A 57,671-nucleotide genomic window follows, 5' to 3' on the forward strand; every position below is an offset into this window, starting at 1 on the left:
TGCCGGGGCGGTTGGTCAACGTCGTAATCCGCTGAATCTCCCTCTGGATCGTAGTTGACATAATATATCTTCTACGACAAAAATTGGCTGCAAGCCAGCCTGCCTAGACCGGCCCCTTCCAGCGGCCGACATCCTCCGGCTCTCGATCCGCCCCTCCCGGCTCCCGCATCCGATCCCGGATTTGCTGTGTCAGGGTTGTGAGCTTCTCCAGCACGTAGGTTGACTGCTTCGTGTTCTCCTCGACCGCCAGGATGACCTGAATCCATTGGGCCGTGTAGAGCAGGTAGATGAAGATGAAAGCGCCGGAGGCTCCGTAGGTCAGCGTCTGGAGAAGGTCCTCCAGCGACCTCGCCACGATCGACCGGGCCAAACCCACCGGCACCACCAGCGCGACGATCACCAACACGATCCACGCCAGGACGCTCATCACCTTCGAGAGTCGCCGCAGCAGCCAAAAACGCTTTTCGGAAACGAACGCCATCAGAACGGAACCCGCTCTACCTGGTCACCCAGGTAGGGTATCCGCGCGACCTCGCCGTTCGCCGCCTTGGCCACGCCGAACGCTGTCAGGAGCAGCACGGCCGTCCAGGCGGCGAACTTGACCAGATAGCCCACTAGCGGACCGAGGTAAGGAATCCGGCCCAGGGTCCCGTCGTAGATCCAGAAGAAAACCGTGAGCAGGATTTCCAGCAGGAAGAGCAGAAACCCCTGGCGGGCGTGAAACCCGATGAACGCGTTTTCGGGGGCGCCGAGGAGTCCCAGAAAGCAGAGTCCTGGCAAATACGCGACCGCGGCGAGGAGCCGTCCGCGTTTTACGTCGTCAGGGCTGATGGAATCGTATGGCGACGCGACCGGCACGAGCCAGGAATAGCACGCTCCTCGGGACGCGTCAAGGACGCCGCCGCTACCCGTGCCCCGGCGCTTAGGTCGCCGACCAGTTCCGGACGTGGAAGCTGGGATCGAGCGTGGGCGTGGCGAACTCTCCGAGCCGTGGAATCACCTCCATGGTCTGGCCCGATTGCTCGAGTGCGACGCGCCAGTGGACCGCGGTTCCGGCGGGAGCCTCGAGCCTCCTGAACGGCACCCGGATTTCGATGACCTCTCCGATCGCGTACTCCCCCGGGTCTTCCCCATCGGGCGTCCGATCCGCGCCGGCGGGGATCCACTGGAGCGCTCCGCGGGAATCCCCGTCGAGCGGCACCCGCCCCTCCGCGGTGCGTGGAAGCGTGAAGCGAAGGAGGATCGCGCTTTTCGCCCGGCTCTCCCCCAACACCCCGTCCACTCGCACAAAGAGATCCTTTTCGCTCAACCCGAACAGCACCCGCCGCATGATCGAACGGGATCGATGATCCGCGCCCTGGTCCGATGCCGCGTCGAAAAGCTCCGCGTTCCTCCATTCGTAGAAGTGGGTATCGCGCCCGTCCAGGGTCGGCGCGATGTAGGGAACGTGCTCGCCTTCCACGCCCTCCGCCGGCGCGTCGCGAAGGCTTCGCCGTGTGGCCGCCGGGGCGGGAAGGCCGAGGAGGTTGTACGCCCGGATCAGGTGGGATCGGAACAGAGCGTCGAACTCGTCCTTGTGTGCGCTTTGATGGTCGTCGCCGTACCACCAGAGCCAATCGCTTGCCTCCGCCACCAGGATTTCTTCGTAGGCTTCCCCGACCCGCGCCTCGGGCGACCCGGCGGCTGTTTGGAAACGCTCGCGAAGCCGGCGAAGAGCCGCCCACGCTCGATTCTTCTCGGGGTGGCCGATCCACACGGAGAGGTCGGCGGCGATCCAGGAGCCGACCGGCACGTGAGGCAGCGACTCCCCCGGCGGCACGCGGGCCAGGGCCTCCCCGACCGTGACCGCCTCGATCCCCCGCTCCGACGAAAGCCGGCCGTAGAGCGCGTCCAGGAAAGGCTTCCCGTCGTCCGCATACGATTCCCAGCAGTTTTCACCGTCCAGGATCACCGTCACGAGCGGGTCGGAGGCTCCCTGCTCCCGCGCCCTCGAACCGGCCTCTCGCACGCGGGTGACGAAATCCTCCGCCGCCCGGTCGGGCTGCCAAGCCATGTAGGTGAATCCGATCCGATCGGACAGCGCCCGGTCGCGGAACACCATCGTGATCGCTCCCCTCTCGGTGTCAATCCGGTAGGGCCGGTAGAGAGCCGCCGCCCAGCGCTCGCCGCCCGGCTCGGCGCGGCCGAGCGCACGGGCGAGAACGGCCTCATCAGAGGCGCACCACGCAAAACCGGCCTCCCGCACCAGCTCGAGCGCAGCTTGGCTGACCGCCCCCTCCGGCGGCCAGGTTCCGCGCGGAGGCGCGCCGAAGCGCCGCGTGTGGCTCTCCCTCGCGCGGCGCAAGTGATCCGCCGCGTCCTCCGGGGCACGAAAGGCTGGGACCGGAAGCAGAATCGACTGGGAGACCTCACGGGGCGAGTCGGTGCTTAGGAGCAGGGGAAGGATTGGATGGTGGTACGCCGATGTCGCGATCTCGATCTGGCCGGAGCGCGCGGCGTCGCGATAGGTTTCGATCACCCGAGCCGCGCACCCGACACCCCAATCGAGGAGCGATTGCTTCTCCGCCTCGGTGAATCCCCTCCCCTTCCGGAAGAGCGACCGGATCGGCTCTTCCTCGCGGTATACCGGATCCACCCACGCCAGGTGAAACCACGTCTGAAGATCGCGGATCTCATCCGCGGCGAGCGGACGTTCGCGGGGCGCGCGGGCTCCCCCCTGCGTCGCGGCGGCGCGTGCCCTGAGCTCGCGGTAGCGCGCGTGGGGCTCGAGCATCCGCTCCGGGTTGACGCTGAAGAAATCCCGCGTCAGGAAACGCTGCTCTTCCGGAGTCAACGACTCCGCGGGCTTTCGGGCGAGATCGAGAAAATCGTCCGACACCCCCGCCGCGATCGCCTCGAGCTGGTCCAACAGCACGGGCGTCAGATTGAACGTGGCATGGACCCTGGGATAGCCGCGCAGGTTCGATACCATGTCGCGGTAGTCCTTCGTGGCGTGGAGCCGCGTCCAGGGCAGAAGAACTCGTCCGGTGAGGGCGTCGCGGTAGGACGGCTGGTGCATGTGCCACACCAGCGCGAGGAGGGTCGACTCCGCCATGACGGCGGTGCGGCTATCGGATCGGGGCCGAAGCGGAGAGCTCGCCCATGCCGACACCCGCCGCTCTCAGCATGTCCTGATCGACGACGGGCAGCCGCTGGATTTCCTTGTAGACCTCGATGGCTTTCTGCGTCTGGCCCGCCTTGCCCAAAGAGCGCGCCTCCGCAAGCATGGCCCGTCCGCGCTCGTTGTCGTTCACGCCGAGCTTCGCCGCCTCGGCGTACGTGGCGGCGGCCTGAACGAAGTCGCCCCGATCTTCCAGCGCCGCGGCCAGGCCCTGGAGCCCGGCGACCTTCGCGTCGCGGTCGCGTCCGGCTTTGGCGAGGTACCGGCGGAACCACGTGACCGCCTCGGCCGGCTTGCCCTGCCCCGCGTAGGCATCGCCCAAGAGCATCATGGCGTCCCTGGCCGCCCGTGTTCCCGGAGCCGAGTCCACGATCTCCCGCAGCATCTGCACCGCCGTCGGGAAGTCCTGCTGCGCCAGCGACATTTCCGCGCGGAAGATATCACTGGACGCGCGGCTCTCCGATTGGGCGCGGGTGCGGGAGACGAAGAAGACGAGCAGGATCGCGAGCACGATCGCTCCCAAGCCAAGGAGGATCCGGGTCCCGTGCTGCTCCCAGACCTGGGTGCCCAGGAACGCGGCGGTGACGAGAGGATCTTCCTTGATTTGCCGTTTCGTCAGCTTCTGGTGCTTAACCAGACGAGTCGTCATGAGTTTCTCCGTTGGGCTTGAGCCCACCAGTCTACCCCGCGGGTCGAAGGCTGTCAAACCTCCCCGCTCTGGAGTGGCCCACTACCCGCTCTGGCGGTCCGGGACGGCGACCAGAAGCGCCGCGGCCACGAGCGTCGCCTCGGCATCGAATGCCCGCTGCCGGATCACCGCCACGAGCTTTCGCTCCCAATCCTCCTTGAGCTGGAGCATGCGTCCCGCCTCCCGGTCCTCGGGGCGGCGGGCGCGCCCGGCCCGCTCCTCCGCGATGAGGGAGCGATAGTGGCTGCTCAGGGTCCGCATCTCGCGGTGAAGCTCCCGCCGGGCGCGGTCCTCGTGCGGCCGCAGCTTGCGGCGGGTCCGACCCTCCAGGAGCCGAATGGCCCGGGTCCATGTCGCCGCGAGAGCCTGCAGATCCGGCTTCGGAATCGACCCGAGCTCCGCGGCCGTGGGCGGCCGCAGGAGCGACTCGCGCGGCGCGCGCATTCCCCCGGTGCTCCCGAGCGGCAGCTCCTGGACGAGAAGCTCCTCGGGAATCTCATCGCTCCCGTAGCGAATCCTCCAATGGAGCCTCGTCCAGATCCTGGGGGCGGGCGTCGCTCCCTTGGGCCACGGCGTCGGGGCGACCCAACAGGTCACCTGGCCGTGAGACCGTCCGAGAAGGAGGATCCGCTCGGTCATCGCGGAGTCCATCTCCGCGCCGCGGGCCGCGCGGCCCGCGGGGGACGCGACCAGGCGCACGCGGTCCACGCCCAGCGAGGATTCGAGGTCGGGGGTGAGCGCAGCCTCCCAGATCATCCCGTTTCGGGACACCGCGGCCCCGCGCGCTTCCAGGATCGAGGCGAGGATCTCCGGAAGCTCCACGCGCCGCCGGTCGGGGCTACGAGGGCCCATTCTGGTCCACCTCGTCGAGGAGCTTGCGATCCAGCTCCTCCACCGCTTCGTAGCGTTTCCTTCCGACCAGGAGCGCCGTCCCGAGCTTACCGAACTCCCGCTCGAGATCGCGCTCTCCCTTGGCCGCCGCCCAGATCCGGAACACCTCGTCCTCGAAGGAGCCCGCCTCCGCGTAGGGCCCGAGCACCATGTCCAGATCGCCGATGACCGTGCGGAAGAGATTGATCTTCTCGTGCACGATCTGAATCACATAGGCCTCCACGGTGTTCCTCGCGGTGAAGTTGAACACCTGCACATCCTGGGTCTGCCCCAGCCGATGGAGGCGGCCGATTCGCTGCTCGATCCGCATGGGGTTCCAGGGAAGGTCGTAGTTCACCAGATAGTGGCAGAATTGGAGATTCCGTCCTTCCCCTCCCGCCTCGGTGCTCACCAGGACCCGCGCCCGTTCCCGGAACTGCTCGACGGCCGCTTCCTTCTCCCGCAGAGAGAGAGCGCCGTGGAAAACGGCCACCTTGATGCCGAGCTGGCGCAGCGAGCGCGCCAGGAATTCCAGGGTCGCGCGGAACTGCGTGAAGATGACGAACTTCTCGCGCGATCCGCCGAGCAGCTTGGCGATCCCGTCGAACTTGGCGTTCCTCTCGATCGAGCGCGCGTGGCGCAGGAGATCTTCCATCTCCGCGCGCTCGAGGCCCGGCCCCTCCCGCGCCAAGAGCTTGCTCAGCGTGGGAATCGCGGCGAAGGTGCTCGAGCCCATCTCCTTCTGAAGCGTGAGCAGGGTGAGCTTGATCGCGCCGCGGCGCGGCTCCCGATGGGCGTGGAGGACGCGGCGCACGAACCGCGTCACGTTGTCGTACAGATCCCGCTCGGGGGACGAAAGGTCGAACAGGATGTTCGAGACCTCGCGGCGCGGGAACCGGATGGAGGTGCTCGCGCGGGTCGTCCGGATCATCGTTTCCGAAAGGAGCGCCGCGAGCCTTCCCGTGTTCTGGGGCATGCGCTTGTCCCCCCGGCGCATGAACTCCCGTCCGAACGTGCGGTAGGTTCCGAGGAGCCCGGGTCTCAACAGCTGGATCAGGTTGTAGAGCTCGTGGAGGTCGTTCTGCACGGGAGTCGCGGTCAGGAGCAGGAGGTAGCGCGGCGCGAGACGGTCCAGGAATTTCCACGCGAGCGTTTTCTGATTCTTGAGCCGATGAGCTTCGTCGACGACCACAAGATCGAACGAGGCGGCCGCGACCTTGTCCCGGTGACGGAGAAGCTTCGCCGTGTCCATCGAGGCGAGCAGGAGCGGCTCCTCCCACCAGGCGGTCCCGTGCTTCAAGACCGCGAACTCGAGATCGAACTTGCGGCGAAGCTCCTGGTCCCACTGCTCCACAAGCGATGCCGGGACCAGGATGAGCGCGCGCTGGACGAGCCCGCGGAGGAGATATTCCTTGAGAATGATCCCCGCCTCGATCGTCTTCCCCAGACCGACTTCGTCCGCGAGGAGCGCGCGTCCGCGCATCCGGCGCAGCACGGTCATGCAGGCCTGGCTTTGATGCTCGTATTTCTGGACGTCGTGAAGGAGGTCGAGCGAGAGGAGCCGGTCGAATCCGCGGTGCAGGCTGAACCGCTCGATCCTGAGCCTCAGGTCGAAGTCTCGAGGCTCATCGTAGGGTCCGGCCGCGAGGCGGCGATACAGCTCCTCCGATCCCCCGGCGACGCGGAAGCGGGTGCGCGCGGGCACCGCGAGCCCCCCCGCCAAAGGCGCCGGCGCCGGCGCCGCCGAGAGCACCGACGGGGCCCGGGGGCGACCGGCGCCTCGCGCGGTCTCGAGCGGGTAGAGCGAGGTGAGCCTTCGGATACCGTCCGGAAACGCGATCTCGAGCACCTCGAACCCGTCCCGCTCGCGGACCTCGACGATGAGCCCCTCGCCGAACTCGCGGTGATGGACGCGGTCTCCGACCCGGAAGCCCACGCGGGGCCCGCGGCTCTTCTCGCGAATCATCGGAGCTCCCACACGTCCCCTTCGGACGGAATGTGGGGGTTCATGGCGGCGATTCCGTCGCGGAGCGCCTCGGCGCGTTCGAGGTCGGCGTGGACGATGGCGCAACCCTTGGGGGCGACGCACGACCTCGCCTGGGACACGAGCGCGTCGTGATCGGCGTGCGCGCTGAAGCCGTTCAAGACCTCGACCCCCGCCCGAAGGGTGTAGGGTTCGCCGAAGATGCGAATCTCCTCCCTTCGCTCCACGAGACGCCGCCCGAGCGTGCCTTCCGCCTGATAGCCGACGATCACGATCATGTTCTTGGGATCCTCGGCCGAGTGCTTCAGGTGATGCAGCACCCGCCCCCCTTCGCACATGCCCGAGGCCGCGATGGTGATGAAGGTTCCGGGCTTGTCGTTGAGCTTCATCGAATCCTCGGCTTCCCGCACGAGCGTGATCCGCCGAAGCCCGAGCGGGTCCTCGCCGCGCCCGATCCCCGCCACCGTCTCGTCGTCATAGACCTCCGGATGACGCTGCACGACTTCCTGAATGTCCGTCGCCAGAGGGCTATCCACATAGATCGGGACCTCGGGGGCACGGCCCGCGAGGAAGAGCTTGTCCAGCGCGTAGACGACCTCCTGCGTGCGTCCCACCGCGAATGCGGGGATGATGATTCTGCCCTTCCGGTCGAGGGCCTGCAGGAGGACCCGGCCGAGCGCGTCCCGGAGCGATGCCTCCTCGGGGTGGCGCTTGCCCCCGTAGGTCCCTTCGATCAGCAAGTAGTCGGCCCGCGGCAGGCGCGCCGGGTCGCGAAGGATCGGCCGATTCGGGCGCCCCAGATCGCCGGAGAAGACGAGCGATCCGGCCCGGCCGTTCTCCTTCCAGCGGATCTCCGCCGACGCGGCACCCGGTATGTGCCCCGCCTCGTGAAATACGGCCTGAATTCCCTCGAGCGGCTCGAACGGCTCCTCGTAGCCGTGGGGCGCGAATTGCGCGAGCGCGCGCTCGACGTCGCCCGGCGTATAGAGCGGCTCGATCCGGGCCTTCGAACGGCCGTGGGGGTGGCGGTTCAGGAATTCGGCGTCCTTGAGCTGGATGTGCGCCGCGTCCAGGAGCATGGCCCGGCACAGGTCTGCCGTGACTTCCGTCGCGTGGATCGGTCCGTCGAATCCCTGCTTGCAGAGGAACGGAATCGCTCCGGAATGGTCGATATGGGCGTGCGAGAGGATCATGCTGTCCACCGAGGCCGCGGCGAACGGCAGCGCGCGATTCCGCGCTTCCGCTTCGGCACGCCTGCCCTGGAAGAGGCCGCAATCGAGAAGCAGTGCCCCCGATCGGCCGGTGAGAAGATGTTTGGATCCGGTGACCGTTCGCGCGGCGCCCCAAAAGGTCACCCTCACGCGTTCAGTCTCCCGGGTACAAGTGGATTCCCGCACTGATCTGGGAAAACATCGACAGCTCCGAGTTCCCCACCTCCCCATAGCCGCGAAGCGAGAAATCGAGGGAGAACCGCGGGCGCACGAACTTCTCCACGCCCGCTCCGGCCACGAGAAAAGGGCCCTCGTTCACCCGCCTGGATTCCTTTCGGTCGTACCTCACGTTGGGGCTCGCGAACCCGATCCCGCCCAGGAGATACGGGGTCCACTCCCGCTCGCGGTGGAAAAAGACGACCGCCTCGCTCGCCACCGTGGTCACGACGAGCTGGCTATCCGTGGCGAACGGGGTCGGGCTGACCGGCAGCCCGTCGCGTCTGTTGTAGCGCTGGTTCTCAAAGGAAAACCCGAGCGCCGCCCGCGAGCTGAGCATGTAGCGAAACCGGAACGCGTATCCGAGGCCGGTGTCGAAATGATCGTTCAGCTCCGACGAGCCGCGCACGAAGCCGTAAGAAATCTGCGCTCCGAGGCTGATCGTGCCCTTGCGGAGCCTCCGCAACAGGGGCGTCGTGCGAGGGGACACGGGCGCGGGCTGCCGCCTCAACATCGTCGCAACGGCCCCGGCGCCCTCGAACCCGGCGAAGCCCGCCTGCGCGCCGGGCCGCGACAGGAGCCCTGCCGCACCCGGAACGGGAGCGGCGGGCGATGCGCCCGACGGCGAGCCGAGCCCCACGATCGCCGCGCACCCAGCCACGATTCCCACCAGCCGTACGTTCATCCAATCCTCCTGGTGTCGGCCTACGCCTCAGGCGCGCGGATGGAAATGCGAGTATTCCGAGCGCAGATAACTGCGATCCAGATGCGTGTAGATGCGGGTCGTCTCGATGGAGCGGTGACCCAGGACTTCCTGAACCACCCGCAGATCGCATCCTCCCTCCAGAAGGTGCGTGGCGCACGAATGACGCAGCGTATGGGGAGACACCGGCTGATCGATCCCGGCGGCCCGGCGATATCCGTCGAGCAGCTTCCAGTAGCCCATGCGCGAGAACCGCCGGCCGAGGCGCGTCAGAAAGATCGCGCGCTCGCTTCGGTCCTTGAGGAAATGCGCGCGCGCCGCTTCGAGATACCGAAGCAGAGCCTCCTTGGCTTTCGTGCCGAACGGAACGATCCGCTCCCGCGACCGTTTTCCCACGCACCGGACCAGGTCCTCCGTCAGGTCCACCTCCTCCAGCGTGAGCCGGACGAGCTCGCTCACGCGCAGGCCTGTGGCGTAGGCGACCTCGAGGAGGGCGCGATCCCGCACCGAAGCCGGGTCCTCCCCGCGGGGGGCCCCGAGAAGCGCCTCCACCTGCTCCACGCTCAGCACGTCCGGGAGCGGACGAGCCTTGCGAGGAGGCCGGACTTGAAGCGCGGGATTTTCCTCCGCGAAGCCACGCCGGCGCAAGAACTCATGAAAGGCGCGAAGCGACGCGATCTTGCGCGCGACCGTCGATGCGGCCCACCCGCGGCCGTGGACATGCGCCTCCACGTCCTCGACCTTGACCGCGGCGGCGCTCCGTTTCCCCCGCGCGACCAGGAACGCGTCGTACTGCTCCAGGTCCTGGACGTAGGCGCGGACCGTGTTGTCGCCGAACCGGCGCTCCAGGCTCAAGTGCTCCCGGAACTGCCTCAACCGCTCTCCTAGCACGCTCCGTGCCCCACGCTTGTCCGAAGGCGGCGCGGCCGGGGTCCGCTTCATGCGGTTCGGCTTCCCCTCTCCCTTCCCCCTTCCCACCCGAGCTCGAGCTGCCCCCGTTCCAGCTCGAGCAGAAACCGCTTCCACCGAAGTCCGCTCGAAAAGCCGCCGATCGACCAATCGCCATGGATGACGCGGTGACACGGGACCACGATCGGAACCGGATTCTTGCCGAGCGCGTTGCCCACCGCGCGCGCCGCTCCCGGAACACCGATCCGGACGGCCAGCGTTCCATAGGATATGACGGTGCCGTATTTCACCCGCCGCGTGATTTCCCACACCCGCCGCTCGAATGGAGACCCCTCGGCCAAATCGAGCCGCAGATCGAGCGCCGGCTCGTGCCCCGCGAAGTAGTCCTCGAGCGCCCGACGCGTCGGATCGGTCCAGCGCGGCCGCTTCACGTAGCGGATGCCGAGCGCGCGCGCTTCGCGCGCGGAGGGAGCCTCCCGTTCGCCCAGCCCGAGCCCGCGGAGCCCCGCCGAGGTCGCGAGGATCCACACCGGCCCCTGCTCGGTCGCCACACTCGCCGCCGCAACCTCGAGAATGTCCCTCACGCGGTCGCCCCGTCCGCGGGACCCACTTCCCTCAAGATTCTCTCCGCCATGCGCGGGCCGATTCCGGGCACCGCGGCAATCGCGTCGACCGGTTGCCGACGGATCCGGTCCAGCGATCCGAACTTCCGGAGCAGGAGCGCGCGGCGCTTGGGGCCGAGGCCGGGAATCTGGTCGAGCGCGGAAGCGCGGGCCGCCTTGGCGCGAAGCGCGCGGTGGTAGCCGATCGCAAACCGGTGCGCTTCGTCGCGGATCCGCATCAGGAGCTTCACCGCGGGCGAGCGTCGCGGCAGAAGCAGAGAGTCGCGCCGGCCGGGAATCATGATCTCCTCGAGACGCTTGGCAAGCCCGACAAAAGGAACGCGCTCGAGCGGGCTCCCCGCGGCCGCCCGGCGCGCGGCCTCGAGCTGGCCCGCGCCTCCGTCGATCACGATCAGGTCCGCCGGCTCGATTTCCCCGGCCTCCACCCGCGCGGCGTGGCGCCCCACCGCGTCCGACATCGACGCGAAGTCGTCCTGTCCCGGCACCGACTCGATCCGGAACCTCCGGTATTCGCTCTTGAACGGCGACCCGTCGCGGAAGGTGACCATCGAGGCGACCGTGTGCCGGCCTTGGATCGTGGAAACGTCGAAGCACCGGATCCGCCGCGGCAGGTGCGGGAGCGCGAGCTCGCGTTGAAGCTCGAGCGCCTCGTCGAACTCGTTCGGCTGGAGCGGGCGATCCCCCTCCCCTTCGGATTCCCGCCCGAGGAGGAGCGAGGCGTTCCGGCGCGCCGTCCGCACGAGGGCCCGCTCCGAGGCGCCGCGCGCGATCCGCACGCGCACCGGCGCTGGCGAGATGGTCGAGAGCACTTCCTCGAGGAGCCGGAGCTCGCGCGGCTCGACCTCGAGGAGCACGCAGCCGGGAATCTGCTCCGCCCGGGTGTAGTACAGCGTGAGGAACGATCGGAGGATTTCCGCCTCGTCGGCGGCCCCCGCCCCCTGAAGCCACCGGACGTCGCGCGACAGGACCCGGCGCTCGCGCACCTTGAGGATCACGGCGCACGCGGCCTCTCCCTCGCGCGCGACCCCCACGACGTCCGCCTCCGGGCCGCCCAAGTCGACCATGCGCTGGCGCGCCAGGATCGACTCGATGCCCCGGGTTTGATCGCGGATCCGCGCGGCTCGCTCGTACTCGCGGCGCGCCACCGCCTCCCCCTGCATCTCCTGGAGCCTCCGGACGACGTCCTCACGTTTCCCCGCGAGGAAGTCGCAGAACTGGTCGACCATCGCGCGATAGTCCGCCTGCGACTGCTTCGCGATGCAGGGGCCCGTGCAGCGGCCGATGTGGAAGTCGAGGCATTCGCGGCGAGCCGCGATGTGCGCGTCGATGTCCTGACACGACCGCATCGGGAAGATGGTCTGCGTCATGCGGAGCAGCTCTCGCAGCGCCTTGACTTCGGTATAGGGGCCGAAGTACCGCCCCCCGTCGCGTTCGATCCGGCGCACGAGCGACATGCGCGGGTAGGGTTCCTGCCAGGAAACGCGGATGTAGGGATACCGTTTGTCGTCCTTGAGCCGGATGTTGTAGGGGGGCTGATGCTCGCGGACGAGGGTGGCCTCGAGCAGGAGGGCGTCCCCTTCCGACTCGACCGCGATGAAATCGAGATCGTAGACCTTGCGGACCAGCGCGGCCTGCTTCGGACCAATGAGGTCGGGGCTCTGGAAATGGGATCGGACACGCTGATCCAGCCTTTTCGCCTTCCCGACATAGAGGACGTCGCTCCCCTTCCCCTTGAAGAGGTACACGCCCGGGAGGGTTGGCAACGAGCCTATTTTCCGCTGCAGCTCCTCCGGGTTCGGGTCGGAACGGGGCGAGGCGCGCGAAAGGATGGGTCGTTTTCCGAGACGCGGGGGCATCCGAAGAATGATACCACGCTTCCGGCCCGGGTCTCGGATCTTGACAGCTCTCTGATCCTCAGATACGGTAACCGCTTACACTTAGCGGAGACCCAACCAGGAGGAGCGAATGCCCCGCCACAAATCGGCCGAGAAGAGAATCCACACGAACCTGCGCGACCAGAAGCGAAACTTGAACGTGAAATCCGAGCTCAAGACGCTCCTCAAGAAAGCGCGGCAAGAACCTGGAAATACACCTCTTATGCGATCCATTGTGGCCAAGCTGGACCGCGCCGTGCGGAAGGGTGTCCTCCACAAGGCGGTCGCCAACCGCCGCAAGTCGAGGCTGGCTCGGATGGTCAACCGGACGGCGCGAGCTTCCTGAGCTCTTCGGCGACCCTGTTCCGGCATTCGGCCGCGGCTTCTCCTACCGGAACCCGGTCGATCCGACCCGTTCGCCGGTCCCGAAGCTCCACGACCCCGTCCTTCAGCCCCTTCTCCCCGATCGTGACCCGGAGCGGTATCCCGATGAGATCGGCGTCCTTGAACTTCGCTCCGGGGCGCTCGTCGCGGTCGTCGAGCATCGACTCGATCCCCCACTCCGTAAGGCGCGCGTAGATCGCTTCCGCCGCCTCGCGCGACGGATCGTGACGGATGTTCACCGGCACCAGGTGGACGTGGTACGGCGCGACGGAATACGGCCAAACGATCCCGTTTGCGTCGTGAAGCTGCTCGATCACCGCCGCGACCGTCCGCGTGATCCCGATGCCATAGGTCCCCATCACGATCGTGCGCTCGTTCCCCTCCGAATCGAGATAACGTGCTCCCATCGCCTGTGAGTACTTGAGCCCCAGCTTGAAGATGTGCCCCACCTCGATCCCGCGCCCCACCCTCATCGGATCGCCGCAGCGCGGGCAGCGGTCCCCCTCGCGCGCCGTCGCCAGGTCCGCCCGCTCGATCGCCTGAACGTCACGTCCCACGCGCACGTTGACCCAATGGACGTCTCGCTTGTTCGCTCCGGTCACGTAGTTCCGGCCCTCCTGCACCGAGAGGTCCAGGATCGTACGGAGCGTTCCGGCGAGGCCGACGGGCCCGGTGAACCCGAGCGGGCCCCCGGTCAGTCGCTCGATCTCCTCCGCCGTCGCGAGCCGCGGCGCGGGATGGCCCAGCACCCGCGCGAGCTTCGCCTCGTTGAGCTCGCGGTCCCCCGGGATCACGGCAAGGACGGGCTCTTCCCCCGCGAGGAAGACGAGCGATTTCAGGAGTCGCGACGGCTCGACCGAGAGAAACGAGGCCACCTCTTCGACGGTCTTCCGGCTCGGCGTCTCGCGCGAATCCAGCGCTTCCTCCGGCTCGGCCGGCAGGGGATCGATTTTGAATTTCGCGCGTTCCACGGAGGCCGCGTAGCCACACGGGGAGGAGAAGATCAGAGATTCGCCCGATTCCGCGGTCACCATGAACTCATGGTTGACGTCGCCGCCGATCGCGCCCGAATCCGCCTCCACGATCACGAACTCGAGCCCGCAGCGGCGGAAGACCGCGGCGTAGGCCTCGCGCATGCGATCGTACGTCGCCGCGAGCTGCGCCTCGTCGGTGTGGAAGCTGTATCCGTCCTTCATCAGGAATTCGCGCGCGCGCATGACCCCGAACCGCGGGCGGATCTCATCGCGGAACTTGGTCTGGATCTGGTAGAGGTGGAGCGGCAGATCGCGGTAGGAGCGGATGTGGTTCCGCACGAGATCCGTGATCGCCTCCTCGTGCGTGGGTCCGAGGACGTAGTCGCGCTCGTGACGGTCCTTCTGACGGAAAAGCTCCTTCCCGTATTGCTCCCACCGGCCGGTCTCCTTCCACAGCTCGGCGGGCATGAGGATCGGGAGGAGAAGCTCCTGGCCTCCTGCCTTGTCCATCTCCTCCCGGACGATCTGCGCCACTTTTCGCGTCACCCTCCACCCGAGCGGCAGGAGGGTATAAACGCCGGCGGCGAGCTTGCGCAACATTCCCGCGCGGACCATCAGCTTGTGGCTGATCAGCTCAGCGTCGGAGGGATCCTCCTTCAGCGTGGGGATGAAGGCACGCGATAGGCGCATGGGCGTTTCTCGAGCTCCTCGTCAGGGACCGGCGAGCGTCTGCTCGAGGGTGTAGAGCCCGGGCGGCTTGCCGCGCAGAAAGCACGCGGCGCGGAGCGCCCCCCGCGCGAACACAGCGCGGTCGGAGACCGTGTGAACGATTTCCAGAGTTTCCCCCGCGCCCGCGAAGATCATTCGGTGGGTGCCGGCGGCCGTGCCCGAGCGGATCGAATGGATGCGGACTTCTCCCGGCCTCAGGAGAGCCGCCCAGGCGAGGGCGGTCCCGCTCGGAGCGTCGCGTTTCGCGCTGTGGTGATGCTCGACCAAGTCGACCTCCAAGAGGGTTCGCGCCGCGGCAGGGACCGAACGCAGCATCCCCTCGGCGACCGAGTTCCCCACGCTCAAGTTGCGCGCGCGGAGGACCGGTGCCCGGGCGCCGAGCGCCTCCACACGCGCCTCGTCCGCTTGGCCGAGGCCGGTGGTCGCGCTCAGGAAGGCGCGCGGCGAGCGCTCGAGCCAATCGAGGAGCCGGGCGGTTCCGGCGGCGAGGCTCACGTCGATCACGACGGAATCCACCGGGAGCTCACCCCGCCCCGCAAACAGGTCCTCGGGGGTCATCCACGAGCATCCCTTGGGACAGCCGAGATCATCCGGGGATCGAGCGACGCAGCCGATCAGCCTGGCCTCGGGAAACTCGGGCAGGCACGCGCGCACGGCCCGCCCCATGCGACCCGTGGCGCCGAAGAGAAGGATCGCGGTTTGAGCCACGCGGCGGGGTCAGCCGCCCGATCGCACGGGCGTCGCGACGCCGATCCGCTCCAGCGTCTGTTCGATGACGGCGGCGGTCTCGGGCTTGACAGAGACGAGCGGCAGGCGCAGCTCTCCGGTCATCAACCCCAGGCGCATGAGCGCGTGTTTCACCGGCGCCGGGTTGGTCTCGAGGAAGAGCGCGCGGAAGAGAGGCGTGAGCTTTCGATGGATCGCCTCCGCCTCGGCGAAGCGGCCCGCGACCGCGTGCGCGTGGATCGCGCTCATCTCCCTCGGAACGAGATGCCCCGCCACCGAGACGACCCCGCGCGCGCCGACCGCGAGCAGCGGCAGATACAGCGAGTCGTCTCCGGCCAGGATCGCGATCCCGGAGCGCGCGCGTATCGCGCTCGCCTGGTCCAGCGATCCGCTGGCCTCTTTGATCGCGGCGATGCGGGGGTGCTCGGCCAGCCTCGCGATCGTCTCGGGGGCCAGCGTGACCCCCGTCCGGGACGGGACGTTGTAGAGAACCACCGGACGGTCGACCCGGTCCGCGACCGCGCGGTAGTGGGCGAGGAGCCCCTCCTGCGTCGGCTTGCAGGAGTAGGGTGTGATGACCATGACGCCGTCCGCGCCAAAGCGGATCGCGTCCTGGGACAGCTCGATCGTTTCCGAAGTCACGGCGGTTCCGGTTCCCGCGATCACGGATGCGCGACCGCGCGCCGCGTCGACCACCGTGCGAATGACCTGCTCTCGCTCCCCGCGGGTGAGCGAGGTCGCCTCTCCGGTGCAGCCGCAAGGATACAGCGCGCGCGCCCCGGCCTCGACGAGGCGACCGGCGATCCGCGCGAGCGCTTCCCGATCCACCGAGCCGTTCCGATAGGGCGTAACCAGCGCGACGGCCAAGCCGTCGAACATTGTCTGGAGATCGGCCATGGTTACTCCTCGGGCTCCGGTGGCGGCTCCTTCACGGACGGGGCGGGCTTCACGACCCGCTCGAGTCGGAAGTCGATGTGCTCATATTGCTCCTCGGGGAGCGCCTCCAGGAACCCTTCGCGGCGCGCTTCCGTCGGCTCGCCGGCGCGGCCGGGCAAGCGGAGCGCGCGCAGCCGGTATCGCCCGGGCGGCACGCGCAGGATGTAGTCCCCCGGGCCCGTTCGCTCGACGGTACGGATGAAGGTCGTGTCCGAATCGGAGCGGGCCTCGACCCTGAACCGGGCCGTCGAGTCGGGAGAGCTGATCTTCCCCGTCAGGGTCGCCGGCGCGCGCGGATCGACCGCAACCAGATTGATACTATCGGCGACCGGCCGCTCCAGTGTCAACCGGATCGCGGACGGATAGCTCGCGGCAATGTCGGTCAGCGAGTCGAACGAGCCGTTTCGGTTGAGATCGAACACGGCGTGGATCGTGAACCCCTGGCCGAGCGGGAGCCCGGACAAGGCGTACGCGGCCGCGGTGTCGGTCTCGGTCGCGTAGGACGGCTGGACATTCGCGAAATCCGGGATTCTCCCGAGCGAATCGGGATACGCCCAGATCGGAACACCCTTGGTCGGAAGGGTCCTCGCGCGTAGGACCCCCGTGATCCGTCCGGGGGCCAGGGAGTCACCCGTCGAGAATCGGATCGTGACCGGCGAGCCGAGCGGCACGCCGTGCGTATCTTTCACTCCGGCGCTGAGAAAGGCCAAATAGGTCGTGGTCGGCCGCAACGGCGCCTCCCAGGAAACGCGGAGCTGGCGGCCGCTCCAGTGATAGGAGGGCGCGCCGGGGGGTGGGTAGATCTTGAATCCGTCCCGCACGCTCACGCGGTCCATGGGCTCGGAGAACAGGAGCTGGATCTCCACCTGGGGAGGGACACGCGTCGTGCTGTCCGCCGGAGTCGTGAGCAACACCCGTGGGGGAACGGTGTCGATCGGACCGCCGGGCGGGAAGTCCGGCTTCGCGCATCCGCCAAGAAGCGCGGCCCCGGCGAGCGCCCCGGCGAACGCCGCGCGTCGCGTCACCGCCCGCGCCGGCTCCGAGCGGGCCGGCGTCCCGAGGCGCCCGCGCGCCCCCGAGCCTTCGTCCGCGTGCCCGGCCGGGCGGACGGACGCTTCGGCTTCGCTCCGGCCCCGCGCCCCGACGGGTCCTTCCCGACGAGGAGATCGTAGAGAATCGCCTTCTGCAGATGCATCCGATTCTCGGCCTGGGGAAAGATGATCGACTGGGGCCCCTCCATCACGTCTTCGGTGATCTCCTCTCCGCGATGCGCCGGGAGGCAGTGCATCACGAAAGCCGCGGGCTTGGCCATACGGAGGATCGACGGGTTGATCTGATACGAGCGAAAGATCGGGAGTCGCTTCTCGCGTTCCGCCTCCTGCCCCATGCTCGCCCACACATCCGTATAGAGCACGTCGGCTCCCTGGGCCGCCTCCGCGGCCGATCGCAGGACGCGCGCGCGTCCAGGTCCGGACTTCGCCGTCTGGGAGATCAGCTTGGGGTCGGGCTCGTAGCCCTCCGGGCAGGCGATTCGAACCTCGAGTCCGAAGAGCCTCGTGGCTTCGACCCACGAGTTAGCGACGTTGTTCCCGTCCCCGATATACGCTACGACCGCGCGGTCCAGATCGACGGCGTGCTCCTTCAGCGTGAAAAGGTCCGCGAGGATCTGACAGGGATGGAGCCAATCGGTGAGCCCGTTGATCACGGGAACGCTCGCGTGACGGGCGAGATCGTTCGCCAGGTCGTGGTCGAAGGTGCGGACCATGATGCCGTCCACGTATCCCGAAAGGACGCGCGCCACGTCGGAGACCGGCTCCCGCGACCCCATCCCGATTTCGCGCTCCGTGATGAAGATCGAGGACCCGCCGAGCTGCGTCATGGCTACTTCGAAGGAGAGCCTCGTCCTCAGGCTCGGCTTGTGGAAGATCAGGGCGAGCGTGCGTTGATCCAGCTCACGATGCCGCCGCCCCGCGCGAAGATCCGCCTTGAGCCGTGTCGCCGTCGCGAACAGCCGGTCCACGTCGGGGCGCGTGAGATCCGCAAAAGAGACAAGGTCGCGCTTCATCTCAGGAAGGCTCCTCGGTGGGGCTCGCGGGAGAGGGTCCTGCTCACGCCCGTGGGTGCGCCCGGGCGTAGGCCGCTTTGAGGCGGCGCCGGGTCACATGGGTGTAGATTTGGGTGGTCCCCAGATTCTGGTGCCCCAGAAGCTCCTGGACCGCGCGCAGGTTGGCTCCCCGGTCGAGGAGATGGGTCGCGAAGCTGTGGCGCAACGCATGCGGATGGGTCGCGGTGTTGGGGCCGAGCGCGCCCAGAAAGGCGCGGATGTCCCGCTCGAGCGTGCGGGGCGAGATCGCGCCGCCGCGGCGCCCTGGAATCAGATGCCGGGTGGGCGCGGGCGTGGCGCCCATCGCGACCCAGTATCGCGCGAGCGTATCCGCGGCCCTGGCCCCCACCGGAACCACCCTCTCCCTGCCTCCTTTCCCGAGCACCCGCGCGAGGCGCCTGCGGGCATCGAACCGGCTCCACGTGAGCCCGGTCAACTCGCTCAAGCGAAGGCCGGAGCCGTAGAGCCACTCGGCCGCGACCAGCGCCCGGAGCGCCCGCGTGTCGCGGTCTGAGACCGAAGCCGCCGCGCGGTCCATGAGCTCGTTCAAGGGAACCTCCGAAATCGCCGCCGGCAGGGGCTGGGGGGTGCTCACCCGCGGGAGCGCCCCGCGAAGGGCCGCGGTCGTCCTGCCGCGGCGCTCCAGGTAACGGAGGAAGGAGCGAAGCGCGGCCAGCGCGCGGCCGAGCGTGCGCGCCGATACGGGGCGGTTCTTGCGGCGGGCCTTCTCGAGCGAGCGCGCCGCGGCGAAGGCCGCGAGGAGCTCCGGAGTCAGATCCTCGGGGACCCTCGCGTCGCGCTTGAGTCGCGACCGCCCGAACGCGGCGAATCGGGTCAAGTCGTCGCGGTACGCGCGGAGCGTCCCCGCCGAGACCCTCCGCTGCTCCCGCAGATACTCGAGGAACTCAGCGATCCAGCGTTCCACTCACGGCCTCGGAAGCTTCGGCGTCGACGCGCGTCTTGCACTTCGGGCACTGGAGGTAGTCGCCTTTCGTCTTGGTGCGTTTCTGGACGAGGATCGGATAGCCGCACGAAGGACACGCCTGCTGGACGGGCCGATCCCAGATGCCGAACGTGCAGGTCGGGTACCGGCTGCAGCCGAAGAACGCCTTTCCCCTCCGTGTCCGGCGCTCGACCAGCTCGCCGGCACCGCACTCGGGACAAGGAACGCCGAGCCCGAGGGGACGCGTCCCCTTGCAGTCGGGGTAGCGCGAGCACGCGAGGAATTTGCCGAACCTCCCGGACCGGATTCGCATCGGGCTTTGGCACACGGGGCACGGCTGGGTCGGGGCCTCCGCTCCCTCCGACTCCTCCTCGACCGGCATGGTGGTCTTGCATTCGGGATAGCGCGGGCAGGCGAGGAAGGGACCGTTCCTTCCGTAACGCTTCACCATCTTGGATCCGCATTTCGGACACTCCCGGTCGGACTCCTCCGCGAGCGAGGCTTTGAGGCTCTCGCGCTGCGACTCGGCGACGGTGAGGTCCTTTCGGAACGGCGCGTAGAAATCGGCGACCACATGATCCCAGGCGTCCTTTCCCGTCTCCACCCGATCCAGCTCCTGCTCCATTCGCGCCGTGAATTCCACTTCGAACACGTCGCCGAACATCCGGTCCAGGAGCTTCCACACCGTCATGCCCAACTCGGTGGGGGTCAGTTTCCCTCGGTCGCGGAGCACGTAATCGCGCGTCAGGATGGTCCCCACGATCGTGGCGTAGGTGCTCGGCCGGCCGATTCCCTTCTCCTCGAGGGTCTTCACGAGGCTCGCCTCGGTGTAGCGCGGCGGCGGTTCGGTGAAGTGCTGTTCCGGATGGATCCCCAGCTGCTTCAAAACATCCCCTTCCTGCAATGAAGGAAGCTTGGCGGCCTCGGGTCCGGTCCCCTCGATCAAGGTGGCGTGATACGCGCGCGCAAAGCCGTCGAACTTGACGCGGCTCCCCGATGCGCGCAACAGATACTCCCCCGCCTTGATGTCGACCGTGGTAGTCAGCACGAGCGCCGGGTTCATCTGCGAGGCGACGAAGCGCTGCCAGATCAGCTCGTAAAGCCGATACTGGTCGGGCTCGAGGTGGCGTTTCATGGATGCTGGGGTTCTGGCGACGGAAGTCGGACGGATCGCCTCGTGCGCGTCCTGAGAGGTCTCGCGCGACCGGAAATGCCTCGCCTCGGCCGGCAGGTAGCTCGGGCCGAAGGTGGTCTGGATGAAATCGCGGACGTCGGCCAGCGCGTCGGGCGCCGTCCGCGTCGAGTCGGTCCGCATGTAGGTGATCAGACCCGTGGGCCCCTCCGTTCCGGCGTCGATACCCTCGTAGAGCTGCTGCGCGATCACCATCGTCTTCTGGGCGCTGAAGCGGAGCCTCTGGAAGGATTCCTGCTGCATCGTGCTCGTGATGAAGGGCGGAAGGGGATTTCGCCTCTTCTCCTGCGTGCGAACGCCCGTGACGCGGAACGACTCCTTCTCGAGCTCCGCGGCGGCGGCCTTGGCCTGAGCCTCGTTCTCGAGCGAGATTTTCTCGCCCGATTTTTTCTGCACCCGCGCGCGGAAGCGTTCGTCCTTCGCGGTGGCGAGATCCGCATCGAGGGTCCAGTACTCCCGGGGCACGAACGCGCGGACCTCCTCTTCCCGTTCGCAGATCAGCCTCAGAGCCACCGACTGGACCCGGCCGGCGGAGAGCCCGTAGCGGATGGTCTTCCAGAGGAACGGGCTTACCTGATATCCGACCAGGCGGTCGAGGACGCGCCGGGCCTGCTGCGCGTGCACCTTGTTCATATCGATCGAGCGGGGCGTCTCCAGCGCCTCCATGATCCCGCGCTTCGTGATCTCGTAAAACGCGAGCCTGCGAATCCTCTTGTCCGATCCGTTTCCGAGGGTCTCGGCCAGATGCCAGGCGATCGCCTCCCCCTCCCGGTCGGGGTCGGGCGCGAGGTAGATCGTGGCCGCCTGTCGGGCGCTCTGCTTCAGGTCTTTGAGTATTTTCGCTTTTCCCTTGATGAGAATGTAGGAAGGCTGAAAGCCGTTCTCGATATCCACGCCGAGCTTGCTCTTGGGGAGGTCTCGCACGTGCCCGTTCGAGGCGCGCACCTCGAACCCGGGCCCGAGATACTTCCCGATCGTCCTCGCCTTGGCGGGCGACTCGACGATCACGAGGCTCTTGCCGCGCGGTCCCTTGCCCCCGGGGGTCTCGCCCTTCGCGGCCGCGGCGGGGGCCGGCCCCGGGCGCGCGGAGCGGGCCGGCACCTTCGCGGACGCGGCGGCTGCCTTCGCCGCCGCGTCTCGCTTCTCGGGCTTCGCCCTGGATTTTGGCTTTGTCTTCCGCGTCGTCACGCTAGTGGGCCGTCGGGGGGAAGCCTGGATCCGACAGGAAGCCGTGCTCTTCGTCGAACCAGTGGATCAGCACCTCGGTCGCCAGCTCCTCCGCTTTGGCTTCGCTGTCGAGCGCGGGGCCCTCGTCTCGCGCCCGGGCCATGATCTCTTCGAACTGCTCGGGCGTCACACGCCCCGACTCGCTCAGCCGGAAGAAGTAGGTATAGGCGGGCGAGGAAAGCAGCGCCCGCTCGGGCCCGGTCGGCACGCGCACGTGCTTGCGCGGCACCTTCGCTTGGCCCGGGTAGTCCTCCCGCGAGTAGGGTTCCAACGCGCGGAAGATCATCTCGAACGCCAGGTTCACAACGTCGGCGTCATGGTGCCCCGAATCCAGGACCTGCGTGAGCTCGAGGAGGGCGTCCTCGTTCCCGTCCACGTAGGCCTTCAGCTGCTCCACGATGAGGACCATCATTTCCCGAACGTTGTCATCCATGGGCTCCCTCCTGGTCTATGCTCCGTGGCACTTCTTGTATTTCTTCCCGCTGCCGCACGGACAGGGATCGTTTCTTCCAACCTTGGGTTCCTGCGTCACCACCGGCGTCCGTCGGGGCGCACCCACGGACGCATCGGGCGCGGCCGCGCCTTTCGCGGGGGTGCCGAACGCGGAGACCGCGACGTGCGACTCGGATTGAGGCGTCGCGCGCACGCGGGGAAGCGACCGCGCCGACGCGGGGAGCGGGGCGCGATCGGTGCCACGCCCGGCTCCCCCGGCCGGAGCCCCGGGGGGAGCGGGCTCGCTCACGAGGCTCACGCGGAACAGCGTCCGCACCGCCTCCTCCCGAATCGAGCGCGTCAGCTCCTCGAACATCGAGAACGCCTCACGCTTGTACTCCACGAGCGGATCCCGCTGGCCGTACGCGCGCAGCCCGATCCCCTCGCGAAGATGATCCATCTCGCGAAGATGGTCCATCCAATGCTCGTCGATGACGTTCAGGAACACCTGCCGCTCCAGCTCGCGCATGATCGGCGGAGAGATCTCCTGCTCCTTCTCTTCATACGCGTCGCGGGCGGTTTGCCGCAGCGACTCTTCGACCTCCTCGGCGGAGGGATGTCCGTCGCCCGCGTCGGGCAGCTGGACCGTTCGAAGCACCAGCTGGCTCACCTCGTTCAGGAGTCGCTTCAGATCCTCCTCGTCCCACCGCTCGTTGGTCGGGAGATAGGACGCCACGCGCTCCGAGACGGTCTCCTCCATCATTTCGAGAATCGACTCCTTGAGATCGTTCTCTTCCAGCGCTCGGAGCCGTTGCGAATAGATCACGGTGCGCTGCTGGTTCATCACGTCGTCGTACTCGAGGAGGTGTTTCCGGATGTCGAAGTTGTGAGCCTCCACCCGCTTCTGCGCCCGGCCGATCGCGCGCGTCACGAGGCCGTGCTCGATCACCTCCCCTTCCTGAACCCCAAGCCGCTCCATGATGCCCGCGATGCGCTCCGATCCGAAGAGGCGCATCAGGTCGTCCTCGAGGGAGAGATAGAAACGGGAGGAACCCGGATCCCCCTGCCGCCCGGCGCGGCCGCGGAGCTGACGGTCGATGCGCCGGCTCTCGTGCCGCTCGGTTCCCAGAATGTGGAGCCCACACGGCAACGCTTCCTTGCAGTACGCGACGCTCCTCCAGACCCCGTGCATGAGCCGGCTGGTCGACCCCGCGAAGCAGGCCCGATCGCAGCGGATCACGCCCGGCTCGAGCTTGATGTCGGTCCCGCGGCCGGCCATGTTGGTCGCGATCGTGACGGCGCCCTTTCGTCCCGCCTGGGCGATGATCTCCGCTTCCTGCTGGTGGTACTTCGCGTTCAGGACGTGGTGCGGAATGCCCCGCCGCTTCAAGAGACGGCTCAACGTCTCGGACGCTTCCACGCTGATCGTGCCCACGAGGACCGGTACCTTGTTCGTGTGAAGATCGGCGATCTCCTCGACCAAGGCGTTGTACTTTTCTCGCCGGGTCTTGAAGATGACGTCGTCGGCGTCGACCCGGCGCACCGGCTGGTTCGTGGGAACCACCACGACATCCCGCTTGTACGTGTGCCAGAACTCCTGGGCCTCCGTTTCGGCCGTGCCGGTCATGCCGGCCAGCTTTTCGTAGAGCCGGAAATAGTTCTGGATCGTGATCGTCGCGAGCGTCTGGGTCTCCCCCTCCACGCGAACGCCTTCCTTGGCTTCGATCGCCTGGTGGAGCCCGTCGGAGTACCGGCGCCCCGGCATGAGCCGCCCGGTGAACTCGTCCACGATCAGGATCTTCCCCTCTTGAATGACGTATTCCACGTCCTTCTCGTACAGGGAGTACGCCCGCAGCAGCTGCAGGATGTTGTGGACGCGCTCGCTCCGCTCCCCGTGGACGCGCTCCAGATCGCGTTTCCTCGCGACCTTGTCCGCCGGGGCCAGGCTCTCGTCTTCATCGATGGCGCTGAGCTCGGTCGCGAGATCGGGGAGCAAGAAGAGGTTCCGATCGCGCTGCGAGAGAAGCTCCCTCCCCTTTTCCGAGAGATCGATCGAGTGGTTCTTCTCGTCGATCGAATAGAAAAGCTCCTCGTCCGCCTCCTGCATCCGCTTGTCGCGGATGAGCTCGAGCTCGACGCGCTGGATGAGGCGCTTCAACCCGGGCTCGTCGGAGACCAGCTTCGCGAAACGCTTGTTCTTCGGCGCGCCGCGCTTCACTTGCAGGAGCTTGAAACCAGCCTCCCACTCCTTCTCGGGGTCCTGCCGGATCGCCTCGGCGTCGGCCAGGATCCGATTCACGAGCTGCCCCTGCGTGCGGACGAGCCGCTCCACGTCGGGCTTCATCTCGTCGTACTTTTGGACACTGTGCTCCACCGGTCCCGAAATGATGAGCGGCGTGCGCGCCTCGTCGATGAGGACCGAGTCGACTTCGTCGATGATGGCGTAGTGGTGGCCCCGCTGGACGCGGTGGTCGCGATGGCGGGCCATGTTATCGCGCAGGTAGTCGAAGCCGAATTCGTTGTTCGTGCCGTAGGTGATGTCGCAGGCGTAGGCGGCCCGGCGCTCTGCGAAATCCATTCCGTTCTGGATGCACCCGACCGTCAGGCCCAGAGACTCGTAGATTTTTCCCATCCATTCGCTGTCGCGTCGGGCCAGGTAGTCGTTCACCGTGACGAGGTGGACCCCCTTCCCGCCGAGCGCATTCAAGTAGATGGGCATCGTCGCGACGAGCGTCTTGCCTTCGCCCGTCGCCATTTCGGCGATCTTTCCCTCGTGGAGCACGATGGCTCCGAGGAGCTGCACGTCGAAGGGCACCATGTCCCAGGTGATCGGGATACCGCAGACATCCCAGGTCTGCCCCACCAGACGGCGGCAGGTCTCCTTCACGACCGCGAACGCTTCCGGGAGGACCTCGTCCTCGGTCTCGCCGGCCTCGAGGCGGGCCCGGAAGTCCGCCGTCTTCGAGCGGAGCGCTTCATCCGGCAGGTCGCGCAGGCGCCCGAAGTGGTCGTTGATCTCCTCCACAAGCGGCCACATGCGCTTGACGTCGCGCTCGTGCTTGGTCCCGAAGACACGTGTAATCAGATTGAGAACCATTGGCTCCTTGTAGACGGCCGTACCCGGCCCGGTTCCCCGCCCCGGCCGGCGGGCTCCATGTGCGCCCCGCCAAGCCGAACAAACCCTCTCCCAACCGGATAGAGCGAAACCCCAGGAGCGCGAAGCTGCCGGGGTTTTAGGGACCTCTCGAATCTCGTAAGCTAGTGGTAAGACTGGACTAAGGCTCCCCCCGGGGCCACCCGTTTACACCTCTACCCGCGAACGCAGTCTATGAATCCGATGCCGGGCGTGTCAAGGCAGATTCGACCTGCTTACATGTAGAAGGGTCCGGGCCCACCCCGGGCGCTCAGCGAAGCAGAAGCTCCATGGCAAAGCCGGCCGAGAGGGGGATGCGGAAATTGTCGTCGAGCGGGATCGGGAGCAGCTCGAAAATGGTCGCGGTCAGCGCTCCGACCAGCCCGACATAGAACGGGATGCCGGGCATGAGGAGCGTCAAGCCATAGCAGACGGCGAAGCAGGAGAAGCTCCCTTCGAGGGTCTTGCCCCCCAGGAGGCTCGTCTTGCCGATCGACTTCCCGACGATGGCCGCCACCGTATCGCCCAGGATGAGGAATGCGAGGGCGAGCACCGCGACCGGCTTGTCGAAGAGATGAATCGTGAGGAGCACCGCGATCAGGAGGTACGTGGACCCCAGCAGCGAGGCCTCCTCGTGATTCCTGAGAAGCTCACCGAAGAAATGCCGAAAGACGATCCGGATTCTCGGGTTGTGGAGTCGAAACACCTCGATCGCGAGCGAGACGATCACCGAGGCCAGAAGCGCCCGCTCCCAGGTCCTCCCCCAGGACGCGGGGCTCACGTAATAGGCGATCGGAATGGAGAGCGAGGCGAGATGGATAGCTTTGCGCTTGAGCTCCGACGCTAGGAGCACGCCCGCTCCTCAGCGCGACGGCGCCGCTTCATAGACCGCCTCATAGCGCCGCATCGCGGCGTAGGTTTGCTTCACGTACTCCCGGGTCTCCCGGTAGGGAATCAGCTCCACCCACAGGTCGTCGATCCGCGGGCGCGCCGCGAGCCAGCGCCGCACCGCCTCTTCCCCTCCGTTGTACGCCGCAGACACGGGGCGAAGGTCGCCGAATTCGCGTGTAAGCTGGCGAAGATACATCGCGCCGAGCCGCACGTTCAGCCCGGGGTCGAGCAGCGAGTCCTCCGAGATCGCGCGCCCGGCGAGGCGGGACGCCGTCGGGACGATGAGCTGAAGCAATCCCAGCGCTCCCGCGCGCGAGCGGGCCGCGGGATTGTACCCGCTCTCCTGCCGCATGATGGTCCAGAGAAACGCCACGCTCAGGCTTTCCTCCTCGGCCGCCCCAAACACCGCCCCCGCGAACGCGGGCGGGAAGCGGAGCCTGAGATCGCGATCGATGTCCGCCTGCCCGACGCGATAAATGCCCTTCGCCTCCAGCGCGTCCACGCAGCCGTTCGCCCGAGCCTCGCTTTCCCCCATCGCGCAGGAGCGGAGCAGCTCGAGCGAGGGGTCGCGGAATCCGACGAGATCCAGAACCCGGGCGGACGGAGGCGGAGGGAGGACCGGTCGCGCGGCGTGCTTGGCGCGCGCATCGGGAACTCCTTGCGTCGGGTCCACCGGTAGCCCGGAGAGCTCGCGCGCGCGAACGCCTTCATAGGACCAGGGGTCCAGCTCCCACGCGCGCCGGAACGCGTCGGCGGCGCGGCTGGAATCCCCCGCCGCCGAGGCGACCCATCCGCGCCAGAACAGAACCCGCGCGTCCTCGGCGCCGGGCCCCGCGAGCGCGGAATCGGCCGCCGCGAGCGATTCCGCGCGGAGCCAGGCGATCGCTTCGTGCACCCGCACGGCCGCGGCGAGCGCCTGGGTGCGGGTCCGCGCCCGCGCCCAGCGGAGGATCAACGCCGCCTCGCGCGGCGTCTTCTGGTCCTCCCACTCGCGGGCGCGCTCCCAGGCCGCGGTCTCCCCGGTCGTGCCCGCGCTGTCCCAGGTCGCGGCGAGCACGAACGCGTTGTCGGCGGCGCGAAAGTCGTGGAGCGCACGGACCGAGCGGGCCAGGCCGAGCGCCAAATCCGCGCGCCCGCTCGACGGGGCGCCCCGGCGCGAGAGGAGCTCGCGGTACGCCGCGGCGGCCGCCTCGTACCGGCGCGCGCGATAGAGCAGAAACGCGCGGGCGGTCTCCCGCTCGGACGCGGCGGCGGCATCCGGGGGGGGCGCGCGGCGTCCTTCCATCACACGGAGCCCGAGCGGGGCTTCGCCCACGTCGGCGAGCGCCCGCACGAAGCTCATCCACTCGCGCTCGCCCAGCGCATCGAGAACCGCGCCTTGGGCCCATCCCGCCGCGCGCTTCGCCGCGGCGTAGCGGTCGGCGGTCGCGAGCTCTCCGCGCGTGGCGGCCGCGATGAGAGACCGTGCCGCGGTCGCCGTATCCCCGGTCGCCGCCGTGATCTCCGCGAGAAGGAGCGTCTCCTGATTCGTCCGCGACGGCTCCTTGGAGAGAATCGCTTTCGCGAGGAGCGACTCCCCCCCTCCCAGGAGGGCTCGCGCGAGGGTGTACCGTGCCCAAGCCCGCGCGCTGGCCGGACGCCCTTCCTTGAGCAGACGCCAACGGGCGGCCCGCGCTGCGCGCCGGGATCCGGCCGAGTCGGAGAGAGTGGCCGCGACGTAGAGCGCGGCCTCGTCCCCCGTGGAGGAGGGCTCCGAAAACGAGCCGCCGCGCGCATCGGGCGGCCAACCGAGCGATCGGAGCCCGGCCGCGGGGGATTCGAGCCTCCCCTTCGCGAGCCCGCGGAGGGATGCCAGGGATCGCTCTTCGGCGAGGGCCCCGCTCAGGAGACCGAGGGTTCGGGGCCATTCCCCGGCCTCGGCCAGATCCATCGCGACGGCGATCCATGCCTCCCTCTGGTTTCGCGGGACGTGGGCCGGCAAGGGGGTCGAGCGGAGGATGGAACGATAGCGTTCGGTCGCCAGGTCCCAGCGTCCCTGCGCATCGCGGAGCGCGGAAAGAGTTCCGCTCCAGCGCGCCCTCATCCACTCCGAACGGGCCGTCTCACGCGCGGCGCGGGCCGCGAGGATCTCGTGGGAGGACGCCGCGGATCGCGCCGGCCGCTTGGGTTGAGCGACCGCGGGAGGCAGGAACGCGAGCGGGGCGTGCAGGAGCACGGCAATCGCCGCACCCACCCACATCCCCCGCCCGACGTTCAAGCGCCGCTACCGGAGCAGCACGACGCGGAAGCTTTGGGTCTGGCCGAGCACGTCGACTTTGGCGAAGTAGATCCCCGACGACGCTAGCTCCCCTTGGTCGGTGCGCGCGTTCCACGTCGCCCGGAACTCGCCGGGGACGAGACCGTCGGGTGCCGAATCCAGCGTTCGGACGAGCCTTCCTGAGAGATCAAACACTTTGATTTGCGGAGTCAGCCCCGGATGCGGCAGCCCATCGGGCGCGCTGAATCGGAAGCTGATCGCCGATGTGAAGCCGTGGCTCGCGCGGAAGGGATTCGGGCCGCCCCGGAGCGAGAGGACGCTGCGTGCGGGCCCCCCGTCGACCCGCGGCCCCACGGAGACGTCGTCCACGTACCAACCTTCGTAGTAGCGCGCGAGCGCGCCCGTGCTGAACAGGAACGGCTGGTTCTGCTCGTTGCTCGAGAACCGGAAGCGAACCTGGACCGGGCCCGCGTACGCGGAGAGATCCGCGACGACGCGGCGCCAGGATTGTGGCGAGCCCGAAAACACATCCGCGCCCCGGAGCGAGGCGCCCGAATCGAACGCGATCTGGTGGCCGTAGCCCCCGTCCACCGGGATCGGCTCCCACGGCCCGCCCCGAGAGGAAATCTCCACGCGGCCGCCGTCCCACGCGATCGTGCCGCCGTTCGTCTCGGCGTCGATCCAGGAGTAGAAGGCGAGCTGCGAGCCCGGCGGCAGGTAGAACATCGGCGAGACCAGCGCCGCGTCTTCGAGATCGGCGTAGGTCTTGGCGTCGTTCGTGCCGCCCCCGGAGGGGTCGAGCGAGCTCCCCGCTTTCATGCTCGTGACGCCGCCATGGGCGCGCGTGGCGGAGAGATGCCATTCGTCGATCGCGGTGGGCGCGACCGGCCCCGAGGACCAGGACCCGATCCCCGACTCGAAGTCCGCCAAGAGCCCGGTGCCCATCCCCACGGTCAGCGTGAACGTCTCCGTCCCGGACGAAACGCCGTCGTTCCAGCCGAGCGTGAAGTCCACCGCGTGGGGCACCGGCGTGGAGGGCGCCACCGAGAACACGAAGGGCGTCGCGGTGGCGACCGTGCCGCCGGATGCCGTCGCCGGCGCGCTCGAGCCCCCGTCGATCATCGTGATGCTCCCGTCCAACGTGCTCAAGGTCAAGGTGAGCGCGGCGGATCCCGTGCCGGCGTTATGGAGCGTCACCAGCAGCGAGTCGGTCTCTCCCCCATCGAGGATGCCGTTGCCGTTTCCGGATCCACCGTCACGCACCGTGAGGCCGCTCACGAGAAGGTACGGGCTCAGCGACACCGAGAGATCGAAGGAGGCGGTGTCGGCGTTGTCGGGGGATGCCCCGGCGATGTTGGTCATCCTGATCCCCGTGTCCGCGTTCGAGTAATCGCGCGTGCTCGGCGTCGTGCTCTGGGTCCAGGAGCGCACCGAGAGACTTCCCGGGAAAAAGTCGTTGCTGTCCCCGAAGTCCAGCGGCGACGACGACTCGAGCTCCTTCAAGCCGTCTGCCTGCACGACCGCGACCCGGTAGTGCGGGCCGGGAGGATCCGAGCAGGAGACGTTGTCGCAGTCGAGACAGTTGTCGATCAGGGTGTCGTCAACGTGATAGATCAAGAGACCCTCGCCCGGAAGAAACTCGTCCGAGCCCTCGTGGATTCGGTTCTCGACGAGGAAGTACTCGGTGCCGGGCTGCCCGTCCTTCCAGAGCTTGAGAACGCCCCCTCCCCTCGAGAGGGGGGGCAGCCGGTAGGACCCGGATTGGGCGATCACCGTCGGCTGCTCGAATCCCAGGAACTGCCGGGACCATGGATCCAGATTCCCCGGGCGAGTGCCCTGCGCGGTCGCGGGATTGAGCGGCAGATAGTTTCCGAGCGCCATCAGCGAATAGACGCCGAGACCGGTTCCGACCCCTCTCCCACAGGCGCTGAACTCGTAGAGGTCGGCGAGGCCCAGGGTGTGGCCGAACTCATGGCAGTAGGTCCCGTTCGCGTTGTCGCCCGGCCCGTAGTTGTACTCGCCGTTCATCGTGTAGAGGAAGCCGCGCACCCCGCCGAGGAGAATCCCCGGCAGGCAGTTGGGGCTGCTCGGCGGCGGGCAAGTCTGGTAGACGGCGATCCCCGCCTCGTGGGACCAGAGCAGGTTGTCTTCCTGCGCGATCGGCGCGACCTCCGCGCCCTGGCCGGGGTGGATCACGATGACCGCGTCGACGTAGCCGTCGTCGTCCCCGCTCGAGGGAATCCCGTCGGGGCCGTCGTTGTCGAAGAAGCTCAAGTTCTGGCCGAAAGAAGAATACGCGGCCGACATGGCGTCCTCGGCGAGCCGCTGGCCGCTGCGCGGATAGGCGCTGAAGTCGAGACCCGAGGTCCCGTTCACGTAGTAGGCGTAGGAGTGGGGCATCGTGAGCCAGTCCGAGGTGACGCGCCCGGAGACGATGAGCCTGCCGTGCGAGTTGATTCGGTAGTACTCGCGCAAGCTGATGATCCCGTCGTTCGGGTCATCGCTGAAGAAGAGACGGTTGTAGTAGCCGGGCGTCGACTTCGCGCCGTGATGGACCGCGGGGCCGAAGGGATCCGCGTCGAAATCGCAGAGCACGACGAGGATGTTCCTGTGCGCGACGCCCTCGCGCGGATACTTGGCGAGGTTGAGCGCGAACTGGGGGTACACCCGGTCGACGCCCCACGCCCGGCTCATCTGGTAGCGCTCGGCATGCTGCGAGAGGAGCGGTTCCTGCGATGTTCCGCGCGCGGCCGCGACCACGCGGGGGGAGATCGCGGCCGCCCGCGCCTCCCGCGGCGTCGCCGTGGCAAGCACGGTCGCGGCGACCGCCGCGCAGAGGAGCGCGAGGCGCCCGAAGCGCGCCGAGCGCTGCATGCCCCGCGCGGGCAAACCGGAGTCCGATCGTTTCACGGCAACCTCCCGGAGTTGGGTCGGCATGGGCTCACTCCCACTCAATCGTCGCGGGAGGCTTGCTGCTGATATCGTAGACGACGCGATTGACGCCCGGGACCTCGTTCACGATCCGGGACGAGACACGGGCCAGGAAGGTGTCCGGGAGCCGCGCCCAGTCCGCCGTCATGCCGTCGCTCGAGGTGACCGCCCGGAGCGCCACGACCTGTTCGTAGGTTCTCCCGTCCCCCATCACCCCGACCGTGCGAACGGGAAGGAGTACCGCAAGTGCTTGCCAAACTTTGTCATAGAGCTCCGCCCTTCGGAGCTCGGTCACGAATATATCGTCGGCGAGGGCCAGCGTCTTGACCGCTTCGGGGGTCACCGAACCCAGGATCCGTACCGCGAGCCCCGGCCCGGGAAACGGGTGCCGCTGGATGACCGGCGCCGGGAGGCCCAGCAGCCTTCCGAGCTCCCGGACTTCGTCTTTGAATAATTCCCGGAGAGGCTCCACAAGTTCCATCTTCATGTGCTCGGGAAGCCCCCCCACGTTGTGGTGAGATTTGATCTTCGCGGAGGGTCCGCGGGTGGAGGTGCTCTCGATCACGTCCGGATAGAGCGTGCCCTGCGCCAGAAGCTCGGCCCCTCCGGTCCTGTGCGCCGTTTCGTCGAACACCTCGATGAATTGGGATCCGATGATTTTTCGCTTCTGTTCGGGATCCTCGACCCCGCGCAGCGCCGAAAAGAATCGCTCCCGCGCGTCCACCGTCACGAGGTCACGATCCAAGAGCTCCCCCATGGCGCGTGAGACCTGCTCCGCCTCGCCGAGGCGCAAGAGCCCGTGGTCGACGAACACCGCGAGCACCTGACCCGGGACCGCGCGGTGAAGAAGCGCCGCGACCACGGAGGAGTCGACGCCGCCGCTCAGGGCGCAGAGGACGCGGCGCTTTCCGACCTGCGCGCGAATCCTCCCGGTCAGCTCGCTCAAGACCTGCCCCATCGTCCAGTCGCCGGAAAAGCCGCACACGTCGAACAGGAAGTTCTTGAGAATGCGGGCGCCCTGCGTCGAATGCGCGACCTCCGGATGAAACATGACCGCGTAGACGCCGCGCCCCGGATCCTCGACCGCGGCGACGTCGACCGATTCGGTGCGCGCGAGGCGCGTGAACCCCTGGGGCATGCTTTCCACGACGTCGCCGTGGCTCGCCCAGACGCGGCTCGTCCGGTCCACCCCCGCGAGGAGCCGCCCCTCGCGCTCGACCGCGAGCGTCGCCTCTCCGTACTCGCGTCGCGAGCTCGGTCTCACCCGGCCGCCCAGGTCGCGCGCCAAGAGCTGCATTCCATAGCAGATTCCGAGCACGGGGATGCCGAGCGTGAGGATCGCGGGGTCGAGACCGGGCGCGCCCTCGTCTAGAACGCTCGAGGGGCCGCCCGAGAGCACGACCCCCTTGGGACGACGCCCCTCGATCTCGGCACGGGTGAGGCGCGGCCCCACGATCTCGGCGTAGACGCCCAACTCGCGCGCCCGCCGGGCGATGAGCTGGGTGAACTGGGATCCGTAGTCGAGGATGAGGAGCAGCTCGTGGCTCAATGGAGGAAGCATCGTTCCCCCGTTAGAAGCATGGCGACCCCGCGCGATTCCGCCGCAGCGATCGATTCTTCGTCGCGAACCGACCCGCCGGGCTGCGCGATGGCCGTGATTCCCGCCTGGGCGGCCATCTCGACCGAGTCGGGAAACGGAAAAAACGCATCCGAGCAGAGCACCGCCCCCCGGACGTCGTGCCCCGAGCGCTCCGCTTTGAAGAGCGCGAGCCGCACCGCGTCCACCCGCGACGATTGTCCCGCCCCGATTCCAAGCGTGCGTCCTTCCCGCGCGATCACGATCGCGTTCGAAACGACGTGCCGCGTAACGCGCCACGCGAATCTGAGGTCGCGCTCCTCGGCTTCCGTCGGCCGTTTCGCGGTGACCGCCATCCAGCTCTGGAGCTGTGGGGGTCCCGGCGCGGTCTCCGCGAGCAGTCCGCCGAGGACGCTGCGGGTCGCGAGCGCGTCGGCCGCGCCGCGGAGAAGATCAGGCACCTCGAGCACCATCAGATTCTTGCGCAGCTTCTCCAGACGCTCCCCCGGAACGGAAATCGTGGGGGCCAGCACGACCTCCAGAAAGAGGTTCCCGATCGCGTCGAGCGCCGCGGCGTCGAGCGGGCGGTTCAGCCCGAGGATGCCGCCGAACGCCGAGAGCGAATCGGAGGCGAGCGCGAGCCCGAGCGCCTCGGCGATCGTGGGGGCGACGGCCGCGCCCGCGGGATTCCGGTGCTTCACCACGACCGCCGCCGGCTCTTCGAACTCATGGAGGAGCAGGAGCGCGGACTCCACATCGAGAACATTATTGTAGGAGAGCGTTTTTCCTCGCAGCTGGGTCAGCGCCTCGATTCGCCCTCCCTCTTCCGGCGCATAGATCGCGCCCTCCTGCCCCGGGTTCTCCCCGTAGCGGAGCTTCTGCAGCAGGCGGTACCGTCGCTCGATCCGCTCCGGAACGCTTCGGGGACCGGCCGCGAGCGCGGTGACGCCTCCCGAGGATGGCGCGGCCCCGGAACCGCCCGCCGAGGCGGAGGCGAGGTAGCGGGCGATCGCCGCGTCGTACGCGGAGGTCCGCTCGAACGCGCGCCGCGCGAAGGCACGGGCCAGGGTCGCCGGAATCGCGCCCCGGCCGCGGTCCAAAGCCTGGAGCACGTCCGCGTACTGGTCCGGGCCCACGACCACGAGCACATGAGCATGGTTCTTGGCCGCGGCCCGGATCAAGGCGGGCCCTCCGATGTCGATCTGCTCGAGGGCCTCCGCATCGGGAACCCCGGCGCGCCCCACGGTTGCTTCGAAGGGATAGAGATTCACCACGACCATTTCGATCGAAACGATGCCGTGTCGATGGCGCTCGTCCTCGTCGGCCGCGAGGCCCCGCCGATAGAGAATCCCGCCGTGGACGGCGGGATGGAGGGTTTTCACGCGTCCGCCGAACAGCTCCGGGTATCCCGTAATCTCGGAGACGTCGCGCACGGAGACGCCCGCGTCCTTGAGCGCGGCCGCGGTGCCACCCGTCGAGACGATCTTGACGCCGTGGCGCGCGAGCCCGTTCGCGAATTCCACCAGGCCGGTCTTGTCCGAGACGGATAGGAGCGCGCGCCCGATCCGGATTTCATTCACCGGTCGCGCGGGCTCCCTACGATCGTGGCGAGCGCTTCCTCGTATCGCCGGCTCGTCTTCTCGATGACTTCTTCCGGAAGGCGCGGCGGCGGCGGATTCCGATCCCAGCGGATCGAGTCGAGATAGTCGCGGATCCCTTGCTTGTCGAAGCTGTCCTGAGCCACTCCTTCGCGGTACCCGGCGGCCGGCCAATACCGCGAGGAATCCGGGGAGAGCGCTTCGTCGATCCAGAGGGCTTCCCCTTCGCGCTCTCCGAACTCGAATTTGGTGTCGGCCAGGATGAACCCGCGCTGGAGCGCGTATGCGGAGGCGGCGCGGTAGATCGCGAGGCTCGTCTCCCGGAGCTTCTCGGCCACCGAAGCGCCGACGATTGAGGCCATCCGTTCGAACGTGATGTTCTCATCGTGCCCCTCGCTCGCCTTGGTGGCGGGAGTGAAGATCGGCTCGGGCAGCTTGGAGGAGAGCTTGAGCCCCGGCGGGAGCTTGACGCCGCAGACTTCGCCGGTCGCCTGGTACTCCTTCCATCCCGAGCCGGCGAGATAGCCGCGCACGACGCATTCGACATCGTATCGCTTCGCCCGCCGGACCAGCATCGACCGTCCCTCGAGGAGCGCTCCGTGCTTCGAGAAGGGCTCCGGGAAGGAAGCCACGTCGGTCGTGAGGTAATGGCTCGGGGCCAGGTCGCGGAGCTTCTCGAACCAGAAGCGGGAAATCTGCGTGAGAACACGCCCCTTGCCAGGAATCCCCTCGCCCAGGACGACGTCGTAGGCCGAGACCCGGTCGGTGGCCACGATAAGAAGCGTCTCCCCCAGGTCGTAGATGTCGCGGACCTTCCCGGAGTAGTCGGGCTTCCGTCCCGGGATCGCTATCTGCTGGAGCGCGCGCTCCACCGCTTTCATGTCATTTCCTCCGCTCGGCGCCGGCCGGCACACGCGGCGCCGGGCGCTCGGGATCGATCGTGACCCGGCGGCCCTCGCGGCGGACCGCCCCGCGCTGGATCAATCGGATGGCCTCGACGTACAGGCGATGCTCGAGGGGAAGCAGCCGATCCGAGAGGCTCTTCTCCGTGTCGCCGGGCAGCACGTCCAAGGGCACCTGAAGCAGAATCGGCCCGGTGTCGATGCCCGAGTCCACGAAATGGACGGTCGCCCCGGTCACCCGAACGCCGGCCTCGATGGCTTGCCGCTGGGCGTTGAGACCGCGGAACGCGGGAAGCAGCGCCGGGTGCACGTTCAGAACCGGCGCGGGGACACGATCGAGAAACTCCGCGCCGAGCAGGCGCAAGAAGCCACAAAGCGCGATCAACTCGGCTCGATCCTCGCGGACGGTCTGGAGGAGCATCCGCTCCGCTTCCGGATCCAGGCGGGCGCCCTTCGTCACCGGCGCGAGGACCAGGGTCGCCACGCCCAGGGCCCGGGCCTCTTCGAGCGCCGCGGCGTCGGGGCGGTCGCTCACGACGCGAACCACTTCTCCCGAGATCCGGCCGTCGCGCGTGGCCTCGATCAGGTTGACCGCGTGGGTCCCCCGTCCCGAAGCCAGAACAAGCAGCCGCAGCGACTTCACCCACCCACGTATACCATCGGGGGCGGGCCTTCTCAAGGGGATTGTCCCGAAGGGGTTACCGCGGGAGCGCGTCCCAACGCACCAGCTCGGGCGCGGGATGCGCCCGCGTCGACACCCAGGCGCCTTGCGGAGCGAAGGTGAGGCGGATCGCACCCTCCCGATCGGTACGAAGGACCCGCGCCCCGCGAAGCAGGTAGCGGCCCACGGTGGAGCGGTCCGGGTGGCCGAAGCGGTTTCCTTCGCCGCAGGAGATGAGGGCGATTCGAGGGCGCGTGGCCGCGATCCAGGCCGAGTCGCTCGAGGTCCTGCTTCCATGGTGCGGCACCTTCATCACGTGACAGAGGATCCGTTGGCGAAGAAGCGCAGCCTCGGCTTCCCGCTCGACGTCCCCGGCGAGGCAAGTTACCGCGCCCCCCATGCTGAGAAAGGAGACCAGCGACCGGTTGTTTTCCTCAGCGTTCGCCGAGCGCGCGGCGGGGAGCCCGCGGTCCCCCCCGAGAATCCGAAGCCTCGATCCGTTTCCCAGGGCGAGGCTCGTATCGGCCCGGATGGGGACGGGCGCCGCCCGGGAGCGCGCGAGCCCGGACCGGATCGCCCCCCGCCACGCGCCGGCGGGGTCGCGTCCATTCTCGAAGAGCAGGCGTAGATATCCGCGCCCCGCGAGCCACGCGAGCCCGCCGTAGTGGTCGCGATGCGCGTGCGTGAGAAGAGCGACGTCGACGCGCGTGATTCCTTCTGCCCGGAGCGCCGGCTCCACCGCGAAGCGCCCCTCGTCGCGCGACCCGGTCGAAGGACCGGCGTCGACCAGGATCGAAGCGCCGGCCGCATGCGCCACCACCGCGTCGCCCTGGCCGACATCGAGCATGAGCAGCCATGAGGAGCGCTCCCCGATCCGGGGATAGGGCGCGAAGGGAGCGGCCCACGCAAGAACGAGGGCGGCCAGGGCGCACCATCGCGCCGTTCTTCGATCGCGGGGCCGCCGCCCGATTCGCGCGTGCTCCCACGCGGCCGCGGCCACGAGGAGCGCTCCGAGGGTCGCCGCGATCGCCGCGGCCGGAGGAAGGGCGCGCGTCGGGAGGGGCGGGATCACCGCGGCGACGCGCGCCGTGAGCCAGAGCATGAGGAGGCCGGAGACCTCGACCGCCCCTGCCGCGGCCCGCCCGAGACCCGGGAACAAGAACGCGCCTCCGAGGTGCACGAGGAGCGCGGCCATGAAAGCGCCGCAGAGCGGAATCACCGCCACATTGAGAGCCAGCCCCGCGACCGGCACCGCCCCGAATTGCAGCGCCTGGATCCCGAGCGTCCCCGCTTCGGCGAAGGCGCTCTGCTGCGCGAGCGAGAGAAGCCCTCGCGCCGCGCCCCGCAGGCGCGCGAAACGTCCGCGGGCGCCGGGAGCCTCCGGAATGGGAAGACGCAACCCGCCGGAGGCCGCGAGCCCCAGGACGGCGGCGAAGGAGAGCTGGAAGCCCGGATCCGCGAGCGCTCCCGGATCGCCGAGATGAAGCAGGAGCCCCGCCAGTCCCCACGCCGCGAAGGGCCGGACCGCCGAGCCGCGCACCCGCCCGGCCCTCATCGCGGTCCAGAGGATCGCGGAGCGGACCGCGGATGCGGGCGCACCGACGAGGAGCACATAGCCCCAGAGCGAGACGAGCTCGATCCAAAGCGCGGGCCCGGGAGGGAGCCTCAGCGCGACCGCGACCATGGCCACGATGCCGGCGAGGACGCAGACGTGCAGCCCCGAGATGGAGAGGATATGGATCGTTCCTCCGTCGCGGAAGGCATCGCGGATCGAGGGAGCGATTCCCGAGCGATCTCCGAGCGCCATCCCTCGCGCGAGCGCCGCGACCGGGGGGCAGAGATCGCGCGAGAAGAGCCTCGCCAGCCGGTGGCGCAGGAGCCCGCCCCAGGGAATGCCCGGATCGGGCGGCCCCGCGAGCACGCTCACGGTCGCGGGGTCGACGTCCACCACGCCCGCAATGCGGAGCCGCTCGAGCCACCGCCCCGGCGAGGTGCATCCCGGATTGCGCGCGTCCTCCGGCGGACGATACCTTCCCTCGAGGCGCACCCAGAGGCCCGGCGTCGCCCACCCGGGGGGGAGCCCGTCCTCGCTCCACCGGAGGAGAAGAGCGGACCGGCACGGCGAGGATGCGCGCCCGACCCGCGCACGGGTCGCCTCGAGCACGAGGGCCGGCTGCGCGGCGTCGGCCGCGACGGAGTCGAGCACACGCCCCTCGACCTCGATCGGAATGGCGCGGGGATGGACCGGAAGCGGGGCGGAGGCGAGGTCGGCCTCGGCGGCGAGCGCTCCGCCGGCGGTCAGGAGCGCCGCGATCCCGGCCGCGGCCTCGAGGCGCCGGAGCCACACCTCCGCGGGGACCCGCGCGCGGTATCGGCTCCCGGCACAACCGGCGCCGATCGAGAGCGCGGCGAGACCGAGCGCCCCCGCGCGCAGCGGGTCTTCGAGGGCGGCGGGAATCGGAGCGCCCGCGGTGAACGCGTGCCCGAGCAGGAGACAGAGCCAAAGCGAAACCGGCGCGGGAACGCTGAGGAACGGCAGAATCGGCCGCATGCAGGCACCGTCCCCGGGGAGGGTGAAGCGCGCGCGGCAGGAGGCTAGGCCGCGTCAGTCTTTGACGGGGACGGAATAGATCTCGGAGTAGATCTCTCGGCCCGTGGCGCCCACGGCCTTGAAGTAGAGCTTCACTTGGCGCGCCGAGTTGCGGAGCACTTCGGGGGGGAGCAGCGCCGCGTAGGATTTCGAGGCTTCATCGATCCGGGTCATCCGGCGCGGCTGAAAGGTCCCGCCCGGAGGCGCCGCGTAGAGCCATAGCACCATGGATTGATACGACTCCCCTTCCGGGAGCGCGATCGTGAGCGGAAGCGGATTCGCGCGCGAAACGGAGGACGGGGCCGAGAACCGGAGCGGCTCTTCGGAATGAGTGCCGAACTCCGCGCTCAGGAACTGCTCGCCTCCCGGCTTCACGTCGAGCACGGAGATCTGCGGCGGAAATCCCCTGCGAACGACGCGGAAGCTGTGCGTTCCGGGTTTGAGATCGACGGAGAGAGGTGTGACCCCTCGCATCTCGCCGTCCGCCCAAACCGGATCGCCGCGCCCGGCCTCGAATCCCGCGTCGGTCAAGAGCGCGCTCCGGATGGTCACGCGTCCCTTCGGAGGGATGGCGCCGGCGCTGCCGGTGAGCTCGACGTGGGTGCCCTGCAGAACTTCGACCTCCTGCGCGCTCGTGTTGAGCCCCGGGCCGCCGAAGCGAACCAAGTGCCGGCCCACGACAAGGCTTTCCAGCACCACCGGAGTCGACCCTACGTACGCCCCGTCCACGTACACGTCGAGGACCCGGGCTGGATCCGACGAGCGAAACCCAACCGAGCCCAGAAGGCGCGGGCGAAGCGTCGCCCGGCCGCCGGGTATCACGACCACGGAATCGAGACGCGTGCCGTACACGCCCCAATCCATCTCGACACGATGCCTCCCGGGCGCGACCGAGACGTCGGTGGCAGGCGTGCGCGGCTCAATCGGCACACCGTCGACCTTGACCGCGGCCCCCGGGGGATCGGAGAAGAGATCCAAATTCCCACCGGTGCCCAGCGGCGTCGCCGCCTGCTGAACCTTCGCGGGCGGTGTGCCGAGAATCCCGGGCAGAATCGCGCGAAGGAGAAGTGCGAGAGCGACGATGGCGAGCGCTCCCCCTCCCCAGAGCGCGATCCATTCATACCACGGCCGCTGCTCGCCGAGCGCTCCGTAGGACGGCCAGCTCGGAAGTCCCACCGGGCGGCTCGAAATCGGCGCCGCCTCTTCCTCCGAGGGTTCCGCTCCCGCAACGGCCTCGCCTTCCGAGTCGCCGGCGCGGCGCGCTCCGTTCGCTTCCACTCCGCTTTCGGGAGGTGCGCCGGTCTCCTGAGCCGCGCCGGTCTCCTGAGCCGCGTTCACCACGTCCGCGGCAAGCGCTCGTCCCGCCTCCGCGCGAACCGCGGCGGCGTAGCTTTCCGGCACGGATCTCTCCAGCGCTCCGATTCTCTCGGCGGGCTCGATCGGTTCAAGCTCGAGCGGCGCAATTTCTTCCGGCGCTTCAGCGCCGCCCGGCGGCACCGCGGCCGCGGCGCCGGGAGGCTCCGGCGGCCGCGCCACAATCGTCGCCGAGACCGCGGCCCCTGAAGCGGGCTCGATCACCGGGCGCACACCCGGGCCTCCGCCCGAGCGAACCGCGATCGCGACCCTCCCGTTCTCCGAGCTTCCCGCGCTCGCGGTCCGGAGCAGGGAGACGAGGTCGCGGGCGGAAGCGAGATCCCGGGCAAGCAGGCTCAGCTCGCCCTCGCGAAGCGAGTGCGTCGAGAGGATGTAGCAATCCCCTTCCTGCGTAACCAGCGGAATCATTTCGAGCTTCACCTGCGCTTCGGATCCGAGCGATCCGGCGGGAGGTGCCGTTCCACGTTCCGAGACGTTGCGGCCGAGACGCGAGAGCACCCCCGAGCGGAACCGATAGCAGGGACAATCCCCGGCGATCAGAGCCATTCCTTCCCCGTCGGTGATCAGGACCAGCAGCACCGAGATCCACGTGCGCTCGCGATCCGGACGGGACATCAGCTCCGCATGAACGGCGCGCAGCGTCGAGATCGCGCGGCGCAGCGGAGGCTCATCGGAATCTCCCTGCGGCGCGAGGGCGAGCGAGAGCTTCTCTTTCACCCAGATCGTCGGGTCGATCACGTCGGAGAAGCTCATCGCGCCGCGCGCCACAAAGGCGAAACCCCGTTCGGGATCCAGGTGCGCGAGCGCTCCCTCCCGGTCGGGGCTCCTCACGAGGCCTTGGATGAGGACCTGCGTCGAGACCGCGGTTTTCATTGCTTCTGCACAATATGGTCGCCGCCGAATGGTGTCAACTCGACGTTCTACCCGTTGATGGCATATCGCTTGCATAGTTAACGGGGCGACGACCGCCAGGGATGGGCAAGACCCCTCGCCAGGGGTCCGGGATACCAAGAATCAATCACTTGGCGCTTGCAATTTGCAAGTACGGAACGTAGCCTGCGCGGACTGCACCGCAGGGTCTTGCGCAATATCACCCGATGTCCATGGTCCGGCGGACCGCTCCACGACGAGGCCTCAAGTCCGCAGGGCAATATTCACTCAACCCACGGAGGCCCCGTTGACGATCCGATGCAACTCCATCGCGCGAATTTCCGCTGCCGCGATACTGCTCGTCGCTCCCTGGCGGGCGGAAGCGGCCGCGTTCGGACCCGACATGCCGGCGTGGATGAGTCCGGCCGCCGAGCGGGCCGCGGAGAAGACGATCGTGCCCCCGCCCGAGCCGACCCCGAACGCCGACGCCCAGGACCCGTTGGATCCGATCCGCGCGAGCGTCTCCAAAGCCGAGGATCAGGTCCAGTCGGGCCGTCCTTCCGACGCCCTCTCCACGATTGAGTCCGCGCTCAAGGCGCTGGACCAGGTGCCGCAGTCCCATCCGGGAGCCGCCGCGTTGCGGGAGGAGCTCGGGGAGCTCAAGGATCGCTGCGACAAGCTGAACGACTCGCAGGCCGCGCTCGAGACCGACGACGGGCCCGACGGGGAGGGAACGGCCCCGCAGAAGCTCCGGCCGGTCAAGGCCGAAAAGAACGAACGCGTGGACAAGTGGATCGACTTTTACACGGGGCGCGGGCGGGATCAGTTCCAGCTCTGGCTCGTGCGTTCGGGCAGCTATATGGATCTCCTCACCCGGAATCTGCGGGCGGAGGGCGTCCCCGAGGAGCTGGCGAATCTCGTCTTCGTCGAAAGCGGATTCAACATGCACGCGCGCTCGATGGCGCGCGCGGTGGGACCCTGGCAGTTCATCCGCGGCACGGCGAAGATCTTTGGTCTCAAGATGACGCCGTACGTCGACCAGCGACGCGATCCCGAGCTCGCGACGCGCGCCGCGGCACGGTATCTCCGCCGGCTCTACGGGATGTTCGACGGGAGCTGGCCCTTGGCGCTCGCCGCGTACAACAGCGGCGAGGGAACCGTGCAGCGGGCGATCCGCCGGCAGGGAACCGATGATTACTGGTCCCTCCGTCTGCCGCGAGAGACCCGGGAGTACGTGCCCCAGTTCCTCGCGGCGATGGAGATCGCCTCCGATCCGGACCGGTACGGGTTCGAGCTTCCTCCCAACTCGCCGTTCCGGTTTGATGAAGTCCTGATCCGCGGTCCGGTCGACCTGAAGCTCGTGTCCAACCTGACCGAGATCCCGATCGACGATCTGGAGGCGCTCAATCCGATGTTCGTGCGCCACCGCTCCCCCGCCGGCAAGGACGGCACGCCGATCCGTGTGCCGCACGGCAAGGGAGACGATGTGCAGACCGTGCTCCAGACCAGCTACAAGCCGAAGCCCCTGACGAGGGCGGAGCTTCGTGAGGCCGCCCGCGCTCAGAGACACGAGCTCAGGCACTATCCCCGCCGCCACCGCGGCCGCCACAGCACGCACCTCGTGCGGCGCGGCGAGACGCTATCCGAGATCGGCAGACGCTACGGAAAAGCCCCCGCGACGCTGGCGCGCCTGAACCGCCTTTCCGACGCGAGCCAGGTGCGGGCGGGGCAAAGACTGAGGCTTCAGTAGCCCCGCGTCCGGCCCGCCCCGGACGCATGGCCGTTCGATTCAGTGCGCGACGTTGAGCTCCCGCTCCATCACGTCGCCGCTCGCGACCGTCGCGCGCGTGAAATCCTCCTCGATCAAGTTTGCCGAGATCCGACAGTTCCGGCCGATCGTCGTTCCTTCGGGGATCCGGGTCTCTTTTCCCACGATGGTGATCCCCGAGCTCAAGTGCTCGGGACACGAGCGATTCGGCGTCCGATCCTCTCCGAACCCAATCCGCGCCCTGGGGCCAACGTGAACCCGCTTGTCCAAGATGACCTGATTCAGCTCGGCGTCCGGCCCGATCCACGACTCCCCCATCACGATGGAATCGGACACCAAGGCGCCCTCCTCGACCACGGCTCCCGGGAAGAGCACGGAGCGCTCCACGGTTCCGTTCACGATCGTGCCGTGGGTCACGATGGATGCGCGAACCCTCGCGCGCGTGCCGATCCTCGCGGGAGGGAACTCGGTGCTCGGCGTGAAGATCGGCCATCGAGGGTCTTCGAGCGGGAACGGCGGATCCGGACTCAGGAGCTGCAGGTTCGCGCGGTAGTAGGAATCGAGCGTTCCGATGTCCTGCCAGTACCCCCCGTGGCGGAAGCCCAAGACCCTTCCGTGCGCCACCATCGCGGGCAAGATGCTCTTCCCGAAATCGTGCGCGGTCTCCCGTTCGGCGTCGGCGCGGAGGACGTCGTAGAGGGATGCCGTGCGAAACACGTAGACCCCCATCGATATCTGCCCCGAGGGCGGAACGGCGGGCTTCTCGAGGAAGCCCCGGATCCAGCCCGCGTCGTCCGTTTCCACCACGCCGAACCCGCGCGCCTCCTCGAGTGATACTTCGGCGATCGCCACCGTGGCGTCCGCTTCGCGAGCCAGATGCGCTTCGATCATCGCCCGGTAGTCCATCCGGTACACGTGATCGCCGGATAACACGAGGATGTGCTCCGCCTCGCGCTCCTCGACGCGGATCCAATTCTGGTAGACCGCGTCCGCGGTTCCACGGTACCAGTCTGTCTCCGCCCACCCGCGGAAGGGCTGCAGAAGCTCCACGCCGCCTCGTTTCCGGTCGAGGTCCCACGGCCGGCCGATGCCAATGTGGTCTCTGAGGCTCAGCGGGCGGTACTGGGTGAGAATCCCGACGTCGAAGATCCCCGAATTGACGCAGTTGGAAAGGGAGAAATCGATCATTCGATACTTTCCGCCGAACGGAACCGCCGGCTTCGCCCGCTTTTCCGAGAGGAGGCAGAGCCGGCTGCCCAGGCCGCCCGCGAGGATCATCGCGTAGGAGACGAAGCTCAAGGCACGCTCCGAGGCTGGACGCGGGTCGGCTGAGCGCGCCCCAGGCCGCCCGGCCGGATGACCGAACCCGACGGAACCTCGCGGGAGGGGAAATCGGCCGCCGAAACTCCGATTTCGATCAGCGTATTGGTCCCGATCCGCGCGCCCTCGGGGATCCGGGATCCCTTCCCGATCACGCAGAGACCCGAGGCGAGATCGCGTGGAAACTCGCGGTTCGGCGTCCTCTCCCCGTAGCCCAGCGTGGCATCAGGCTCGATCACGACGCGCTTGTCCACGATCGCGCGCTTGAGGCGCGCGCCGGGTGCGATCCGAGTGTCGTGCATCACGATCGACTCCTCGACGAGGGCCCCGGCCCCCACGTGGACTCCAGGAAAGAGGACCGACCTCGAAACCTCCCCTTCCACCCGCGAGCCGTGCGAGATCAGGCTCTGGGTCACGACCGCATCCCGTCCCAGCACCGCCGGGGAGCGATCCTCGCTCGGCGTGTAGATCAGCCAGTCGGGATCGTAGAGATTGAGCGGCGGCACCGGCCGGACCAGGTCCATGTTCGATTCATAATAGGAATCCACCGTGCCGATGTCGCGCCAGTAGCCCCGCTGCGGATAGGCGAAGACCCGTGCCCCCGCGGCAATCATCGGCTGGATCACGTCGTGGACCAGATCGGGACCCTCCTCGCCGCGATTCAGGCGCGCCATGAGCTCCCGCGCGCGGAAAACGTAGAGCGCCGCCGACACCACGCGTCCCCCCGGGCGCTTCGGCTTCTCCTCGAGCGCCGACACGCGCCCGCTCCGGTCCGCGTGGACGTAGCCATAGCGCTCCGGCTCCTCGGTCGGCGCGTGGGCCGTCACGAGCGTCAAGGCGGCGTCCCGTTCCTCGTGGAACCGGATCAGCTCGGCGTAGTCCATCTTGTACACGAGATCGCCCGAGAGGACCAGAATGTGGCGCGCCTGGGCGTCTTCGATCACGTTTCGGTTCTGCACCAGGGCGTCCGCCGTTCCGCGGTACCAGTTGGTCTCGCGTTGGCGAACGTAGGGTTGGAGCAGGCGCACGCCGCCGTCCCGCCGGTCGAGGTCCCACGCCCGGCCGATGCCGATGTGGCCCTGCAGCGAAAGGGGGGCGTATTGGGTCAGGATCCCGATCCGGGAGAGGCCGGAGTGGACGCAGTTCGAGAGCGTGAAGTCGATGACGCGATACTTGCCGCCGTACGGGAGCGCCGACGCGGTGCGGATACGGCCCAGCGCGTGCAGGGCGTCGCTCTTTCCCCCCGCGAGCACGAGAACCAAGATGGGGGGAACCGCGGTCACGCCGCTTCCCCCGACAAACGCCGGCTCGACCTAGAAGCGGTAGGAGCCGGAGACGCGATGGCTCGCGTCGAGATCGCGGTGATCGAGGTAGGCGTAATCCATGCCGAATTTTCGGTACCGAAGCCCGGCACCGGCCGTGAAGTTTTGCGCCTCGAAGCCGGCTCGGAGCGCCAACCGCCGCTCGAACCAGTATTCCAGCCCGGGATGGAACTCGAAGGTGACGCCGCCCAGGTGCGCCTGGCTGGAAAGCCTCTCATCGGAGAATCCCACCTGCACGTCCAGCGCGGCGGTGAGGAGATGCCGCCGATCCTGGAATCCACGCGACTTGGCCGCTCCGAGGCGTAGCGACGGGGCGATGAACTCGCCCGTCCCGGTATTCCAGAGGATCCGCGTCGTGGTCGCATCACGGAGCGTCGCCCCCACCGAAAAACCGTTGCGCCCGACATAAAGCAATCCGAGGTCGATTCCGAAGCCGTTCGAGCGGAGACTGTCCCCGAGCCACTGGCGGATGTACTTGAAGTTTCCCCCGAGGGAGAGTCCGGATCGGACATCGCGAGCATAGCTGAAAATAAGCGCGACGTCGTTATCGCTGTCGAACACGAACCGGCTCTCGTCCACGACGAGGAGATCCTCGGGATAGTCGAATTTGCCGTTTCCGTTTTGGTCGATGATCTGGAGCCCGCGCGTGTCGGGAATGTCGTCGACGCCGAGCCGCACGAGCGAGATGGAAATGGCCTGTTTCGGCTTCCCCGGGGAACCCACCGGCATCACGTACGACAGGAAATCATATTGAACGATCGAGCCGAATTGCTCGGCGTGCATCGCGGTCACCTGGCGCTCCCCGAGGGTCGCGAGGCCTGCCGGGTTCCAATACGAGGCGGTGCCGTCGTCGGCGAGGCCGACGAAGGCGCTCCCCATCCCGAGGGCGCGCGCGCCGACCCCGATTCGAAGGAATTCGCCTGCGTAACGCGTGGCCCAGGCGACCCCTGGAGCCGAGGCCGCCGAGCAGACCGCGACCATCGCGATGGCGAAGAAACATCTCGGAATCATGGGTAGCCGCATCACGCGTCGCCGGCCGTCGGGGGGTTGGAAGGGATCAGGACGACCGGTTCTACCCCAGCTGCGAGGGCGGGTTCCTCGCCCCTTCCGTCGGCCGTCACCGGGCGGCGGACCGCCGCTTGCTCGTTCCCGCATCCTCGGATCCGCGGGGCGCCGTAACCCGCCTCATGGATCGCCACACGACGTACTGCTCCACCAGGACCCTATCCTCCTCGGAGATGTCGGTGAAACAGCAGGCCAGCTCGAACTTGCGCTTCTGGCGGGGCCGCTCGATCTCCGCGGCGCGCACAATCACGCCCTGGCACTGCACGATGCGCTCGCGCCTGAGCCTTCGACCAAACGGCGGGAGCAGCAAAGTCAACGCCACCTTCGTCAGCGGCGCCAACGCGACCTTGCTCTGAAACTGGAGGCCCTCGGCGGACAGGTTGATGCTCTCGGTTGTGAGCACCGAGGCTTCGCCGCTCAAACCCGCGATCTGCATCGCGAGCTTTGCCACGACCCTCGGCGCCCCGCGGCGCTCCCTCGTCTTGGACATGACCCTTCCTCCCACGCGGCCCGGGGCCGCCCGATTCAGCGGCGCCTGCCTTTGCGGCCTGCGCCAACCTTACGCCGCAAACGTTCCGGACGTTTCGCCCGTCGCTCCGCGCGCGTCCGGAGCCCGAGCTCGATCTCCCGCCGCTCGAGATCCGCGCGGGCGATCACGACGTCCACCGAGTCCCCCAACCCAAAGCGGTGCCGGGTCCGCTTGGAGCGAAACGAGAAGCCGTGCTCGGCAAGGGACAACGACGGATCACCGATCGCCCGTTTCGGCAAGAACCCTTCAATGTTCCACCCTTCGAGGAAAACGAAAAGCCCTCCCGGGGTGAGCCCCACGATTGTCCCTCGGGCTTCTTCCCCCAACCGCTGCAAGGCGTACCGAACGGCCTTCAGCTTTAGGACCCCGCGCTCGGCATCGTCCGCCGTCATTTCGGTCGCGGAAATGTGCGACGCCACCCCGGCGCTCATCGCTTTCGAAGCGAAGGTCCATGGATCGCCGCCGGGACGCTTGTGCCCGTCGAGAAGATAGCGCTTCACGATTCGATGATTGGCGAGATCGGCGTAACGGCGGATTGGAGACGTGAAGTGCGCGTAACCTCGCATCCCCAATCCGAAGTGGCCGACGTCCACGAGATCGTAGCGCGCCTTCTCGAGGGCCCGAAGCAAATAAAGGTTCACGATCCGGTCGCGCGTCGTCTTCCCTGACGTCGCCCACCTGCGGAGCTGTTTCGCCTCCGTCACGAGGGGCGCGGGTCCCGAACGGCCCAGGTACCGGGCCGCCTCGAAAAACGCACGTAGTTTATCATACCGCGGGCGCTCGTGAACCCTATAGAAAAAGGGCAGCTCGTGCGCGAGAGCACGGCTTCCGACGATGCGATTCGCCAGCAGCATGAATTCCTCGACCAGCTCGTGCGTGGGGAGCCGCCTCACCTCTTCGAATGCGATCGCCTCGCCGCGCGAATCCAGCCGCGCGCGCACTTCGGGAAGATCGAGGTCGAGCCCCCCTTCCTCCATGCGGCGGCGCTTGAGCCCTCGGGCGAGGCGATCGAGCAGGCTGAGCGCGGCGGGGATCCCTCCGCCCCCTTCCCCGAGGAGCCGCGCGGCCTCGGGATAGGAGAGGGAGGCCGCGCTCCGGATGACGCCGGTCACAACGCGGCTCTTTCCGACCCGTCCTTCCTCGTCGATCTCCACGACGACGCTCACGGTGAGGCGGTCCTTGCCTTCGACCAGACTGCAGAGGCCGCCGGAGAGCGCCTCGGGGAGCATCGGATAGGTTGTATCGGCGAGGTAGGCACTGTTGCCGCGCGCCTGGGCCTCGGTGTCGAGCGCGCCGCCGCTCCCGACGTAGTGGCTCACGTCCGCGATGTGGACGCCGATTTCGTGCACTCCTCCCGACGAGGCATGCACGGAGAGGGCATCGTCGTGATCCTTGGCGTCCTCGGGATCGATCGTGAGCACGAGGTCGCGCCGGAAATCGGCCCTTCCCTGGGATGCGTGCGCCACGGACGATTCCGCGAATCCCGCCGCCTCCTCGAGGGCCTCCGGGGCGAACTCGGTCGCGATTCCTTCCTCGAGGGCGACCACGAAGCTGTCTTCCCGCGGATCGTCGATCCCCAACGTGGCGACGATCGACCCCTGGAGCGGCTCGGGCGGGGTGCGCTTGAGCCGGACCACCACACGCCCGCCCCGCGAGACCGAGGCTCTGCCATGAAGCGCGAGGAGAACCTCCCTCGGGTACTCGGGCCGCTCCGGCAGAAGAAGCGTCATGCGGCCGCGGGGCTCGATGCGCCCGACGATCCCCGACTGGCCCCGCTCGAGCACTTCCACGATCTCGTGGGCGTCCCCTTCGCGCCTCGTCTCCAGAAAGCTCGCGACCACGAGGTCCCCGTGCAGGGCCGCGCCCATGGCAAAGGGCGGGATGAAAAGATCGTCCTCCCCTTCCCCCACCCGCACGAATCCGTACCCGAAACGGGTTCTCTCCAGGCGGCCAACGCGCGGGCGGGTCGTCATCGGGGATGAGGAGGGCGCTTAACGAAGTTTCGCCGGCGCTCGTGCGGCGGGGAGGAACGCGCGGCCCGGTCATCGCATGAAGGGACGAGCCGGGCCGCGTGGAACGTCGAGCCCGAGGGAGTGCGCACCGGGGCTTCTGGGGTCAGCGGTTTTTCTTCTTGTGACGATCGCGGCGAAGGCGCTTCTTACGCTTGTGGGTCGCAATCTTCTTGCGTTTGCGCTTCTTTCCGCTTCCCATCGGTCTCCTATCGGGTATCGGCCCGCGCTCAGCCGCGCACCGCACCTTTGAGTTCGTTGGATGCCTTGAAGACGGGCACGAGCTTGGCGGGAACCATGACCTCCGCTCCGCTGCGGGGGTTTCGCGCCTTGCGCGCTTTGCGCTCGCGCACCTTGAACGTGCCGAAACCTCGAATCTCGATATGCTTTCCTTCGCTCAACGCCCGCGAAATCGCGTTCAACAGCTGGTCCACGATCGTTGCCGTCTCGCTCTTGGAGATCCGAGTCTTACCCGAGATCTCGTCTACCAGATCTGCCTTCGTCAAGGGCTCCTCCTGCTTCCGGGCGGCCTCAAGCCGCCAAACCGTTCAGGGGCGCACTCTAGCACCGCGTGGGACACCCCGTCAATTAACGCAGCCGATACTCGAGGCGCGGACCCGATTGGCTGAGCGCCGGGATGAAGTGTAACTTTTCCTCGAAGAAGTCCATCAGCGACACGCGGCGTCTCTCCTTCCGCACCACGACCGGGCGGCCCTCGATGCGGGCCATGCTCGCGGCGAGTTGGATCGCGTCGTTCAAATCCCCCAACCGATCCACGAACCCGTAGTCCAGAGCCTGGTCCCCCGAGAAGATCCTTCCGTCCGCGTAGGGAAGGATGTCGCGTCGGTCCAGGCTTCGCCCCTCGGAGATCGCGTCCACGAATTGCTCGTACACGTTCGAAAGGACGCCCTGGAGCAGCTCGCGCTCCTCGAAGCTCATCGGACGGGACATCGATCCGATGTCCTTGAACTTGCCGGTCTTCACGACCTCGAAGCGCAGCCCTACCTTTCGGAAGAGCTCCTCGGTGTTGGGGAAGCTCATGATCACGCCGATGCTCCCGGTCAGGGTTCCCGGGTTCGATACGATCGAGTCGGCCGCGCAGGCGACATAGTAGGCTCCGGAGGCCGCCACCCCGCCCATGGACGCCACGACCGGCTTGTCATCCTCCCGGACCTTCCGGACCGCCTCGTAGATCTCTTGCGAAGCCGCGACCCCGCCCCCGGGGCTATCCAGCCTCAGAACGACCGCGCGCACGCTCGAGTCGCGCCGCATGCGCTCCAGCTGGTCGACGACGCTCTCGGAGGATTCGATATCTCCGATGATCTCGACCAGGCCCACGCGCCTGCTCAGCGGCCCGAGGGAGAATCCCTCTTTTTGGAAGGTGAGATTGACGATCAGGAAGGCGAGGCTCACGGTCGCAACCGTGCCGACGAAGAGGACGGCACAGCCCACGAGCCAGCGTTTCACGGCCATTCGGCGTTCTCCGGATACCCCGCGCGTCGGGCGATGCCTGGTACGCTAACAAAGCCCCCGAAGGAATTCAATCGACGCGACTTGAGGGCAAGCAAAACGGGGCGCCCGGTGCTCCGGACGCCCCGTGCCGGCCTCGCGGCCGAAAGAACTGCTCCCCGCTGGTGTCGCGCACCTAGTGCCAGTGAAACTGCGTCGTCTCGTCGAGGGGATCAGCTCAGGACCAGGCGATTCTCGCGAGCACCGCAGGGAACATGTGGCGCAGTGCGTATGTGTCCTGGTTCTAGAGCAATCCCCGTACCCGGGAGGGTCTACGCGGTGGCCAGAGGCAGGCATTCGGGCTCGGAAATTCGCGTGGCTGTAATTAGTTAAAACAAAGAGGCTTATGATATCGCCCTAATGTCGTGTCGAGGGGCTTGAACCCCTCGCTTCAGGCGAGGAGGCCCGGCCGCACCCTCCGACCGTCCCGCGGGCGCGACACGTGGGTAGGATGGCTCAGATTCAGGGGGCAATTGCCCCAGCGGACTCCGATACGAGGAGCGATTTTCCCGTCATCTCGCCCGGCGCCGGGATTCCCATGAGGGAAAGCAAGCTCGGCGCCACGTCGGCCAGGATCCCACTCCGGAGGGAGTAGCCGCCCGGCCCCACGAGCAGGATGGGAACGGGGTGCATCGTGTGCGCCGTGTGCGGGCCGCCTGTATCGTAGTCGATCATCTGGTCGGCGTTCCCGTGATCGGCGGTCACGAGCACCGTCCCCGACCGGCGGCGCACAGCTTCGATGAGACGTCCCAGGCAGGTGTCCACCGTCTCCACGGCTTTGACGGCTGCTTCGATCACGCCGGTGTGGCCGACCATGTCGGCGTTCGCGTAGTTCAGGACGAAAAACCCGTAGGTCGAATCGGAAAGCCGCCGGACCGCCTCGTCGGTCACTTCGAAGGCGCTCATCTCGGGCTTCAGGTCGTACGTGGCCACCTGGGGGGATGGGATAAGGACGCGATCCTCCCCTTCGAAGGGCACCTCCTCGCTTCCGTTGAAGAAGTAGGTCACGTGGGCGTACTTTTCGGTCTCCGCGATTCGAAGCTGACGGATCCCCTCCCGGCTGATCACCTCGCCGAGCGTGTTGCGCAGCGGCTCATCCGTGAACAGCACCGGATACGGGAAGGTCTCGTCGTAGGAGGTCATGCAGACGTAATCGAGGTCGAGCGGGCGGGGCCGTGGAAAGGCGTCGAAGGAAGGGTCGGCGAGGGCACGGGTCAGCTGCCGCATCCGGTCGGGGCGGAAGTTATACGCGATCACCGTGTCCCCCCGGGCGATGCTCCCGTCGTCGCCCGGCCGTTCGATCACGGTTGGCATGACAAATTCATCGCTCTCCCCGCGCGCGTACGCCTGATCGAGCGCCGATCGGGCGCTCTCGGCTTTCAGCCCCTCCCCCAGAACCATCGCGCGGTAGGCCAGCTCCGTCCGGGGCCACCGCTTGTCGCGGTCCATGGCGTAGTATCGACCGCCAACGGTCGCGATCCTTCCGCGGCCGATCTCTCGAAAAACCGACTCGGTCGATTCGAGATCCGCCCTGGCCGACCGCGGCGGGACGTCCCTGCCGTCCAGGATCGCGTGGACGCGCAGACGCGAGATTCCCGACCCCGCGGCGATCCGGAGCAATGCGTGCAGGTGGCGGATGTGGCTGTGCACGCCGCCGGGAGAATGAAGCCCGACCAAATGGAGCGCGGCGTCTCGCCTCTTCGTCCGCTCGAGGGTCTTCCGGAGAACCCCGTTTCGAGCGAGCGACCCGTCCCCGATCGCGGCATCGATGCGGGTCAGGTCCTGGTACACGATCCGGCCGGCCCCGAGATTCAGGTGCCCCACCTCGGAATTTCCCATCTGACCGGAGGGGAGACCCACCGACTCCCCCCAGGTGACGAGCGTCGCATGAGGACAGGTCCGCGTCAGCCTGTCCATGGTCGGCGTGCGCGCCATCTTCACCGCGTTTCCCTCGGCGCGGGGGTTCAACGCCCACCCGTCGAGAATGATCAGCCCCGCGAGCGGGATCGAGGAAGAGGACATGCCCGGAGGGTATCACAGCCCCAAGACGCGATCGGTCGGAGAAACGCTCCGTCCGCGGGCGCGGCCAGGATTCCGACTCGCCTACTTCTTGGTGACGTTCGCGGCCTGAGGACCCTTGGGGCCTTGCGTCACCTCGAAGGAGACCTCGTCCCCTTCCTTCAGGCTTCGAAAGCCGTCGCCGACAATGGCGCTGTAGTGAACGAAGACGTCGGGACCGCCCTGGCGTTCGATGAACCCGAACCCTTTCGCTTCGTTGAACCACTTCACACGGCCTGTTTCAGGCATGGCGGGTCAATCCTCCTTTCGCCGAGACAAAACCTGTGCCGCTACCGTGCAGACGATCGAAACCGCGCAGGCGAACCACACCGGCGCGATCCAAGGTTTGGGCACGAGAAACACGACATCCAAATCCCCCGCATGCGCCGGGAACCCCGTCCAGACCTTGAGAAACACGTAATAGAAGAGATCCCAGAGCCCGAAGACCCACAGGCCGCGCGCGATCCCCACGCGAAGGGACGGGCGGCCGAGAAATGAGACCGCGCCGATCATGATGAGCGTTGCGATCTCGCGCCATTGCTCGAGCCTCAGCCCCGGCTCCGGGATGACGTGAAACGGGGGCCCCCACCCCTCGGGGTAATAGAGCCTCTTCAGCGTCACGACGCACGCCGCTTCGACGAACGCCATCGCCAGGGCGTAGATTGTGAGCGCGATCCACCCCACGCGCCTCCTGGGCGGGACCGTCGTCACAAGCCTCGCGCCCGCGGGCCCGTGAAGACGGCGGGCTCCTCTTCAAGGCCGAGCATCGAGAACGGAGCCTCGACAAGGCACACCCCGAACCGCGCCGCGACCGCCTCGGCGAGCCGGTCGGCGAGGTCCTGTGCAAGCCGGTCCGCGAGCCCGGCGGCGTGCGACGGGAAGCCGAGCAGCTCTCCGATCGAGCGCGCGCCGGACGCGAGCGATGCCTCGGCCTGCGCTCCGTCCGACCGGAAGGAGACGATCTCGCGGTGGCGCGCGGACAGCGGAACCGAGGCATGGCAGAGCGCCCCGGTGCGCGAGAACCGCGAAGCGAGCCCCGCGACCTTGTACCCCGCGGCCCCGACCTCTCCCGACTCGATGCGGGCGAAGCACGGGGCCTCGCCGGGTCTCGCGGGCGCGGGGCGTGGCGTCGCCGCGTCGACCCGCGCCGCGTTCACGCCGCATCCGCGAAGCGCTTCGGCCAGCGCCTCGGCCGCCTCGTTCGCGAATCCACGAGGCGTCAAACGCCAGGGTCCCGGGAGGGTCGCCGCAAGCGCGAAGGTGACCTCCTCCCAATGGAGAACCGCGTTCCCCCCCGTCGGGCGCCGCGCCACGGCGATCCCTTCCCGCGAGAGCGCGCGCTCATCCCACCCCGCGGGAAAGGGCTCGCTGCGTCCCAGGCTCAAGGTCGGGCGATCCCACCCGTAGGTTCGAAACACGAGCCGCGCGGGCCCCAGCGACACCCAGTCGAGGAGCGCCGCGTCGGCGGCCATCTGCCAGGATCCGGACGCGAGGCGATGTGGGAGTCGGTAGGCGGCGTGCGGCGCATCCAAGGCGAGTGACTCCCGCTAGAGGTGGAGAACCCCCAGCCAGTCGTGGAGGAGAAACATGACGCGGCCGATCAGGAGGGAGATTCGCGCCATCACGGTGTACCCGTACGAGGCGCCGAAGCTCACCATCAGGAAATAGACCCCCAGCCGCGCCGTTCCTCCCAGCGCTCCTTTGTGCTCCTTCGAGAAGAAGAAAAAGATGAGCGTGCAGAGGAGCCCGACCACGAGAAGCCAATTCCCGATCGTGGTCCCCGCATGACCCGGCACCCAGAGCGGAAGAATGGTTCCGTGGACCTGCTCCACGAAGTCCCCCTGTCCGAACCCCGTGATGCGGAGCGCGGGGTAGACGCCCAGGATGAGCGCGATGGACCACCGAGAGAGCCAGCCTCCCTTCGGGAAGAAGCGCGAGAAGAGCAGGATTCCGAGCACCAGCGGAATCAGGAGCAGATAGTGCCGGTTTCTCCCAAAGTCGTGGAACAGAGGGTCGAGCAGATTCGGCTTGACGACGGAGTAGTAATTCAGCACGACGTAGTATCCGGCCGAGATGCCCACGAACAGGTGCTCGCAGAGCTTGTACGCCGGGTTGTCCTTGTAGAGGAAGCTGAAGATCCCGAGCGTGAGGAGCGCCGCGATCCAGACTCCGATGTCGTGGCTTAGGTGCATGGCCGCCCCTACCTCTTCTCCGCCGATCGCTGCGGCAGGACGGCGAGATTGCCGAGAAGGATCATGAAGGCGATGAACACGTGGGCGAGGGATTGGGCGTCCATCCCGTGGGTCGCGAGCCCCGGATGGCTCACGAGGACCTCGTACTCCGCCGCACCCGCCATCCCCCCCAGGAGCCCCTGGAGCTGTCCCGCCTGCAAGTAGGGGTAATACTCGGGCGCGCTCACCGCGGTGACCCCGGCCACCATCGGCACGTGGTACCGCGATACGATCTGCTGCACCCATTCCTTGGTCCCGGGGAAACCCGCGCTGATGCTCACGAGGAGCGCGATCTGGCTGAAGTTCTCGATGCCCTTCATGACCGGGATCCGGCTCACCGGAATGCCCCGGCGGTCGGCCGGAAACGTGCGCGGGATACTGCTCCCCATTTGCGACATGACGACTTCGTTTCCCGACTTGAACCCGAGGTTCACGTAATCGTAGCTCTCGCGCTTGTGATACTCCTCGCCCGCGATGTGCAGGACGCGATCGGCGAGGGGCGGACCCCCGGGATAGAGCTCGACGGCGATGATCTTGATGTTCCGCGCCATGAGATGCCGGGCGGCGGCCAGGTGCATCGGATAGTTTTCGGCGATCGTGCCGGGATCGTAGTCTCCGGCGAGGAGCACCGTCGCGCCCGCCGGCAGCCGCTCGATCGCGTCGAAGAAGCCGCGGGAGGGAGGGCTCGGCTTGACCGGCGCGATGTGGAACCCGGTCAGGAGCGGCACCACGACGAGTAGACCGATCGCCAGGAAGATCCAGCGCCGGTCCAGACGGCGGAGATCCGCGAGCGACGGGCTCACGTGCCCTCCCCTTCCGAGCCGTACGTCCGCTCGATCCCGAGGATGATCCGAAAGCCGGTGGCCATCACGCCCAGCGCGGCCCCCATGAGGATTCCGCGCTTGGCGGCGTTCTGCGGAACGTTCATGAGCCATTCCGCCGCCTGAGGCAGGATCGGATGGATCGCGTTGCCGATCGGGACCCGCCCGAGCATCAGGATGAACGCGGCCACCGCGAGCAGGAGCGCCTCGAACGTGCGGACGCGGAACGCCCGGAACGCGGCCGACGCGATGAAGAACGCGAGGAGCGAAAACATGGTTGCGGACATGGCGGAGTAGAAGGTGTTGTAGATCCAGGAGAAGCGCGTCCCGTCGTTCAGGTATTTCGTTCCTTCCGAGAAACCCACCGCCATCGTGATCAGGACCCCGGCCACGAGCGCGACCTTGTAGGGCCAGTCCCTCGAGCGCGCGCCGATCTGCTTCAAGTTGATCCGCATCACATTGGCCATGCCGAGAACGTAGGTGAAGGCCACGACGATGATCACCCACTGCTGGATGTCGTCGTAGGTCGTTCGGATCGCGGGGTGCGGGACGAAGAAGCCGATGAGCACGAAGATTCCGGCCGCCATGGAGATGAGACGAGGGATTTCGCGCTTCATGGCTCCGCCCTCATTGGGTGGCGAAGAACTCCGCCAGCCAGGAATGGCCCATGGCCAGGAGCACGGATCCGACCACGATCGTGATGACGAGGAGGATCTTCACCGTGTCCGAGGCCTTGAGGCTTCCGAGAAGCTTCGCGTCCTTCGAGAGGTACGCGCTCGCCGCGTAGTACTCTTCACCGATGAGGGTGTAATCGCACGCGACGACAAAGAAGGGGAGCTGGTGAACGTTCGCGGTGCCGGCGATCTGGATCGCCCCGATCTCGTGCCCTGTTTCGGCCAGGAGGAGGGATTCGGCAAAGAAGGCGCCCAGGAACAGGTTCGCCGCCGGCCGCTCGCGAAGCATGATCCCGTTCACCGCGGCGACGTACGCGAACTGCTCGGTGGTGATGTACCGCACCTGGTCCGACCGGTAGGCGTCGATCTTGCCCACGTCGGAGTAGGCGCCCTTCACCACCTCGTCCGCCACGGTGTACACGGCGGGAGAGGGGGTCGGCACCAGGAACGGCGTCTCGTACTTGGCGGCCATGCGTGCGACATTTCCGAGGATGATCATGCTCGCGATCGTCTGGATGTCGTCGATGTCCTGGACTCCGGGCACGTAGAGAACGCCCTTCCCCATCTCGGTCGACCGCCCGATCGCCTCCTCGATCGCGTTGAGTCCTGCGATGGTTCGGAACGTCCACTTCTTCCCGCGCTCGGCCTGCGAGATGTAGTAGAGCACCAGCCCGAAAAAGAGGACGATCACGGCCGCCACGTTTGTTTTCGCCGTATCGAACCAGCTCGGACGCGCCGTCGCGGGCGGCGACTCGTCGGAACGGAAGCCCGTCTCAGCCAGCGCCGCGAGCCTGTACCGGTAGGGGACGCCGTTCCGGGCCGTCTCGTCCGTAAAGGCAGCCTGGTCCCCGCCGATCGTGTCGATCGGGGCGAAGGGCTTCCCCGGCTCGGAGCGAAGCACGACCCACTGGGCCGGCGGGTTGGGAGGCGGGCGCCAGCTCAGCGCGATCCTCGCGCCGCCGTCGTTGGGAATATCCGCCGCCTGGAGGGGAAACGCCGTCAGAGCGGATGGGAAAAGAACGAGGGATAGAGCGAGAATCGAGGCTGCGGCGTTCGTCGCGCGGCCCAACGGGAATCGCGCGGGCGGCGTCAGCGGCATCCAGTCTCCGCCGCGCGGGAGCGGCATGCCGGGAATCGGGCCGAGGCGAACACGCCGATGCGGATCCTCATGGGTTGGACCGGCGATTGGGCTGACCCGAACGGTAGGCGGAAGGCCCATCGATGTCAAGCCGCAAGCGGCTCACGACTCGATCATTTCGACGTTCGCGCGCGGAAGGAGCACCCGCGACCCGTTGCCGAAATCGACCTCGAGGACGCGCACCTTTGCCTCGGTCTCCAGCGGCATCAGCTCGGGCGGGAGCGCCGTGACCCGGCCGATCCTCCCGAAATAGGGTTGGCGGATGACCCGGACGGTGTCCCCCGGCTTGAGCCCTTCCTCCACCGAGCTGTCGCCTCCGTCGCGGGGCGACCCCTCATCGAGACGCGGTGCCACGATCTCCGGCCGGAGTACGCCCGCGCGGATCTGCGTCGCGCCGCTCACGGACACGCGCCGGCCCTCGCACGAGCGAAGAAGGTCGAACGTCCGGGCGGCCATCGGGATCGAGCCGAACCCCTCCGTGACGATGAGCGTGATCCCGATCTCCTCCGAGCCCGTAATGGCGACCCCCAGGTCGTACCCCAGGAGCTCTCTCAAGTCG

47 protein-coding genes (1 of these 47 running past the window's edge) are annotated in these 57,671 nt (G+C 67.8%); 2 read left to right on the top strand and 45 right to left on the bottom strand.

Going from position 1 to position 57,671, the window contains the following annotated elements; translation table 11 throughout:
* Positions 1 to 103: 103 nt before the first annotated feature.
* The 11 genes from E6K76_03450 to uvrC form a co-directional block, all read right to left on the bottom strand.
* The gene (locus tag E6K76_03450) at positions 104 to 481 is read right to left on the bottom strand and encodes a hypothetical protein (GenBank protein ID TMQ59774.1); all 378 of its coding nucleotides are present in this window, start codon (positions 479 to 481) and stop codon (positions 104 to 106) included.
* Complete coding sequence (locus E6K76_03455) at positions 481 to 858, bottom strand: hypothetical protein (protein ID TMQ59775.1); 378 nt, start codon at positions 856 to 858, stop codon at positions 481 to 483. The genes E6K76_03450 and E6K76_03455 overlap by 1 nt, the downstream gene beginning before the upstream one ends.
* Positions 859 to 922: 64 nt before the next feature.
* Positions 923 to 3,094 (bottom strand): glycoside hydrolase, encoded by a 2,172-nt coding sequence (locus E6K76_03460; protein TMQ59776.1) that lies wholly within the window; start codon positions 3,092 to 3,094, stop codon positions 923 to 925.
* Positions 3,095 to 3,107: 13 nt separating this feature from the next.
* Positions 3,108 to 3,809, bottom strand: coding sequence for a tetratricopeptide repeat protein (locus tag E6K76_03465; GenBank protein TMQ59777.1), 702 nt, complete (start codon positions 3,807 to 3,809; stop codon positions 3,108 to 3,110).
* Positions 3,810 to 3,890: 81 nt separating this feature from the next.
* On the bottom strand, positions 3,891 to 4,700 hold the full coding sequence (locus E6K76_03470) for a hypothetical protein (GenBank protein TMQ59778.1): 810 nt from the start codon (positions 4,698 to 4,700) through the stop codon (positions 3,891 to 3,893).
* Positions 4,687 to 6,684 (bottom strand): ATP-dependent helicase, encoded by a 1,998-nt coding sequence (locus E6K76_03475; GenBank protein ID TMQ59779.1) that lies wholly within the window; start codon positions 6,682 to 6,684, stop codon positions 4,687 to 4,689. The genes E6K76_03470 and E6K76_03475 overlap by 14 nt, the downstream gene beginning before the upstream one ends.
* Positions 6,681 to 8,144 (bottom strand): MBL fold metallo-hydrolase, encoded by a 1,464-nt coding sequence (locus E6K76_03480; protein TMQ59780.1) that lies wholly within the window; start codon positions 8,142 to 8,144, stop codon positions 6,681 to 6,683. The genes E6K76_03475 and E6K76_03480 overlap by 4 nt, the downstream gene beginning before the upstream one ends.
* Positions 8,068 to 8,814, bottom strand: coding sequence for a hypothetical protein (locus E6K76_03485; GenBank protein ID TMQ59781.1), 747 nt, complete (start codon positions 8,812 to 8,814; stop codon positions 8,068 to 8,070). Before E6K76_03485 ends, E6K76_03480 begins: the two co-directional genes overlap by 77 nt.
* A gap of 27 nt (positions 8,815 to 8,841) precedes the next feature.
* The gene (gene xerD / locus E6K76_03490) at positions 8,842 to 9,774 is read right to left on the bottom strand and encodes a site-specific tyrosine recombinase XerD (GenBank protein TMQ59782.1); all 933 of its coding nucleotides are present in this window, start codon (positions 9,772 to 9,774) and stop codon (positions 8,842 to 8,844) included.
* The gene (locus E6K76_03495) at positions 9,771 to 10,442 is read right to left on the bottom strand and encodes a methylated-DNA--[protein]-cysteine S-methyltransferase (GenBank protein ID TMQ59838.1); all 672 of its coding nucleotides are present in this window, start codon (positions 10,440 to 10,442) and stop codon (positions 9,771 to 9,773) included. The genes xerD and E6K76_03495 overlap by 4 nt, the downstream gene beginning before the upstream one ends.
* On the bottom strand, positions 10,322 to 12,220 hold the full coding sequence (gene uvrC / locus E6K76_03500; protein ID TMQ59783.1) for an excinuclease ABC subunit UvrC: 1,899 nt from the start codon (positions 12,218 to 12,220) through the stop codon (positions 10,322 to 10,324). The genes E6K76_03495 and uvrC overlap by 121 nt, the downstream gene beginning before the upstream one ends.
* 109 nt (positions 12,221 to 12,329) lie before the next feature.
* On the opposite strand from uvrC, the gene rpsT reads away from it, so the two are divergent.
* Entirely contained in the window at positions 12,330 to 12,584 is a 255-nt protein-coding gene (gene rpsT, locus E6K76_03505; GenBank protein ID TMQ59784.1) for a 30S ribosomal protein S20, read from the top strand.
* On the opposite strand, the gene E6K76_03510 is transcribed toward rpsT, so the two are convergent.
* The 18 genes from E6K76_03510 to E6K76_03595 form a co-directional block, all read right to left on the bottom strand.
* The gene (locus tag E6K76_03510) at positions 12,559 to 14,286 is read right to left on the bottom strand and encodes a proline--tRNA ligase (GenBank protein ID TMQ59785.1); all 1,728 of its coding nucleotides are present in this window, start codon (positions 14,284 to 14,286) and stop codon (positions 12,559 to 12,561) included. The genes rpsT and E6K76_03510 overlap by 26 nt on opposite strands.
* 21 nt (positions 14,287 to 14,307) lie before the next feature.
* Complete coding sequence (locus E6K76_03515; protein ID TMQ59786.1) at positions 14,308 to 15,033, bottom strand: 4-hydroxy-tetrahydrodipicolinate reductase; 726 nt, start codon at positions 15,031 to 15,033, stop codon at positions 14,308 to 14,310.
* A 9-nt stretch (positions 15,034 to 15,042) separates the two neighbouring features.
* Positions 15,043 to 15,930: a 4-hydroxy-tetrahydrodipicolinate synthase gene (locus E6K76_03520; protein ID TMQ59839.1), complete on the bottom strand. Its 888-nt coding sequence runs from the start codon at positions 15,928 to 15,930 to the stop codon at positions 15,043 to 15,045.
* A 20-nt stretch (positions 15,931 to 15,950) separates the two neighbouring features.
* Positions 15,951 to 17,012, bottom strand: coding sequence for a hypothetical protein (locus tag E6K76_03525; GenBank protein TMQ59787.1), 1,062 nt, complete (start codon positions 17,010 to 17,012; stop codon positions 15,951 to 15,953).
* The gene (gene argF, locus E6K76_03530; protein ID TMQ59788.1) at positions 17,009 to 18,052 is read right to left on the bottom strand and encodes an ornithine carbamoyltransferase; all 1,044 of its coding nucleotides are present in this window, start codon (positions 18,050 to 18,052) and stop codon (positions 17,009 to 17,011) included. The genes E6K76_03525 and argF overlap by 4 nt, the downstream gene beginning before the upstream one ends.
* A 43-nt stretch (positions 18,053 to 18,095) precedes the next feature.
* On the bottom strand, positions 18,096 to 19,016 hold the full coding sequence (locus E6K76_03535; GenBank protein TMQ59789.1) for a tyrosine recombinase XerC: 921 nt from the start codon (positions 19,014 to 19,016) through the stop codon (positions 18,096 to 18,098).
* A complete protein-coding gene (gene topA, locus E6K76_03540; protein TMQ59790.1) occupies positions 18,997 to 21,414 on the bottom strand; it encodes a type I DNA topoisomerase in 2,418 nt (805 codons plus the stop codon). Before topA ends, E6K76_03535 begins: the two co-directional genes overlap by 20 nt.
* Before the next feature lies 1 nt (position 21,415).
* On the bottom strand, positions 21,416 to 21,886 hold the full coding sequence (locus E6K76_03545) for a hypothetical protein (protein TMQ59791.1): 471 nt from the start codon (positions 21,884 to 21,886) through the stop codon (positions 21,416 to 21,418).
* Between the two features lie 15 nt (positions 21,887 to 21,901).
* The gene (gene secA, locus E6K76_03550; GenBank protein ID TMQ59792.1) at positions 21,902 to 24,982 is read right to left on the bottom strand and encodes a preprotein translocase subunit SecA; all 3,081 of its coding nucleotides are present in this window, start codon (positions 24,980 to 24,982) and stop codon (positions 21,902 to 21,904) included.
* 307 nt (positions 24,983 to 25,289) lie between these two features.
* Positions 25,290 to 25,871 carry a phosphatidate cytidylyltransferase gene (locus E6K76_03555; GenBank protein TMQ59793.1) on the bottom strand — a complete coding sequence of 194 codons (582 nt, stop codon included), beginning with the start codon at positions 25,869 to 25,871 and terminating at the stop codon, positions 25,290 to 25,292.
* Positions 25,872 to 25,880: 9 nt separating this feature from the next.
* Positions 25,881 to 28,142 carry a lytic transglycosylase domain-containing protein gene (locus E6K76_03560; GenBank protein ID TMQ59794.1) on the bottom strand — a complete coding sequence of 754 codons (2,262 nt, stop codon included), beginning with the start codon at positions 28,140 to 28,142 and terminating at the stop codon, positions 25,881 to 25,883.
* Between the two features lie 30 nt (positions 28,143 to 28,172).
* Entirely contained in the window at positions 28,173 to 31,103 is a 2,931-nt protein-coding gene (locus E6K76_03565; protein ID TMQ59795.1) for a M6 family metalloprotease domain-containing protein, read from the bottom strand.
* Positions 31,104 to 31,107: 4 nt separating this feature from the next.
* Positions 31,108 to 32,658: a glutamine-hydrolyzing GMP synthase gene (gene guaA / locus E6K76_03570; GenBank protein ID TMQ59796.1), complete on the bottom strand. Its 1,551-nt coding sequence runs from the start codon at positions 32,656 to 32,658 to the stop codon at positions 31,108 to 31,110.
* Positions 32,643 to 34,253, bottom strand: coding sequence for a bifunctional phosphoribosylaminoimidazolecarboxamide formyltransferase/IMP cyclohydrolase (gene purH / locus E6K76_03575; protein ID TMQ59797.1), 1,611 nt, complete (start codon positions 34,251 to 34,253; stop codon positions 32,643 to 32,645). The genes guaA and purH overlap by 16 nt, the downstream gene beginning before the upstream one ends.
* Positions 34,250 to 35,152, bottom strand: a complete 903-nt coding sequence (locus E6K76_03580) for a phosphoribosylaminoimidazolesuccinocarboxamide synthase (protein TMQ59798.1) — start codon at positions 35,150 to 35,152, stop codon at positions 34,250 to 34,252. The genes purH and E6K76_03580 overlap by 4 nt, the downstream gene beginning before the upstream one ends.
* Position 35,153: 1 nt before the next feature.
* Entirely contained in the window at positions 35,154 to 35,807 is a 654-nt protein-coding gene (locus tag E6K76_03585; protein ID TMQ59840.1) for a phosphoribosylglycinamide formyltransferase, read from the bottom strand.
* Between the two features lie 64 nt (positions 35,808 to 35,871).
* Positions 35,872 to 38,385, bottom strand: coding sequence for a DUF4131 domain-containing protein (locus tag E6K76_03590; GenBank protein TMQ59799.1), 2,514 nt, complete (start codon positions 38,383 to 38,385; stop codon positions 35,872 to 35,874).
* A gap of 54 nt (positions 38,386 to 38,439) precedes the next feature.
* Positions 38,440 to 40,746 carry a PEGA domain-containing protein gene (locus E6K76_03595; protein ID TMQ59800.1) on the bottom strand — a complete coding sequence of 769 codons (2,307 nt, stop codon included), beginning with the start codon at positions 40,744 to 40,746 and terminating at the stop codon, positions 38,440 to 38,442.
* A gap of 229 nt (positions 40,747 to 40,975) precedes the next feature.
* Here E6K76_03595 and E6K76_03600 point away from each other — a divergent pair, with 229 nt between their 5' ends.
* Positions 40,976 to 42,418 (top strand): LysM peptidoglycan-binding domain-containing protein, encoded by a 1,443-nt coding sequence (locus tag E6K76_03600; protein ID TMQ59801.1) that lies wholly within the window; start codon positions 40,976 to 40,978, stop codon positions 42,416 to 42,418.
* A gap of 39 nt (positions 42,419 to 42,457) precedes the next feature.
* Here the strand turns inward: E6K76_03600 and E6K76_03605 are convergent, their stop codons facing one another.
* The 16 genes from E6K76_03605 to E6K76_03680 all read right to left on the bottom strand — a co-directional run.
* Complete coding sequence (locus E6K76_03605) at positions 42,458 to 43,714, bottom strand: glucose-1-phosphate adenylyltransferase (protein TMQ59841.1); 1,257 nt, start codon at positions 43,712 to 43,714, stop codon at positions 42,458 to 42,460.
* Between the two features lie 17 nt (positions 43,715 to 43,731).
* A complete protein-coding gene (locus E6K76_03610; GenBank protein ID TMQ59802.1) occupies positions 43,732 to 45,039 on the bottom strand; it encodes a glucose-1-phosphate adenylyltransferase in 1,308 nt (435 codons plus the stop codon).
* 30 nt (positions 45,040 to 45,069) lie between these two features.
* The gene (locus tag E6K76_03615) at positions 45,070 to 46,233 is read right to left on the bottom strand and encodes a PorV/PorQ family protein (GenBank protein TMQ59803.1); all 1,164 of its coding nucleotides are present in this window, start codon (positions 46,231 to 46,233) and stop codon (positions 45,070 to 45,072) included.
* Positions 46,196 to 46,633 (bottom strand): PilZ domain-containing protein, encoded by a 438-nt coding sequence (locus E6K76_03620; protein ID TMQ59804.1) that lies wholly within the window; start codon positions 46,631 to 46,633, stop codon positions 46,196 to 46,198. The genes E6K76_03615 and E6K76_03620 overlap by 38 nt, the downstream gene beginning before the upstream one ends.
* A 35-nt stretch (positions 46,634 to 46,668) precedes the next feature.
* On the bottom strand, positions 46,669 to 48,645 hold the full coding sequence (locus E6K76_03625) for a VacB/RNase II family 3'-5' exoribonuclease (protein TMQ59805.1): 1,977 nt from the start codon (positions 48,643 to 48,645) through the stop codon (positions 46,669 to 46,671).
* Positions 48,646 to 48,911: 266 nt separating this feature from the next.
* On the bottom strand, positions 48,912 to 49,187 hold the full coding sequence (locus E6K76_03630) for an integration host factor subunit beta (protein TMQ59806.1): 276 nt from the start codon (positions 49,185 to 49,187) through the stop codon (positions 48,912 to 48,914).
* 82 nt (positions 49,188 to 49,269) lie between these two features.
* The gene (sppA, locus tag E6K76_03635; GenBank protein ID TMQ59807.1) at positions 49,270 to 50,154 is read right to left on the bottom strand and encodes a signal peptide peptidase SppA; all 885 of its coding nucleotides are present in this window, start codon (positions 50,152 to 50,154) and stop codon (positions 49,270 to 49,272) included.
* A gap of 498 nt (positions 50,155 to 50,652) precedes the next feature.
* On the bottom strand, positions 50,653 to 52,212 hold the full coding sequence (locus E6K76_03640; protein TMQ59808.1) for a 2,3-bisphosphoglycerate-independent phosphoglycerate mutase: 1,560 nt from the start codon (positions 52,210 to 52,212) through the stop codon (positions 50,653 to 50,655).
* An 81-nt stretch (positions 52,213 to 52,293) separates the two neighbouring features.
* Positions 52,294 to 52,497, bottom strand: coding sequence for a cold shock domain-containing protein (locus E6K76_03645; protein TMQ59809.1), 204 nt, complete (start codon positions 52,495 to 52,497; stop codon positions 52,294 to 52,296).
* A 6-nt stretch (positions 52,498 to 52,503) separates the two neighbouring features.
* On the bottom strand, positions 52,504 to 52,932 hold the full coding sequence (locus tag E6K76_03650; GenBank protein TMQ59810.1) for a hypothetical protein: 429 nt from the start codon (positions 52,930 to 52,932) through the stop codon (positions 52,504 to 52,506).
* A gap of 23 nt (positions 52,933 to 52,955) precedes the next feature.
* Complete coding sequence (locus tag E6K76_03655) at positions 52,956 to 53,720, bottom strand: lipoate--protein ligase family protein (GenBank protein TMQ59811.1); 765 nt, start codon at positions 53,718 to 53,720, stop codon at positions 52,956 to 52,958.
* A gap of 75 nt (positions 53,721 to 53,795) precedes the next feature.
* Entirely contained in the window at positions 53,796 to 54,440 is a 645-nt protein-coding gene (locus tag E6K76_03660) for a hypothetical protein (GenBank protein TMQ59812.1), read from the bottom strand.
* Positions 54,441 to 54,448: 8 nt separating this feature from the next.
* Positions 54,449 to 55,282: a hypothetical protein gene (locus E6K76_03665; GenBank protein TMQ59813.1), complete on the bottom strand. Its 834-nt coding sequence runs from the start codon at positions 55,280 to 55,282 to the stop codon at positions 54,449 to 54,451.
* Positions 55,279 to 55,917: a hypothetical protein gene (locus E6K76_03670; protein TMQ59814.1), complete on the bottom strand. Its 639-nt coding sequence runs from the start codon at positions 55,915 to 55,917 to the stop codon at positions 55,279 to 55,281. Before E6K76_03670 ends, E6K76_03665 begins: the two co-directional genes overlap by 4 nt.
* 10 nt (positions 55,918 to 55,927) lie before the next feature.
* Positions 55,928 to 57,073 carry a hypothetical protein gene (locus tag E6K76_03675; protein ID TMQ59815.1) on the bottom strand — a complete coding sequence of 382 codons (1,146 nt, stop codon included), beginning with the start codon at positions 57,071 to 57,073 and terminating at the stop codon, positions 55,928 to 55,930.
* Positions 57,074 to 57,214: 141 nt separating this feature from the next.
* Positions 57,215 to 57,671, bottom strand: partial view of a hypothetical protein gene (locus E6K76_03680; protein TMQ59816.1) — the 3' end only. The gene runs 671 nt beyond the window's last position; 457 of the gene's 1,128 nt are visible here — the last part of the coding sequence; its start codon lies off the right edge, out of view — the gene reads right to left on this strand; its stop codon occupies positions 57,215 to 57,217.

The organism is Candidatus Eisenbacteria bacterium (assembly GCA_005893275.1).
Taxonomy (GTDB): Bacteria; Eisenbacteria; RBG-16-71-46; order SZUA-252; family SZUA-252; genus WS-7.

Excerpts from the sequence above, each read along its gene's own strand:
- E6K76_03470 (TMQ59778.1), bottom strand. The coding sequence starts at position 4,700 with ATGGGCCCTCGTAGCCCCGACCGGCGGCGCGTGGAGCTTCCGGAGATC.
- E6K76_03660 (TMQ59812.1), bottom strand. The coding sequence starts at position 54,440 with ATGCACCTAAGCCACGACATCGGAGTCTGGATCGCGGCGCTCCTCACG.
- E6K76_03645 (TMQ59809.1), bottom strand. The coding sequence starts at position 52,497 with ATGCCTGAAACAGGCCGTGTGAAGTGGTTCAACGAAGCGAAAGGGTTC.
- E6K76_03545 (TMQ59791.1), bottom strand. The coding sequence starts at position 21,886 with ATGGATGACAACGTTCGGGAAATGATGGTCCTCATCGTGGAGCAGCTG.
- E6K76_03640 (TMQ59808.1), bottom strand. The coding sequence starts at position 52,212 with ATGTCCTCTTCCTCGATCCCGCTCGCGGGGCTGATCATTCTCGACGGG.
- E6K76_03620 (TMQ59804.1), bottom strand. The coding sequence starts at position 46,633 with ATGTCCAAGACGAGGGAGCGCCGCGGGGCGCCGAGGGTCGTGGCAAAG.
- E6K76_03590 (TMQ59799.1), bottom strand. The coding sequence starts at position 38,385 with ATGCGGCCGATTCTGCCGTTCCTCAGCGTTCCCGCGCCGGTTTCGCTT.
- rpsT (TMQ59784.1), top strand. The coding sequence starts at position 12,330 with ATGCCCCGCCACAAATCGGCCGAGAAGAGAATCCACACGAACCTGCGC.
- guaA (TMQ59796.1), bottom strand. The coding sequence starts at position 32,658 with ATGCTTCCTCCATTGAGCCACGAGCTGCTCCTCATCCTCGACTACGGA.
- E6K76_03520 (TMQ59839.1), bottom strand. The coding sequence starts at position 15,930 with ATGTTCGACGGCTTGGCCGTCGCGCTGGTTACGCCCTATCGGAACGGC.
- E6K76_03595 (TMQ59800.1), bottom strand. The coding sequence starts at position 40,746 with ATGCAAGCGATATGCCATCAACGGGTAGAACGTCGAGTTGACACCATT.
- E6K76_03510 (TMQ59785.1), bottom strand. The coding sequence starts at position 14,286 with ATGCGCCTATCGCGTGCCTTCATCCCCACGCTGAAGGAGGATCCCTCC.
- E6K76_03480 (TMQ59780.1), bottom strand. The coding sequence starts at position 8,144 with ATGGGGAGGTGGGGAACTCGGAGCTGTCGATGTTTTCCCAGATCAGTG.
- E6K76_03475 (TMQ59779.1), bottom strand. The coding sequence starts at position 6,684 with ATGATTCGCGAGAAGAGCCGCGGGCCCCGCGTGGGCTTCCGGGTCGGA.
- E6K76_03450 (TMQ59774.1), bottom strand. The coding sequence starts at position 481 with ATGGCGTTCGTTTCCGAAAAGCGTTTTTGGCTGCTGCGGCGACTCTCG.
- E6K76_03625 (TMQ59805.1), bottom strand. The coding sequence starts at position 48,645 with ATGACGACCCGCCCGCGCGTTGGCCGCCTGGAGAGAACCCGTTTCGGG.
- E6K76_03615 (TMQ59803.1), bottom strand. The coding sequence starts at position 46,233 with ATGCGGGAACGAGCAAGCGGCGGTCCGCCGCCCGGTGACGGCCGACGG.
- xerD (TMQ59782.1), bottom strand. The coding sequence starts at position 9,774 with ATGAAGCGGACCCCGGCCGCGCCGCCTTCGGACAAGCGTGGGGCACGG.
- E6K76_03605 (TMQ59841.1), bottom strand. The coding sequence starts at position 43,714 with ATGATCCTCGCGGGCGGCCTGGGCAGCCGGCTCTGCCTCCTCTCGGAA.
- uvrC (TMQ59783.1), bottom strand. The coding sequence starts at position 12,220 with ATGCCCCCGCGTCTCGGAAAACGACCCATCCTTTCGCGCGCCTCGCCC.
- E6K76_03655 (TMQ59811.1), bottom strand. The coding sequence starts at position 53,720 with ATGGCCGCCGACGCGGCGCTCCTCGACTGGGTGTCGCTGGGGCCCGCG.
- secA (TMQ59792.1), bottom strand. The coding sequence starts at position 24,982 with ATGGTTCTCAATCTGATTACACGTGTCTTCGGGACCAAGCACGAGCGC.
- E6K76_03670 (TMQ59814.1), bottom strand. The coding sequence starts at position 55,917 with ATGAAGCGCGAAATCCCTCGTCTCATCTCCATGGCGGCCGGAATCTTC.
- E6K76_03465 (TMQ59777.1), bottom strand. The coding sequence starts at position 3,809 with ATGACGACTCGTCTGGTTAAGCACCAGAAGCTGACGAAACGGCAAATC.
- E6K76_03580 (TMQ59798.1), bottom strand. The coding sequence starts at position 35,152 with ATGAAAGCGGTGGAGCGCGCGCTCCAGCAGATAGCGATCCCGGGACGG.
- E6K76_03675 (TMQ59815.1), bottom strand. The coding sequence starts at position 57,073 with ATGCCGCTGACGCCGCCCGCGCGATTCCCGTTGGGCCGCGCGACGAAC.
- E6K76_03565 (TMQ59795.1), bottom strand. The coding sequence starts at position 31,103 with ATGCCGACCCAACTCCGGGAGGTTGCCGTGAAACGATCGGACTCCGGT.
- E6K76_03460 (TMQ59776.1), bottom strand. The coding sequence starts at position 3,094 with ATGGCGGAGTCGACCCTCCTCGCGCTGGTGTGGCACATGCACCAGCCG.
- sppA (TMQ59807.1), bottom strand. The coding sequence starts at position 50,154 with ATGGCCGTGAAACGCTGGCTCGTGGGCTGTGCCGTCCTCTTCGTCGGC.
- E6K76_03485 (TMQ59781.1), bottom strand. The coding sequence starts at position 8,814 with ATGAACGTACGGCTGGTGGGAATCGTGGCTGGGTGCGCGGCGATCGTG.
- argF (TMQ59788.1), bottom strand. The coding sequence starts at position 18,052 with ATGAAGCGCGACCTTGTCTCTTTTGCGGATCTCACGCGCCCCGACGTG.